This is a genomic window from Citricoccus sp. (assembly GCF_035445025.1).
GTDB lineage: Bacteria > Actinomycetota > Actinomycetes > Actinomycetales > Micrococcaceae > Citricoccus.
Map to the genome: position 1 here is coordinate 1 of NZ_DAOMPX010000023.1, position 47,477 is coordinate 47,477.

Consider the following 47,477-nt stretch of genomic DNA (forward strand, 5'->3'; position numbering starts at 1 on the left):
AGAACCACCTGATGATGCTGGACCACTACCAGCAGACCAAGAACCTGCTGGTGTCGTACGCCGAGGGCAAGCAGGGCTTCTTCTAGACCCGGCCCGGCCCCCGACCCCCCTCAGAGGAACACCCCGCTTTTCCCGCATCTAGGAGGATGCCATGAACATGATGAAGGCCGCCGTCGTCGAGTCGTTCGGCAAGGACCTCACCGTCAAGGACCTGCCCATCCCGGAACCCGGGCCCGGCCAGGCGCTGGTGAAGCTGATCTCCACCGGCGTGTGCCACACCGACCTGCATGCCCGGGACGGTGACTGGCCCGTGCAGCCCACCCCGCCCTTCGTCCCGGGGCACGAGGGCGTCGGCATCGTCGAGAAGGTCGGCGAGGGGGTGACCGACGTGTCCGTGGGACAGATGGTCGGCAACGCCTGGCTGTCGAGTGCGTGCGGCAGTTGTGAGTACTGCCGGACCGGCTGGGAGACCCTGTGCGAGAGCCAGACCAACGGCGGCTACTCCGTCGACGGCTCCTTCGGGGAGTACATGCTGGTGGACGCGAGGTTCGCGGCGATCATCCCTGAGGGTGCGGATCCGTACGAGGTCGGTCCCGTACTGTGCGCCGGGGTGACCGTCTACAAGGGCCTGAAGCAGACCGAGGTCCGTCCCGGCCAGTGGGTGGTCATCTCCGGCATCGGCGGGCTGGGGCACATCGCCGTCCAGTACGCCGTGGCCATGGGGATGCGCGTGGTCGCCGTGGACGTCGCCGACGACAAGCTGGCGCTGGCCCAGGAGCACGGTGCGGAGGTCCTGGTCAACGCCAACGTGGCCGAACCGGCCGAGGAGATCCTGAAGAGGACCGGAGGGGCCCACGGCGTGCTCGTGACCGCGGTCCACCCGAAGGCCTTCGGCCAGGCGATCGCCATGGCCCGCCGCGGCGGCACGATCGTGTTCAACGGGCTGCCGCCGGGAGACTTCCCGGCGCCGATCTTCGACATCGTCCTGAAGGGCCTGACGATCCGCGGCTCGATCGTCGGGACCCGCCAGGACATGGTCGAGGCGCTGGACTTCTACGCGCGCGGGCTGATCCACCCCACCTACACGCGGCGTCCGCTGTCCGAGGTGAACGCGGTGCTGGACGAGATGCACCACGGCAAGATCGCCGGCCGCGTCGTCATCGACTACACGGAGGACTGAGCCGTCCCGTTGACCCGCACCTGACCCGGACGGGCCCCGGCGCTATCGCCGGGGCCCGTCCCGGTGCGGGCCGTCAGGACTGGCGGCGGGGCTCCGCCTCAGGCGGGGCCGGTCCGTGAGTCGATCGACGCGTGGGCCGGGGACGCCCTGCGCCACCCAGGGGTCCACGAGCCCGCGGAACGCCTCGGGTTGCTCCACCCAGGGATAGTGGCCGCAGTCCCCGATCATCTCCAGCCGGGCACCCAGGACGCGGGCGCCGGCACGGACCGGGGCATCGCCGACGAGGATGTCCTCCGTGCCGCCGATGACGAGCGTGGGAGGCAGGTCAGCCTGCCGGACGCGGTCCGCGGCGTCCTCCGGGATGTCCCGGGACCAGGCACCGGAGGCCGCGAGCGAGGTCGACCCGAGGGGTGAATGCTCCTGCTCCCGCAGGGTCCACCGCGCGTAGCCGGCGGGGCGCTGGACCGGTGAGTCCGCCTGGAACCGCGCCTCGTCCCGCGGGGCGGGTCCGGCCAGCGAGGCCATCGCCCGGCCGATCACCGGTTCCGTGCGCCGGGCCGCGATCGCGGCGCCGTCGTGCTCGGTGTCGGTGAGCCAGGTCAGCGACGGGGTGACGAGCAGGAGGGAACGCACGCGGCCCGGGTACCGGGTGGCCGCGGCCAGCGCGAGCTGCGCCCCCGCGGAGTGGGCGATCAGGTCGGCCCGGTCCAGGCCCAGGGCGTCGAGCGCGGACACCACGTCGGCCGCGTCCGTCCACCAGCCCCGGGACAGGCTTCCGGTGGCCGGCGTCCCGCGCGGGTGCAGGACGGCCAGCGTCCGGGTCCCGGCCAGGCCGGCCAGGTCCTCGAGGTACTCCGGCGAGCGGCACGGCCCGCCCGGCAGGACGAGGACCGGTGGGCCGGAACCGGCGCCCAGGACCTGGACGGCGAGGGGAGTGCCGTCGTCGGCGACGGCGGAGATCAGGGAACCGGTCTGCGTGGACTCCACGGCCGGCGTCCCTACAGGTACAGGCCGGCCAGCCGGGTCAGCGAGGACCGGATGCCGTTCGCGTTGTCCGCCGGCCGCCGGCTCAGTTCGTAGGCCCTGGCCACGAGCGGCCTCGTCCAGGAGTAGTCGAAGGTCTCGGTGACCAGGGTGGTGCCGTCGCCCCGGTCCTCGAACTGCCAGCGCCAGCGGTGACCGCCCGGGTGCTGCCACTCCACCACGCGGTCCTGGTCCGACGCGGTGGTCACCAGCCTCATCGTGTAGGGCAGGCCGAACTTGCGCATCGCCATCGTGAACTCGTCACCCACCGCCAGCCGGGTCGGCCCGGTCCTGGTGTACTGCACCGACTCCGAGCCGTCCACCTCGTGGTGCCGGTGGGGATTGGCCAGCAGGGCCCACAGCTCGGTGGCGGGGGCGTTCACGGTGATCCGGTAGCTGACCTGACGGGGACCGGTGCCCACCCGTTCCGGCCAGGCGGCCTGGGGCGCGGACACCGGAAGGCCGGTCTCCGGGTTGGTCCGTCCTGATGCACTCTCGGGCTGATCGCTCATGGCCCCAGTCTAGGGACGGCCGAGCTGTCGTCACCCGCGGTGTTCGCACGCCGCCCTCACCCGCCGACGGCGCGCGCACGCCGCCGGTGACGGGACCACCCCGGCTAGGGTGGGGCCGTCACCTCCACCGCCGCACCGTCCCCGAGGCACCGCCATGTCATCCAAGAAGCCCACGTCCCCCGGACAGCCCGCCGCACCGAACCATCCGGAGGTCCGGCAGAACCTGGCGCTGGGGCCCTCCGGGGCCCGCCCGGGGGACCGGATGTCGGTGTGGGCCACGCTGCGGCGGCCGGGATGGCTGAAGACCGAGGTGCTCGCCGGGCTGGTGGTCGCGCTCGCCCTCATCCCGGAGGCCATCGCGTTCTCGCTCATCGCCGGCGTCGACCCGACGGTAGGGCTGTACGCCACCGCCGTCATGGCCATCTCCATCGCCTTCCTCGGCGGGCGCCCGGCGATGATCTCCGCCGCCACGGCGGCCACGGCCCTCGTGATCGCCCCGGTGGTGGCCAGCCACGGTGTCCAGTACCTGCTGGCCACGGCCGTCCTGGCCGGGGTCATCCAGGTCCTGCTGGGCCTGCTCGGCGTCGCGCGGCTGATGCGGTTCATCCCGCGCAGCGTGATGACCGGTTTCGTGAACGCCCTGGCCATCCTCGTCTTCATCTCCCAGCTGCCGGACCTGATCGGGGTGCCGTGGGTCGTCTACGTGCTGGTGGCGATCGGGCTGGCCCTCATCTTCGTCCTGCCCCGGCTCACCACCGCCGTCCCGGCCCCGCTGGTCTCGATCGTCGTCGTGACCGTGCTGGTGATCGCCACGCAGCTGGCGGTGCCGACCGTTGGGGACAAGGGCGAACTCCCGGACGCCCTGCCCTCCCTGGTCATCCCGGACGTCCCCCTCACCCTGGAGACGCTCGAGGTGATCGCCCCCTACGCGCTGGCCATGGCCGTCGTGGGGCTGCTCGAGTCGCTCATGACCGCCAAGCTGGTGGACGACATCACGGACACCCGCTCGGACAAGACCCGCGAGGCCCTGGGGCAGGGCGGGGCCAACGTCCTCGCCGGGCTCTTCGGGGGCATGGGCGGCTGCGCGGTGATCGGGCAGACGATGATGAACGTCAAGGTCGCCGGGGCGCGGACGCGGTTGTCCACCCTCACGGCCGGCGTGATGGTCCTGGTGCTGTCGGTGCTGCTGGAGGAGGCCGTGGCGGTGGTGCCCATGGCCGCGCTCGTGGCCGTGATGGTCTTCGTGGCCTGGTCGGCCTTCGACTGGCACTCGATCCGGCCCTCCACCCTGCGGGCCATGCCGAAGTCCGAGACCACGGTCATGCTCGTCACCGTGGTCTCGACCGTGGCCACGGGGAACCTGGCCGTCGGGGTGGGCCTGGGGGTACTGGCGGCCATGGTGCTCTTCGCCCGCCGGGTGGCCCACGTGGTCACCGTGCACCGGGCGGTCCAGGACGGTCCCGACGGCGGCGCGACCGCCACCTACACGGTCGACGGGGCCTTGTTCTGGGCCTCCTCGAACGACCTCTACACCCAGTTCGAGTATCTCGAGGACCCGGAGCGGGTCGTGATCGACCTGTCCCGCTCCCACATCTGGGACGCCTCCACCGTGGCCAGCCTGGACGCGATCACGGACAAGTACGCGCGGTACGGCAAGGCCGTGGAGGTCAACGGGCTGAACCGGGCGAGCGCGGCCATGCGCGAACGCCTGCGCGGTCGGCTGGCCGCCGGGGACTGACCCGCCGGCCAGATTCCTTCCCTCCGGGTCTTGGTCCGCACCGGTGGCCGGCGGCATGCTGGTGGTGACCGGGTGGCCCGGGCCACCCGGTCGGGACCGGCGTGCCGTCAGGCACCCGAGCGACGACGGAGGCCGGTGGACCGATGGACGCGGTGCGGGAGGTGCTCGGAGCTGCGGACTCCGCCTGGGTCTATCCGCTCGGGATGATGCTGGTCGCCGTCTCGGCGCTGTTCCCGCCCGTCCCGAGCACCTCCGTCTTCGTCGCGCTCGGGGCGCTGTCGGCCACGGAGAACGTGCCCAACGGCTTCCTGCTGGTGGTGTCCATGCTGGCCGGCGCCCTGATCGGGGACGCGGCGACCTACGGGCTGGTGCGGCAACGGGACGTGGCGAACTGGCGCATGCTCCGCGGGGACCGGGCACGGAAGGCGCTGGACGCCTCCCGGAACCGCCTCGACCACGGCGCGGTCTCCTGGGTGCTGACCTCGCGCTTCATCCCCCTGGGCCGGCTGACCATGAACGTGGCCTGCGCCATCACCCCCATCCCCTGGGGTGCCTTCATGCTCTACTCGCTGGGGGCGGGCATCCTCTGGTCCGCCTACTCCGTGGGCATCGGCGCGCTGTCCGGACTGCTGCCCGGGCTCTCCACGGAATTCACCGTCCTCGTGGCGATCGTGCTCTCGCTGCTCCTGGGCCGCGCGATCGGCGCCGCGGCGGCCTGGTACCTCCAGCCGGAGGCCTGACCGCCCGGCAGGACCCACCGGTCCGGGCCCCGGCCCGGCCCGAGGGTTGCACTCCGCGCAAAATCGTATACGATCTGTGGTGAGCGACGCAGATCACACGACGCAGACCACCCCCTGACCGCGGAGGCGCAACACACCATGGCAGACAACGCAGAGGGCACGGCGGTGCCGACCACCGGCCCCGTGGACTTCACCACCCGTGGGCACCGCCCGGGCAAGGTCATCGCACTGCACCTGAACTACCCCTCGCGCATCGCCCAGCGCGGGCGCTCGCCGCAGTTCCCCGGTTACTTCCTCAAGGCCGGCACCTCCATCGCCACCACGGGTGCCGAGATCGAACGCCCCGCCGGCACCGAGCTGCTGGCCTACGAGGGCGAGATCGCCCTGGTCATCGGCGAGGACTGCCGCCGGGTCTCCCCGGAGGAGGGCTGGTCCAAGGTCTCCGGGATCACCGCCGCGAACGACTGGGGACTGTACGACCTGCGCCACGCGGACAAGGGCTCCAACATCAAGAACAAGTCCGGAGACGGCTACACCCCGTTGGGCCCGGAGGTCATCCCCGCCGCCGCCGTCGATCCGGCCGGGCTGCGCGTGCGCACGTGGGTCAACGGCGAGCTGGTGCAGGACGACACCACCGCCGACCTGGTCTTCCCCTTCGGCCAGCTGGTGGCGGACCTGTCCCAGCTGATGACCCTGGAGGCCGGGGACGTCATCCTGACCGGCACCCCGGCCGGTTCCTCGGTCGCCCAGCCGGGTGACGTCGTCGAGGTGGAGGTGGACGCCCCCGGTGCGCCCGGTGCGCCCTCCACCGGACGGCTCGTCTCCCGCGTGGTGGCCGGGGAACACCCGATGGCGCCCTACGGACACGGACCGAAGGTCGACGACACCCAGCGGGAGGAGGCCTGGGGCTCCCGCGAGGCCGCCGGCCTGCCACCGGTCCCGGCGGCGGAGGGCGCCACCGGGGCCGGATCGGAGGGCTTCCACTACGTGCCCTCCGCGCCCACGGCGGACCGCTCACTGCTCACCGAGGAGCTGAAGGCCACGATCAACGCCACCGCGGTGGCCACCATCACCGCCCAGTTGCGCAAGCGCGGCATCGACAACGCCACGATCGACGGCGTGCGCCCCATGCACCCCGGGCAGCGCATCCTGGGCTACGCCAAGACCCTGCGCTACGTCCCCAACCGCGAGGACCTGTTCAAGGCCTTCGGCGGCGGCTTCAACGCCCAGAAGCGGGCCATGGACACCGTGGAGCAGGACGACGTCGTCGTCATGGAGGCCCGCGGGGAGACCGGCACCGGCACCCTCGGGGACGTGCTGGCCCTGCGCGCCAAGGTGCGCGGCGCCAACGCCGTGATCACCGACGGCGGCGTGCGGGACAGCGCGGCCGTCGCCGAGGTGGACATCCCGGTCTACTCCAGTGGCGTCCACCCGGCCGTGCTCGGCCGCCGGCACGTGCCCTGGGAGGTGGGCGGCACCATCGCCTGCGGCGGCACCACCGTGCAGTCCGGGGACATCATCGTCGGCGACGACGACGGCGTGGTGGTCATCCCGCCGGCACTTCTGCATGAGGTCGTCGAGGACGCCTACGCGCAGGAGCTGCAGGACGCCTGGGTGTTCGACCGCGTGGCCGAGGGCCACCCGGTGGACGGGCTGTTCCCGCCGAACGCCGAGTGGAAGCAGCGCTACGCCGAGTACCGGGCCGCGCAGGACGCGGAGCGGTCCCGGTGAGCACCCTCCGGGGCGCCGCGCCGGCGGGGGCGCCGGACACCGTGCCCCCCGCGGAGAGCCACTCCAAGGCGGACCGGGCCTACCAGGCGCTGATCGAGGGCATCCAGCAGGGCCGCTTCGCCCCGGGCAGCCGGCTCGTGCTGGCCCAACTGGCCGAGGAGCTCGGGATGTCCGTGGTGCCGGTGCGGGAGGCGATCCGCCGTCTCCAGCACGACGACCTCGTCTCCTACGAGCGCAACGTGGGCGCGACCGTCGTCGGCGTCGACCCCGAGGAGTACAGGTACACCATGGAGACGCTGGCGCTGGTGGAGGGCTTCTCCACGGCCCAGTGCGCCCCGCTGGTCACCGCCGGGGAACTGGAGCGGGCCCGGGACATCAACGCCCGGATGCGCGCCCTGCTGGACGACTTCGACCCGGTCGAGTTCACCGCCCTGAACAAGGAGTTCCACTCCACCCTGTTCGAGCACCACCAGAACCCGCACATCCTCGACCTCGTGCACCGCGGCTGGAACCGCCTGACCGCGTTGCGCTCCTCGACCTTCGCCCACGTGCCCGGCAGGGCACCCCAGTCCGTGGCCGAGCACGACCAGCTGCTCGACCTCATCGCCGCCGGTGCCCCGTTCCAGGACATCGAGACGGCCGCCCGGCAACACCGCGCCAACACCCTGGCGGCGTACATGGACACCATGGCGTCCGCCGGCCAGCACTGAACCCACCCCAGCCGTCCACCTGTCCGACCGAGAGGACCCCACGATGACGACCCAGGCCATCCCGAACACCGACTTCGCCCCGGCGAACCTGCCGGAGAAGATCCAGCACTACATCAACGGCAAGCACGTCGACTCGATCGACGGCGACACCTTCGAGGTGCTCAACCCCGTCACCAACCAGCCCTACCTGAAGGCCGCCTCGGGCAAGGTCGCGGACGTGGACGCCGCCGTCGCCGCCGCCAAGGAGGCCTTCGAGAACGGCCCGTGGCCCACGATGCTGCCGCGCGAGCGCTCCCGCATCCTCCACAAGGTCGCGGACATCGTGGAGTCCCGCGGCCAGGACCTGGCCGAGATGGAGTGCTTCGACACCGGCCTGCCGATCAAGCAGGCCCTGGGCCAGGCCCGGCGCGCGGCCGAGAACTTCCGGTTCTTCGCGGACCTGATCGTCGCCCAGCACGACGACGCCTTCAAGGTCCCGGGCCGCCAGGCCAACTACGTCAACCGCAAGCCGATCGGCGTGGCCGGGCTCATCACCCCGTGGAACACCCCGTTCATGCTCGAGTCCTGGAAGCTGGGCCCGGCCCTGGCCACCGGCAACACCGTGGTGCTCAAGCCCGCCGAGTTCACCCCGCTGTCCGCCTCCCTGTGGCCGGGCATCTTCGAGGAGGCCGGGGTCCCGGCCGGCGTGTTCAACATCGTCCACGGCTACGGCGAGGAGGGCTTCGCCGGTGACTCCCTGGTCAAGCACCCGGACGTGCCGCTGATCTCCTTCACCGGCGAGTCCCGCACCGGGCAGATCATCTTCGGCAACGCCGCCCCCCACCTCAAGGCGCTCTCCATGGAGCTCGGCGGCAAGTCCCCGGCCGTCGTCTTCGCGGACGCGGACCTGGACGCCGCCATCGACGCGACCATCTTCGGCGTCTTCTCCCTCAACGGTGAGCGCTGCACCGCCGGCTCCCGCATCCTGGTCGAGCGGAGCATCTACGACGAGTTCGTCGAGCGCTACTCCGCCCAGGCCCGGCGCGTGAAGGTCGGCCTGCCGCACGACGAGTACACCGAGGTGGGCGCCCTGGTGCACCCGGAGCACTTCGAGAAGGTCATGTCCTACGTGGAGATCGGCAAGTCCGAGGCCCGGCTGACGGCCGGTGGCGGGCGTCCGGAGGCGTTCCCCGAAGGCAACTTCATCCAGCCCACGGTGTTCGCGGACGTGGCCCCGGACGCCCGGATCTTCCAGGAGGAGATCTTCGGCCCGGTCGTGGCCATCACCCCGTTCGACACGGACGAGGAGGCCCTGGCCCTGGCCAACAACACCAGGTACGGGCTGGCCGCCTACATCTGGACCAACGACCTCAAGCGCGCCCACAACTTCGCCCAGGACGTGGAGGCCGGGATGGTGTGGCTGAACTCCAACAACGTGCGTGACCTGCGCACCCCCTTCGGCGGCGTCAAGGCCTCCGGTCTGGGCCATGAGGGCGGTTACCGGTCCATCGACTTCTACACGGACCAGCAGGCCGTGCACATCAACCTCGGTGAGGTCCACAACCCCGTCTTCGGCCGCCAGGAAGAGGCCGCCGAGGACCTCCAGGCCTGACCGCCCCCACCCCCCTCCCGCATTCCTTCCAGCATTCCCTTCCACAGCAAGGACCAGTCATGACCCACCTCGACGACCGGACGATGACGTCCTCGGGCTTCTACGTCTCCCAGGAGGCCCCCATCCACTCCGACAACCCGATCCCCACCCCGAAGGCCCCGGCGCCGGACATCCTGCGCTGCGCCTACATGGAGCTGGTGGTCACCGACCTGGCCAGGTCCCGTGAGTTCTACGTGGACGTGCTCGGGTTGACCGTGACCGAGGAGGACGAGGAGACCATCTACCTGCGCTCCCTCGAGGAGTTCATCCACCACAACCTGGTGCTGCGCAAGGGCCCGGTGGCCGCCGTCGCCGCCTTCTCCTACCGGGTGCGCAGCCCCGAGGAGCTGGACAAGGCCGTGGCCTTCTACGAGGAGCTCGGCTGCCGCGTGGAGCGCCGCCCGGAGGGCTTCACCAAGGGCATCGGCGACTCGGTGCGCGTGGAGGACCCGCTGGGCTTCCCGTACGAGTTCTTCTACGACGTCGAGCACGTCGAGCGCCTGGCCTGGCGCTACGACCTCTACACCCCGGGGGCGCTGGTGCGCCTGGACCACTTCAACCAGGTCACCCCGGACGTGCCGCGCGCCACGAAGTTCATGCAGGACCTGGGCTTCCGCGTCACCGAGGACATCCAGGACGAGGCCGGCACCGTGTACGCGGCCTGGATGCGGCGCAAGCCCACCGTCCATGACACCGCCATGACCGGCGGCGACGGCCCGCGCATGCACCACGTGGCGTTCTCAACCCATGAGAAGCACAACATCCTGGCGATCTGCGACAAGATGGGCGCCCTGCGCATCTCCGACCGGATCGAGCGCGGCCCCGGCCGCCACGGCGTCTCCAACGCCTTCTACCTCTACATCCTGGACCCGGACGGCCACCGGATCGAGATCTACACCCAGGACTACTACACCGGCGACCCGGACAACCCGGTCGTCACCTGGGACGTGCACGACAACCAGCGCCGCGACTTCTGGGGCAACCCGGTCGTGCCGTCCTGGTACACCAACGCCTCCCTCGTGCTCGACCTGGACGGGAACCCGAAGGAGGTCGTGGCCCGCACCGACGACTCCGAGATGGACGTGACCATCGGCGCGGACGGGTTCTCCTACACCCGCGAGGGTGACGAGTCCGGCACCTGGAAGGGCGAGGCCGCCAAGGGCTTCAAGCTCGGCAACCAGCTCTGACCCGTCGTCTCCCGACGCCGGCCGGCACCTCACGCGGTGGGGGACCGGCCGGCGTCGTGGCCTGGGCCCGTTACCTCCTTCGGGAGGTAACGGGCGGTCCTTTCGGCTCATAGTGTGGCGCGCATCACATTGATCGTCCGCACTGAGGAGAGGCCATGACCCTGATGAGCCATGACCGGCAGCAGCCGTTGACCGAGGCCGCCGCGCCGGCCAAGAAGCCGCCGATGGGCCGTGTAGCCGTCGCCACCACGGTGGGCACCACCATCGAGTACTACGACTTCTTCATCTACGGCACCGCGGCGGCGCTGGTGTTCCCCACCCTCTTCTTCGGCACCCTGGGCGAGGCCGGCGGCCTGGTGGCCTCCTTCGCCACCTTCGCGGTCGCCTTCTTCGCGCGGCCCGTGGGCGCGGTCATCTTCGGGCACTTCGGGGACCGGATCGGCCGCAAGAAGGCCCTCGTGGCCACCCTGCTGATCATGGGCGTGGCCACCGTGCTGATCGGCCTGCTGCCGACGCCGGCGAGCCTCGGGGCCTTCGCGGTCGTCGCCCCCATCCTGCTGGTGACCCTGCGCTTCCTGCAGGGGTTCGCCGTGGGCGGCGAGTGGGCCGGTGCCGCGCTGATGGCCGCCGAGTACGCCCCGCCGAAGCTGCGCGGCTACTTCGCCTCCCTGCCGATGCTCGGCCCGGCGATCGCGTTCGGCCTGGCCAGTGGCACCTTCCTCGTCACCAACATCACCCTCGGGGACTCCTCCGGGGCGTTCATGGAGATCGGCTGGCGCGTGCCGTTCGTCCTCAGCGCCGCCCTGGTGATCGTCGGCCTGTGGATCCGCCTGAGCATCGAGGAGACCCCGGTGTTCCTGGCGGCCAAGGCCAAGGCCGTTGCGGAGGCCAGGGCCCGGGCGGAGGACGTGCGGACCGGCGGCCCGGACGCGGCGCCCGCGTCCCCCCGCACCCTGCCGATCTGGGAGTCCGTGCGCCGGCAGTGGAAGGAGATGCTGTTGGGCGGGCTGGCCTTCAGCTCCCTGTTCGCCTTCTTCTACATCGGGACCTCGTTCCTCACCAGCTACGGCACGACCGTGCTGCAGCTGGAGCGCAACGAGGTGCTGACCACCGGCGTCATCACCTCCGTGTTCTTCGCGATCGCCACCGTGGGCTCGGGAATCCTCTCCGACCGCATCGGACGCCGGGGCACCCTGCTGCTGGCGGGCGTGGCCGGCCTGGTCTGGTCCTTCGTGATGTTCCCGATACTGAACACGGGGATGACCGAGGAGGGGGGCAGCTTCCTGTTCTTCACCCTCGGCGTGATCGGAACGCTCGTCGTGGCCGGGCTGAGCTTCGGCGCCGCCGGGTCCTTCCTGCCCGAGCTGTTCCAGACCGAGTACCGCTACACCGGTGCCGGGCTGGCCTACAGCCTGGCGGGGATCTTCGGCGGGGCCCTGCCGCCGCTGGCCGCGGCCACCCTGATGGCGACCTTCGGGGGTGGGGCCGTGGGCCTGATGCTCTCCGGCATCGCGGTGATCAGCGTGGTGGTCCTGGCCATGCTGCGCGAGACCAAGGGGTCCGACCTCGGCGCCCAGGAGGCGACCGCGGAGCCGGTGAACGCCGCCTGATCCGCGTCAGCCCCAGGAAGCCACGGCCCGGCAGCGCGGGCCGTGGCTTCCTTGTTTTGCTAAAGTGTTGTGGATCACACACGAGGGGAGAGCCGCCTGTGTTGAGCCCGTCCGTCGAACTGCTGCGCCCTGATGACCGGGAGCTCATCCGGGCGTGGCTGCGCAGGATGCGCCAGGAGACGCTCACGGACGTGTGCTTCGGCGGGATCGTGCACGACGGCCGCCTGGAGATCTCCGAGCTGCGGGGCGCCAGGACCAGGGTCCTGGCCGGGCAGCAGGTGCCCGTGGGCCAGGGGCTGGGTGGCGAGGCGATGGCCCGGGACCGGCCGCTGACCGTCGAGGACTACGTCACCGCCCCGTCCATCACGCACCAGTTCGACGAGGTGGTCAGCGCCGAGGGGCTCTCGTCCATGGCGGCCATCCCCGTGGTGGTGGGCCAGCGGCCGCGCGCCGTGCTGTACGCCGCCACGCGGCAGGCGGGCACCGTGGGGGACCGGGTGATCCACGGCATGGTGTCCACCGGCCGCGCGATCGCCCAGGAACTGCGCGTGCGGGACGAGGTCGACCGCAGGGTGTCCATGATCGGGCTGGCGGACAGCGCCGGGGCCGGTGACGCCCGGGACCTCGAGGAGGCCGTGCGCACCGCGCACTCCGAGCTCATCGCGATCGCCCACTCCAGCCACGATCCCACCCTGGTCGCCGCCGTGCGCGCGGTGGCGGAGCGCCTCGAGCGCCGGGGGACGGTGCCCGCCGAGGTGCCCGCGCTGACCCGCCGGGAGATGGACGTGATGTCCCAGGTGGCCCTCGGCTGCAGCTACGCCGAGATCGGGGAGCGGCTCTCCCTCAGCCCGGTGACCGTCAAGAGCTACATGCGCTCGGTGATGATGAAGCTGCACTGCAACAACCGGGTGGAGGCGGTCGCCACCGCGCGCCGGTTGCGCATCCTGCCCTGAGCCTGCCGGCGCCACCCCGGCCTCGTCCCGGCCTGGTCCCGGAAGGGGCCGCGACCTGTGACGCAGATCGCGCCGTTATCGTATACGATCGAGGCACAACGCCCACCCCGTGGCGGCACGCCACGGGCCCCCCTGGGAGGAGCCAGCTTGCTCGACCATGAGACCCATGTGAAGATCGCCGACGAACTGCACCGGGCCGGCATCGACCGCCAGCCCGTCCCGCTGCTCACCGCGCGCTACCCCGAGATGCAGATCGAGGACTCGTACGCCGTCCAGCGCATCTGGGCCGAGCGGCAGGCCGAGGCCGGCCGCACCAAGGTGGGCCACAAGATCGGCCTGACCTCCAAGGCCATGCAGGAGGCCACCGGCATCGACGAGCCGGACTACGGGGTCATCTTCGATGACCAGGTGGTCGAGTCCGGCCACGTGTACGAGTGGGCGAGGTACACCCACCCGCGCATCGAGATGGAGCTGGCCTTCGTGCTCAAGGACGAGCTGCGCGGCCCCGGGCTGAACCTGATGGACGTGCTGCGCGCCACCGAGTACGTGGTGCCCGCCCTGGAGGTGCTGGACTCCCGCATCGAGATGAAGGGCCGCACCATCACGGACACCATCTCGGACAACGCCGCCCTGGGTTCCATGGTGCTCGGCGGGCGCCCGGTCGGCGTGGGGGACGTGGACCTGCGCTGGGTCGCCGGCATCCTGTCCCGCAACGAGGAGATCATCGAGACCGGCGTGGCCGCCGGGGTGCTGAACCACCCGGCCAACGGGGTGCACTGGCTGGCCAACCGGATCGCCGGGCACGGGGACGTGCTCGAGGCCGGGGAGATCATCCTGGCCGGGTCCTTCACCCGGCCCATGTGGGTCTACGCCGGGGACACCGTGTACGCAGACTACGGACCGCTGGGAACGGTGACATGCCGATTCGCGTGACCACTGAACCGAGCCTGAGGGACCTGTTCACCGCCGAGGCTGTCCGGGACCGCGGCGGGCGCCCCGTGGCCGGGATGTTCCTGTCCTCGGGGGATGCCACCGCCGCCGAGATCTGCGCGGGCGCCGGGCTGGACTACCTCCTCATCGACGCCGAGCACGCCCCGCTGTCCCTGGAGTCCATCCAGTCCCAGCTGCGGGTGATCGCCGGCACGGGCACGCTCGCGCTGGTGCGGGTCCCCGCCCTGGACGAGGTGGTCATCAAGCAGGTCCTGGACCTGGGCGCCCAGAACGTGCTGGTGCCCATGGTCCACACGGTCCAGGACGCGCAGGCGGCCGTGCGGGCCATGCACTACCCGCCGCGCGGGGTGCGCGGGGTCGGTTCGGCCCTGGCCCGGTCCGGCCGGTGGAACCGGACCACCGGATACCTCCAGGACGCCGGGGCGCAGGTGACCCTCCTCGTCCAGGTCGAGTCGGCCACCGCCGTGGAGAACGCGGCGGAGATCGCCGCCGTGGACGGCGTCGACGGGGTCTTCATCGGCCCCTCCGACCTGTCCGCCACCATGGGACTGATCGGGCAGCAGGCGCATCCCGACGTCGTGGCGGCCGTCAAGACGGTCATCGCGGAGGTGAAGGCCGCGGGGAAGATCGTGGGCGTCAACGCCTTCGTCGAGGCCCACGCCCGGGACTACGTGGAGGCCGGGGCCGACTTCGTGAACGTCGGCGCCGACGTCGCGCTCCTGGCCCGCGGCTCCGAGGCCCTCGCGGACACGTGGTGCCCGGACCCGGGCCAGGAGTCCGGTCCGGGCGGCGCTGCGGCCGGGCCGAGGGCCTCGACGCCGCGCGGATCCTACTGACAGGCCCTCATCGGCTCGCCCGGCCCGACCGGTACCCCGGGCGGGCCGGTGGCCGTGCGCCGGGCCCGGTGGGCCGTCCGGCGGGCCCGGTGGGCCGTCCGGCTGGGCTCCCCTCACCCGTGCCGGGCACCGCGGCCGTCCCCGGCGAGGACCGCGGTGGCCGCAGGATTCAGTGGCCGGTGGCCAGGCGCTGTCCGAGCCGGCCGGCGACCCGCTCCGCGCTGAGCGCGAGCTTCCTGCCCAGGGCCTCGACGTCCAGCTGGCGGGTCGCGTACACCACCGCGACGGCGGCCGGCAGGTGCCCGTCCACGCGCAGGGGGACGGCGACGGAGGAGACGCCGTCCAGGACCTCGTCGTTGCTGACGGCATAACCGCGCTGCCGGGCCTGCTCCACCTCCACGCGCGGGGGCAGGCCCCCGGTCAGTCCGGCGAGCTCCTCGGGCCCCATGCCCGCCTGCACGGCCAGACCCGGGGCTCCTCGGTCGAGGGGGTGGCGGGTGCCGGGGCGCTGGGTGACGGCGTGACCGTGGGAGGGCTCCACCGTCACCAGGGTGATGCACTCGCCCTGTCCCCAGACCGCCACGAAGGCGCTCATCTGCAGTTCGTTGGCCAGCGTGGTCAGCTCCGGCAGCGCGGCGGACTGCAGGTCCTGCTGCACCCCGCGCGCCAGGACGGCGAGCCCCGGTGCGCCGATCAGCCGTCCGGAGGCATCCCGCGTGATCAGCCCGTGGTCCTCCAGCGTGCGCAGGATCCGGTAGGCGATCGAGCGGTGGACACCGAGCTGGGCGGAGACCTCGGCGATCGTGGGCGGTTCCGGGGCGGAGACCACCAGTTCCAGCATGCGCAGCCCACGGGACAGGGTCTGGGAGTGCGGGGCGCCGCCGGACGCGTCCTCGCCCTTCCTCGGACGCGTCGCGGACGGGGTGTCGGGGGATCCGTGGGCAGGTGCGGTCACCGGGGGCCCTTTCATGGTGAGTCCTGAGGAGCAGGTCACGCCGCCTTGTGAGGGGCGTCACCTACCGTATATGATCTCGCATAGTTGTTCGCTATGAGAACTGTATGTTCGATTATAGAACACCCCTTCTCTCCCCGCCTTCACGACCGCAGGAGTCACCATGCTGTTCCACCACCACGGATACGTCTCCACCGATCCGCGCGTGCAACCCGCCGCCGGCGTGGGCATCGAACGCTCACCCGAACTGCCCGAGACCATGGACGTCCTCGTGGTCGGTTCCGGCCCGGCCGGCATGACCGCCACGGCCCAGCTCGCCAGCTTCCCCGAGGTCATGACCTGCCTCATCGACCGCCGCCCCAACCGCCTCGAGATCGGCCAGGCGGACGGCATCCAGGCCCGCAGCGTCGAGACCTTCCAGGCCTTCGGCTTCGCCGACGAGATCGTCGCGGAGGCCTACCACCTCACCGAGATGAACTTCTGGAAGCCGGACCCGGCCAACCCGGAGAACATCATCCGGACGGCCCGCGAGCTCGACGACCCGGCCGGCGTCAGCGAGTTCCCCCACCTGATCGTCAACCAGGCCCGCGTGCTGGACTACTTCGCGCGCTTCGCCAGGCACGCCCCCTCCCGCACCGAGCCGTACTTCGGCTGGGAGTTCGTGAAGCTGGAGGTCGGCGAGGGTGAGTACCCCGTGACGGCGACCCTGAAGCGCACCGGTGAGACCCCCGAGGCCGGGGTGGCCCCGGGCGAGGAGCGCGTGGTGCGCGCCAAGTACGTCCTCGGCGCCGACGGGGCCCACTCCAAGGTCCGCCGGGACATCGGTGCCCAGCACGTCGGGGCGGTGTCCTACCACGCCTGGGGCGTCATGGACGTGCTGGCTGAGACGGACTTCCCGGACATCCGCACCAAGTGCGCCATCCAGTCCAAGCACGGCTCGATCCTGCACATCCCGCGCGAGGGCGGTTTCCTGTTCCGCATGTACGTGGACCTGGGCGAGGTGGACCAGAGCGACGCCGGCGCGGTGCGCAAGACCCCGCTGGACGAGATCATCCGCCGCGCCAACGAGATCGTCACGCCGTACACCGTGGACGTGAAGGACGTGGCCTGGTGGAGCGTCTACGAGGTCGGGCACCGGGTGACCGACCGTTTCGACGACGTGCCGACCGAGGAGGCCGGCACGCGCACCCCGCGGGTCTTCATCGCCGGGGACGCCTGCCACACCCACTCGGCCAAGGCCGGCCAGGGGATGAACGTCTCCATCCAGGACGCCTTCAACCTGGGCTGGAAGCTCGGCCAGGTCGTCTCCGGGATCGCGCCGGAGAAGCTGCTGACCACCTACACGGCGGAGCGGCAGCAGATCGCCCAGAACCTCATCGACTTCGACCGCGAGTGGTCCTCGATGATGGCGGCCAAGCCGGAGGAACTGGAGAACCCCAACGCCCTGGAGGAGTTCTACCAGAAGACCTTCGAGTTCCCGGCCGGGTTCATGACGGAGTACCCGCAGGGCCTAATCACCGGTGCCGCCACCCACCAGGACCTGGCCACCGGCTACACGCTGGGCAAGCGCTTCAAGGCCCATCCGGTCAAGCGCGTGTGCGACACCAACCCCACGTTCCTGGGGCACCAGCACGTGGCGGACGGCCGGTGGCGGATCTACGCCTTCGCCGACGCCGCCGTGTCCTCGGCCCAGGACTCGGCGCTGCGCGCCTTCGCCGAGTGGCTGGAGTCCGCCGAGTCCCCGGTGCACCGGTTCACCCCGGCGGGCAAGGACCTCGACGCGCTGTTCGACGTCTACGCCGTCTACCAGCAGCCGCACCAGGAGGTGGACCTGATGCAGGCCCCGGGGATCTTCCGCCCCAAGGTGGGCACGTTCCAGGTCTCCAACCTCAACAAGGTGTTCGGCGTGGACCCGGAGGACGACATCTTCGAGGCCCGCGGCCTGAGCCGTGACGGCGTCGTCGTGGTCGTCCGCCCGGACCAGTACGTCGCCCAGGTGCTCCCGCTGTCCGCCACGGAGGAGCTGGCGGCGTTCTTCGAGGGCATCTACGGCGTCTGACCGTCCCCCCGGTGCCGTGCGGGCGGTGACGACCGGTCGTCATCACCCGCACGGCACCGGTCGTCCTCACCCGCGCGGTGCGGCAGGCCCCTACCGGGCGAAGCGGGTGAGGCGCAGCGAGTTCGCCACCACCAGCACGGAGCTGGCGGCCATCGCCGCCCCGGCGAGCATCGGGTTGAGCAGCCCGAACGCCGCCACCGGGATGCCCAGGGTGTTGTAGGCGAACGCCCAGAACAGGTTCGACTTGATGATGCCCAGGGTCCTGCGGCTGAGCTGGACCGACTGCACCACCTGGTGCAGGGACGAGCCCATCACGGTGATGTCCGCCGCCTCCCGGGCCACGTCGGTGCCGGAGCCCATGGCGATCCCCAGGTCGGCCTGCGCCAGGGCGGGGGCGTCGTTGACGCCGTCGCCGACCATGGCGACCACCCGGCCGGCCTCCTGCAGCTGCCGCACCTGGGCGACCTTGTCCTCGGGGCGCACCCCGGCGAACACGTCCCGGGCCGGGATCCCGACGGCGGCCGCCACCCGGGCGGCGACCTGCGCGTTGTCCCCGGTCAGCAGGATCGGCCGCAGCCCCAGCTCCGTGAGCTCCGCGATGGCCTGCGCCGAGGACTCCTTGAGGGTGTCCTGCAGCGAGACGATCCCGGCGACGCCACCGTCGACGGTCACCCAGATCGCGGTGGCGCCGGCTCCCTCGGCCGCGTCGAGGGCGGCGGTCTCCGCCTCGGTGAGCGTGCCGGAGTCCAGCAGGGTGCTGATGTACCCGGACCGGCCCGCCGCGACGGTGCGCGGCTGCGCACGGCCGGGCTGTGCGGTGTCACCCCCGGTGGCACTGGTGGTGGTGACGGCGCCCGGGGCGGCCGGTGAGCCGACGTCGTGCACGAGGCCGCGCACCCCGCCGCCGGCGGAGGAGGCGAAGCCGGTCACCTCGGGGATGCCGCCGGCCTCGCGGGCGGCGTCCACGATGGCCCGGGCGATCGGGTGCTCGGAGTGCGACTCCACCGCGCCGGCCAGCCGCAACACGGTGTCCGCCTCGAAGCCGTTCAGGGGGGTGACACCGGTGACGGCGAGGGTGCCCTCGGTGACCGTGCCGGTCTTGTCCAGCACGATCGTGTCCACGGTGCGGGTGTCCTCGAGGGCCTCGGGGCCGCGGATGAGGATGCCCAGTTGCGAGGCGCGTCCCGTGCCGGCCAGCAACCCCACCGGGGTGGCCAGGCCGAGGGCGCAGGGGCAGGCGATCACCAGCACGGCGACGGCGGCGCGGAAGGCGGAGTGCGGGTCACCGGACAGGGCCAGCCACGCCAGGAACGTCACCACGGCGATGACGAGCACGATCGGGACGAACACCGCGGAGATGCGGTCGGCCAGCCGGGCGATCGGGGCCTTGCCGGTCTGGGCCTCGGACACCAGGCGCCCCATCTGGGCCAGGGTGGTGTCGCTGCCCACGCGGGTGGCGCGCACCAGCAACCGGCCGGAGGTGTTGACGGTGGCACCCGTGACGGTGTCCTGCGGGCCGACCTCCTCGGGGACGGACTCACCGGTGATCAGGGAGGTGTCCACGGCGGAGTGGCCGCTGACCACGAAGCCGTCCGTGGCGACCTTCTCGCCCGGGCGCACCACGAACTCGTCGCCGGGCACCAGTGCGGCCGCGGGGATGGTGGTCTCCACGCCGTCCCGCAGCACGGTGGCGGTCTTGGCGCCCAGGTCCAGCAGGGACCTCAGGGCCTCGCCCGCCCGGCGCTTGGCCCGGGCCTCGAGCCAGCGGCCCAGCAGCAGGAAGGTGGTCACCACGCCGGCGGTCTCGAAGTAGAGCTGGTGGTCCGCCATGGAGGTCATGCCCGCCATGCCGGCGTGTTCGGTCCCCGCCAGCGCTGTCATGCCCGGGTCCAGGAGTAGCTCGACCGTGGAGAAGGCCCAGGCGGCGAGCACGCCGATCGAGACCAGGGTGTCCATGGTGGAGGAACCGTGGCGGGCGGCCTTGAACGCGGCGGCGTGGAACGGCCAGGCGGACCAGAAGGTCACGGGGGTGGCCAGGGCGAGGGCGACCCAGCCCCAGTGCGGGAACTGCAGGGCGGGGACCATGGAGATCAGGAACAGCGGCACCGTGAGGGCGGCCGCCCCGATCAGCCGGGGCCGGATCACCTCACCGGAGGGCCCGTGGTCCATGTGGTCCCCGTGCTCGGCGTGATCCGGGTGCTCACCCTGCTCGGGCCCCTCGGCCCCGGGCCGGATGTCGTGGCGCCGGACGTCCCCGCCCGCGTGATCCGCCGGACGGGCGCCCCGGACGCCGGCGGGATGGCGGACGGTGGCCGAGTACCCGGCGCGGTCCACGGCGGCGACGAGCTCCGCGTCGGTGACGGAGGCCGGTGCGGTGACGGCGGCCGTCTCCAGGGGGAGGTTGACCGAGGCTCTCACGCCCTCCAGCTTGCCCAGCTTCCGTTCGACGCGCTGGACGCAGGAGGCACAGGACATCCCGCTGATGTCCAGGTCCACCCTGCGGATGCCGGTGTCCTGGTCCGGGGCGGTCGTGGCGTGGTCAGCGCTCATCTCAGGCTGACTCCAGCCCCGGGGTGGCCACGGCGTACCCGGCCTCCTCGACGGCGGCCTGCAGGTCCTCGGGTGCCGGCGGCCGCCCCTCGCTGGTCACGGTCGCCACCGAGGTGCCCCCGGACACCAGGTCCACCTCGACGCCCGTCACCCCGGGCAGCACGGAGAGTTCCTCGGTAACGCTGCGGACGCAGTGGCCGCAGGTCATGCCGGTGATCTTGATGTCGGTGGTGGTCATGGGAGTCCTCCTGGACGTCGGAATGATGTCGGTGGTGGTCAGCGGACGAGCCGGGCGATCGCCGCGGTGGCCTCGGCGATCTTCTCCTGCACGAGGGTGTCGTCCCCGGCGTCCCGGGACTGGCGCGCCGCCTCGGCGACGCAGTGCCCGAGATGGTCCTCCAGCAGGCCCAGGCTCACGGCGTGCAGTGCCTTGGTCGCGGCGGCCACCTGGGTCAGCACGTCGATGCAGTACTGGTCCTCGTCCACCATGCGGCTGATGCCGCGGACCTGTCCCTCGACCCGGCGCAGGCGCTTCAGGTACTCGTCCTTGCGCGGGCTGTATCCGTGGCCCGGGGCGCCGTCGGCCGCGTCGGCCGGCCGGGCCTCCCGGCCCGCCGTGGGGGCGACGGGGCCGGCAGTGAGGTGCGCTTCGCTGCTCATGCCCCGACCATATACCCCCTAGGGGTATCATCGCAAGTACCCCCAGGGGGTATGTGTCCACGGGTGCGGCGGGGCTCCACTCCCTCCGGGGCCTCCGGGGCGCTCACGAGTGGACGTGGCCCTCCCCGTCCCGGTGTCCGGGCGGTTCCAGCTGGAAGGTGCTGTGCTCCACGGGCAGGGGGAAGTGCTCCGTGACGCAGTCCTGCAGCTCCTGCAGGATCTGGGTGGCATGGCCGTCGTCGAAGCAACCGCGCTCGACCACCACGTGGGCGGTCAGGACGGGCGTGCCCGTGTCGATCCGGGACACGTGCAGGTCGTGGACCTCCAGGACGTGGGGCATGCTGAGCAGGTGACGCCGGATGTCCGTCAGGTCCAGCTCGGCGGGTACCGACTCCAGCAGCACGCTGCCGGCCTCGCGCATGATCACCACCGCCCGGGGGATAATGAGCAGGCTGATGAGCATGCCGGCCACGGCGTCGGCGCGCATCCAGCCGGTGGTCGCCACCACCACCGCGCTGACGATGACCGCCACCGAGCCCAGGGCGTCGTTGACCACCTCCAGGAACGCCGCCCGCAGGTTCAGGGAGTGCTTCCTGCCGCCGGCGAGGACCACCAGGGAGGCGACGTTCCCCAGCAGTCCCACCGCGCCGAAGACCAGCAGGCCCTGCGCGTGGACCTCGGGCGGGTCCGCCAGTCGGAACGCGCCGTTGACCAGGGCGAACGCCCCCACCAGGAGCAGGATGGTGGCCTGGGCGCCGGCGGCCAGCACCTCCAGCCGGAGCAGGCCCCAGGTGCGGCGGCGTGAGGGCGGCCGGAGCACCAGCTGCGCCGCGACCAGCGCCACGAGCAGGCCGCCGGCGTCCGTGAGCATGTGCCCGGCGTCGACCAGCAGGGCCAGGCTGTCGGTCAGCACCGCGCCGACCACCTCGACGACGAGGATCGCGGAGGTGATGCCGAAGGCGATCGCGAGTCGCCCGCGAGCCGCGGTGGCGCCGTGCCGGTGGCCGGGGGCGCCTCGGTCAACCGTCATGCGGCGATCATAGGCCCAGGCCCCCCGGGGCCCGGCCTCAGGACCCCGCGTCGTGGCCCAGCTCGGCGATCAGCTCCCGCACCCGCGCGTCGATGTCATCCCGTACCCGCCGCACGTCCTCGATGTCGCTGCCCTCCAGCGTGGGGATGTCCCAGTCGCGGTACTCGACGCCGTCGACCCTCTCGACGCGATCGGCGCAGGCGAGGGTGACGACCAGCTGGGCGGCCCGGTGGATGTCGTCGGCCAGGGGCTTGGGGTAGGCGTGCTCGAGGTGGACACCGGCCTCCGCCATGACCTGGACGGCCGCGTCGTGGACCGACCCGGCCGGTGCCAGCCCGGCGGAGCGGGCGGCGATCCTGCCCTCGGTGTGCTTGAGGACCAGGGAGGCCGCCATCTGGGACCGGCCGGCGTTCTCGTCGTCCACGAACAGCACGCGCGGGTTCCTCGCCTCGATGGCACCCCGGGCGATGGACAGGGCGCGCAGCCTGCTGTCCGCGAAATTGCCGGCCGAGGCGGTCAGGTAGGTCCTCACGGCGGCGGTGCGCTCCAGCTCCTCGTAGGACTCCTGGACCACCCGCTCCACCGTCTCCCGGTCCACCACATGGGCGTACCGCTCGTAGAGGTGGGCGGCGGTTCGCGCCAGGACGTTGCGGTCGAGCGCGCGAGAGGCGTGGCTGTCGTCGTGGGCGGTGTCCTGGGGCGTGGCGTTCCGGTCCATCATCACTCCAACGGTGGCGGCCCCGTGCAGGGCCGGTGACGGCCACGGACGGGGCCCGGGACCGGACGGCCCTGTCCGGGGCCGCCGGGCACCATGCTGGCCAGCGGGAGGGTGCCGGTCAAGACCCTGTCCGGGCCCGCCCGGTGGTCGACGCCGGGTGGAGGCGCGAGCGGTCGCTGGGCCGTCGGCAGGGGTGTCAGCACTCAGGCCGTCGTGGACGCTGACGGCGCCGGCCCGGACGCTGCCCACCGGGACTCCGGCCCCAGCTCCCGGACCAGGTCCAGGACGCGGGACTCGATCTCCGCGCGGGCCCGGCGCACGTCCTCCAGGGGGCGGCCGACGAGGTTGGGGATGCCCCAGTCGCGATAGTCCTTCCCCTCCAGCCGGTCGACCCGGTCCGCGCAGTCGAAGGTGATGACCACCTGGGCCGCCTCGAGGACGTCGGCCGTCAACGGCTTCGGGAAGGCGTAGTGCAACGCGATGCCGACCTCGTCCATCGCGGTCAGGGCGTCCTCGTAGATCGAGCCGGCAGGCTCCAGTCCCGCCGATCGGGCGGTGATCCGGCCGTCCGAGTGCTTGAGCGTCAGGGACGCGGCCATCTGCGAGCGGCCGGCGTTGGCGTCGTCGATGAAGAGCACGCGCGGCAACGGCGACTCGATGGCTCCGCGGGCCACGGCCAGCGCGCGGATCCGGCTCTCCGCGAACCGTCCGGCGGTGGTGGCGAGGAAGGACTTGACGGTCGCCCGACGGTCGAACTCCGCATAGGTCTCCGCCACCAGGCGGTCCACCGTGGCCCGGTCCACGGCCGGGGCGTACCGCTCGTACAGGTGTGCCGCCAGGCGGGCCAGCACCTGCTGGTCGCGCTCGCGGTAGTCCTGACCGGCCCGTCCGGCCAGGACCCGGGTGTCTGGATCCTGGTGCATGGTCATCACTCCCGTGCTGACGCCCCGCGCCTGAGCGCCCGGGGCCTCGGATGGTCAGGCGGCGGCACGCTCCCGGGACCGCGTGATGCCCGCGGGGCTGCCCCCGTCGAGCACGCGCGGCGCAGGGGTGGCGTCGGCGCGTCCGTCCCGGGCTGTCCTGGCCAGCTCCCGCAGGCGGTTCTCGGCGAGATGGACTGCGGTGGCGGGGAGGAACGTCTTCACCCGGGCAGACGCCTCCAGCTCCCGGTAGGTCCTCTGGACGGTCCGGCGGATGAGGCCGGGCTCCAGGTCACTTCCGTACGTGACGGTCAGGCGCTGTACCGCCCGGTCCAGCACGCGGGAGTGGACGATGTCGTTGGCGCCGGTGGGAAGTCCGCCGCCCATCCCGTTGCGCGCGGCAACGGTGGTGGTGAGATGACGGCCGCTCGGCCGGTCATCGGTCATGACGTGGGTGGTCATGGCATCTCCTTGCTTCTCTCGGCGACGTCCTCGTCGCCCTCCGTCACCCCGCTCAAAGTGAACACCAGGTGAACAGAACATGAATCACTATAAGACATCCTGTGAGGAACGCAACACTCTTCCCCCCATCGGACGGCCGGCGGCGGGTCCCGGTGGACGACGGTTCACCCGGTCGTGCCAGAATCGGCCACCGTGACGGACGTGAGCCCACCCCCTGCACCCGCCACCGCCGGCCCGGGCGGCCCCCGAAGCCACCACGAGCCGACGGTGGAGCGACGCCCTGCCGCCCGCCGGGTGACGAACCCGGTGGTGCGGGAGTCGCTGGCCATCTGGGTGGCCATCGCCTCCGCGGCGGGGGGAGCCGCCGTCGGGCTGGTGTTGTTCCAGGACCGGCGGCCGTTGTCCGGGGACGGGTCCGTGGGCCTGATCGCGGCCGTCACGGCCGGGGCCTGCGCCGGCGTGGCCTGCCTGGTGGGTCTCGCCCGGTCCACCCGCACCACCCACCAGTGGATGACCCGCCGACGCTGGGGCTGGTTCGTGGCCGACGCGGTCGGGCTGCTGGTGGTCCATGCCGCGATCGCCGTCATGGCCTGCCTGGCCCTGTTCCGCCTCTTCCAGGAGGCGTTCACGGGGCTGACCGTGGACCGGGTGGCGGCCACGGTGATGATGACCGTCATCAGTGCGGTGGCCGGGTACCTGGGGTTCAACTCCGCGGCCCGGATCTCCACGCGCTCGCTGTCCTCGCTGCTGGCGGTGTTCATGGCGTCCGGGATGATCGTGTCCATGCTGCTGGCCGAGAACCCGTTCTGGTGGCACGCGTTCTTCTCCGAGCTGGGCACCGGCCAGGCCGGGATCCTGTCCTTCTGGACCTTCAACACCACCCTGACCGTCTCCGGGTTGGTCCTGACCACGCTGGCCTCCTTCATCACCCAGGACCTCTACGCCTGGGCCCGGGCCCGCGAGTCGGCGGGCGGGCGACGGGCCAGGATCACCGTGCTGCGCGGGGGCCTGGTGGTCATCGGGCTGTGCATGGTGGGTGCCGGGATCGTGCCGATCAACCTCTCGGACCCCGTCCACTCCACGTTCATCCGCGTCCTCGGGGCGGTGTTCATGCTCATGCTGGCCTCCATCCAGTGGTGGCTGCCCGGTTTCCCGGCCGCGGTGTACGTGGCCAGTTACCTGATGGTCGCCCTGGGGGTGGTCGCCACCCTGCTGTGGTTCCCGTTGCGCTACTACAACCTCACCGGGTTCGAGCTGGCGATGGCCGGGATCGTCTACGCCTGGCTGGTGGTCTTCATCCGCAACCTCGACGCCGTCCTCACCGTGGCCGGCCTCGGCGACGCCGAGCGCGACGAGCAGATGGAGGCACTCGAGACCGCGCGGGAGGCCCAGGCGGAACCGGTGAGGACCGGGACCCCGGGACCGGTCCCCGCCGCGGCGCCGGCCGCGTTCCCCCCGCCGTACCGCGGCTGGCGGGTGGACCCGGGGGAGTGGCGGTGACCGGACCGGTGGCCCCCGCAGATCCCGCCCCGCGCGGCCACCGGGACGCGCCGCTGACCACGGTCGGCCTGGCCCGGGAGGCGATCGTGCTGGCTGGTGCCGGGGCGGCGATCCTCCTCCAGGTCGCCCACCGGCCGGTCGGAGCCGGCGTCGCCCGTCACTCGGACTTCGCCGCGGACCCGCTGAGGCGGCTGCGGCACACCCTGCAGTACGTCTACGCCGCGGTCCTGCCGGAGGCCTCCGGCATGCGGGACGCGGTCACCGGCTGGGTGCGGGCGGCCCATGGTCCGGTGAGCGGGACCGACGGTGGCGGCCGGTCGTACTCGGCGGCCGACCCGCAGGCCCAGCTGTGGGTCACGGCCACCCTCTACCGTGCCGCCGAGGAGGCGCGCTGGCGGCTGTGGGGCACGCTCGACGACGCCCGGTCCGAGGAGATCTACCGCGACTACGCCGTCCTGGGCACCCTGCTCGGCATGCCCGCGGGCCTCTGGCCGCGGGACCGCGAGGGTTTCGAGCGGTACTGGAGCACTGCCGTCGGGACCCTGGAGGTGACCGAGGAGGCCCGGGTGATCTGCCGGGACCTGTTCGCCGCCGAGTCCGCCCCCTGGTGGCTGCGCCGCCTCATGCCGCTGGTGCGCTTCACCGCCGCCGGGATGCTGCCGCACCCGGTCCGCACCGGTCTGGGGCTGGACTGGGACGGTGCGGACTCGGTGCGCGAGGACCGGATGTGGCGGGTGGTACGCGGCGTCTATCCGAGGCTGCCCCGGCGCCTGCGCCAGCTGCCGTCCGCCCTCGTGCTGCGCACCCTGTCCTGAACGGGTGGCATGATGCCCCTTGTGAGATCGAGAACACCCCCGTCGCCGTCACCGGTCTCCTGGCTGTACCTGGCGGTGTGCGTGGTGCTGGTCTCGCTGAACCTGCGGACCCTGTTCTCCTCGTTCTCCGCGATCCTGCCGGAGATCACCGCGGCCACCGGACTGCCGGGGTGGGGAGCCACCGTGCTGACCACCGTGCCGGCCACCCTGCTGGGCGTCTTCGCCCCGCTGGCCCCCGTCCTCGCGCGCCGCTTCGGGTCCTGGCGGGTGCTCTTCGGCGCCCTGCTGCTGCTCACGCTCGGCCTGGTGGTGCGCTCGGTCCCCGTTCCCGACGGCGGCGCGATGGTCACGCTGCTGGTCGGCACCGTGTTCTCCGGGGCGGCGATCGCGCTGGCCAACGTGGTGCTGCCCAGCATCGTCAAGCAGGACTTCGTCAACCACCTGGGGCTGATGAGCGGGCTGTACACCACCGCGATCTGCGGGTCGGCAGCCCTCGGCGCGGGGCTCACGTTCCCCGTGTACGAGGCGGTGGGGGACTGGCGGCTGGCCCTGGGGATCTGGGCGGTGCCCGTACTGGTGACCGCCGGCCTGCTCGTGCCCGTGCTCCGGAGGCACCGGTCCGGTGCCCGGCCGGTCACGTCCACCACGGGGCGGAGCCCGCTGACGTCCCCGGTGGCCTGGCACATCACCCTGATGATGGTCTTCCAGGCGATGACGTCCTTCACCGCCTTCGCCTGGCTGGCCCCGATCCTGCGCGAGCGCGGCCTCGACGGCGGGCTGGCCGGGCTGATCGTGGCGGTGTCGATCGTGCTGCAGATGGCCGGTTCCCTGGCCGCCCCCGTGCTGGCGGCCCGGATGCGCAGTCAGTCGGCACTGAACGTGGCCGCGGCCGTGCTGACCGCCGCCGGGTTCATCCTGTCCATCCACGGCCCCATGGCCGGGATCTGGGTGTGGACCGGCGTGCTCGGCGTGGGCCAGGGGGCGCTGACGGCGTTGGCCCTGACCATGATCACCCTGCGCAGTGAATCCGCCCACATGGCGATCCGGGTCTCCGGCATGATGCAGGGCCTCGGGTACGGGCTGGGGTCCTCGGGGACGTTCATCACGGGGCAGGTCTTCGCCGTCACGGGCTCCTTCGGTCCCGCGGCCTGGCTGTTCGCGGCCTCCGGGCTCGGTGCGGCCGTGTTCGGCTGGCTGGCCGGGCGGGACCGGGCCGTCGAGGAGTGACCGGGGGGCATCCGTCCGCCGTATCCGCATCAGGTCCGCAGCCACCGCATCAGGTGTGGGGAATGACGCCATCCCTGCCCCGGGATGGCGACGAAGCCCGTTCCTGATGGCGAGGGGCCGTGGTGCCCCCCTGACCCTGGCCGGCGTCGGCCCCCCTGCCGGGGCTGGACAACCGTGGGAGAATGGGGGCGATGGCTGACCAGAACCGTTCCCGCACCCCGGACCGCCCGTCCCGCACCGCACCGGTGCAGCAGGGCCGGCAGTCCCACCGCGCCGCCGACCCCGCGGACGCGCACCTCGAGCACGCCCGGGACGGCAAGCTCAAGCTGAACCGTCCCCAGCGCGGACTCATCGACGAGACCGAGGCCCGGCAGCTCTCCGAGGACCGCGAGCGGCTCCAGCGCCAGGGCATCGGCGGACCCCTGGACGGGCGGATGCTCTCCAACCCGGCCGCCGCGGCCACGGGCCCTGACGCCAACCGCCCCCAGGTCCGGCCGCAGGCGGAGGGCTGGACGCAGCAGACCACGGAGGACGGGCGGCCGCTGCTGCAGTTCAAGCAGCCGCGCGTGGCCCAGCCGAAGATGCACCTGGCCGACCTGACCCTGGCCGAACGCCAGGAGAGGGTCAAGGCACTGGGGCTGCCGGCCTTCCGCGCCAAGCAGCTCTCCACCCACTACTTCGTGCACCACACCTCGGACCCCGAGCGCATGACGGACCTGCCCGCGGCCCAGCGCGAGACGCTCGTGGCCGAGATGTTCCCGCCGCTGCTCACCGAGGTCCGCCGGCTGACCACGGACAACGGGGACACCGTCAAGTTCCTGTGGCGCCTGTTCGACGGCGCCCTGGTGGAGTCGGTGCTGATGCGCTATCCGGGCCGGGTGACGCTGTGCGTGTCCAGCCAGGCCGGCTGCGGGATGAACTGTCCGTTCTGCGCCACCGGCCAGAACGGGCTGACACGGAACATGTCCACCGCGGAGATCGTGGAACAGGTGGTCCGGGCCAACCAGGTGATCGCCGAGGGCGGGCTGGGGGGACTGCGGCGCGACGGCGGCCACGACGCCGAGCGCGTCACGAACATCGTGTTCATGGGCATGGGCGAACCGCTGGCCAACTACAAGCGCGTCATCGCCGCGGTCCGGCGGATGGTGGACCCCGCCCCCGAGGGCCTGGGCATGTCCGCCCGCCACATCACGGTCTCCACCGTGGGGCTGGTCCCGGCCATCAACCGGCTCGCGGACGAGGGCATCCCGGTCACCTTCGCCCTGTCCCTGCACGCCCCGGACGACGAGCTGCGTGATGAGCTGATCCCCGTGAACTCCCGGTGGAAGGCCGATGAGGCGATCGACGCCGCCTACAACTACTTCGTGAAGACCGGGCGGCGCGTGTCGATCGAGTACGCGCTGATCAAGGACATGAACGACCACGCCTGGCGGGCCGACCTGCTGGCGAAGAAGCTCAACGCCCGCGGCCGGGGCTGGGTGCACGTCAACCCCATCCCGCTGAACCCGACCCCGGGCTCGATCTGGACCTCCTCCGAGCCGGACGTCACGCAGGAGTTCATCGACCGCCTGAACGACGCCGGCATCCCCACCACCCTGCGCGACACCCGCGGCAAGGAGATCGACGGCGCCTGCGGGCAGCTCGCCGCGGAGGGCGACGAGGAGGCCGACGGCCCCGTCACCCCGCCCGCCGCCGGGCGCGCCGGGACCTCGGCGTCCATCGACCTGCGCGGTTGAGCCCCCGGGCTCCGGCGGTCGACGGATGACGTCCCCGCCCGGGACCCGGGGGTCTGACGTCACCCCCTGACCGCCAGGTGCGGTCAGGGGATCAGGCGTCGACGCCGGCCCGGACCGGGGCGGGCGCCGGCCGGACCTCCTCCTCGGCGGGGGTGGAACGGACGGCGAAGGAGCCCGCGAGGGCCACCAGCGAGATGACCGCGCCCCAGACCATCGCGTTGTGGATGCCGTTCATCAGGGCGACCGTCGGCTCGGTGCCGCTGGCGGCCCCGGCGATGGTCGCCGTCGTCATGACGGTGATGAACACGGCGGTGCCCGCGGCCCCGGCCACCTGCTGGAGGGTGGACAGGATGGCGCTGCCGTGCGAGTACAGGCGGCGCGGCAGGGCGCCCAGGGCCGAGGTCATCAGCGGGCCGAACATCAGGGACAGCCCCGCGTTGAGGAGCATGTGCCAGGCGATGACCGTGCCCAGGGACGTCTCGGCGGTCAACGTGGTCAGGCCCCACAGGGCCCCGGAGACGACCGCGGTCCCGGGGATCACGAGCGGACGGGCGCCCACGCGGTCGAACAGGCGGCCGACGATCAACCCGAGCACGCCCATCACCAGTCCACCCGGCAGCAGCGCCAGGCCGGTGTCCATCGTGGACTCGCCCAGGACGTTCTGCAGGTAGATGGGCAGCACGATCAGGGTGCCGAACATCGCCATCATGCCGATGATCATCATGCCCAGCGAGATGGTGAAGGCCGGGGCCGTGAAGGCACGCACGTCCAGCAGGGCGTGGTCGCGCAGTCCGAGCTGGCGCCACGTGAAGACGGCGAGGGCGAGGACACCGACCACGAGCGGGATCCACGGCGGCATCAGGGCGTCCCCCTCGGCCGCGGCCCCGATGCTGCTGAGCCCGAACACCAGGCCGGCGAAGCCGATACCGGACAGTGCCACGGAGAGCACGTCCAGCGGGATCCGCTGGGTGTCGGTGACGTTGCGGATCATGGCCACGCCCAGGGCCAGGGCCAGCGTGGCGATCGGCAGCATCAGCAGGAACATCCAGCGCCACTCCAGCAGGTCCAGGATGATCCCGCCGATGGTCGGCCCGGTGGCCGGGGCCACCGCGATGACGATGGAGATGACCCCCATGGTGCGGCCGCGGCGGCTGGCCGGGACCACGTTGAGCACCGTGGTGAACAGCAGCGGCATCATGATGGCCGTGCCCACCGCCTGGACCACGCGTCCCAGCACCAGGACGAGGAACGTGGGGGCCAGGGCGGCCAGCAGGGTGCCGAGCAGGAAACTGACCATGGCGATCGTGAAGACCGTCCGCAGCGGCAACCGGGTCAGCAGGTACCCGGTGACGGGGATGACCACCGCCATGGTGAGCATGAACGCGGTGGTCATCCACTGTGCGGTGGCGGCCCCCACGCTGAACTCCCGCATCAGTTCCGGCAGCGCGACGCTCATGATCGTCTCGTTGAGGATCACCACGAAGGCCGAGACCACCAGCAACCAGATGACGCGCATCGCGCCCTCGGGGACCCCGGACGCGGTGGATGTCCCGGCCGGCGGTGCGGTGGCGGTGACGGTGCCCCGCTGGGGGCCTTCGGCGGGGGCAGGCGACACTGTGGGTTCTCCTCGGGATGCGTGGGGAGCCGGGATGACTCCGGTGGTCCAACGGTGGATCCGCCCTTGCTATTCCCCGGATTCCCCCGGCCGGAACATCATCCGGACCAACGTCGTCCCTCGTGCAACCTTTCGGCGCCTCCTCCGGTAGTAGGCGGTGTGAGGACAAACGTGCTCATGTGGACGGCCCCGACTGTGGGTCCCGTGAAAGGACGACACCATGCGTAAGGCACTTCCCCTGGCAGTCACCGCAGCATGCGGCGTGGCGATGCTCGGCACGGCACTGCCGGCCACGGCCGGCGAGACGGAGGGATCCGGCGGTGACACCGCGATGCTCTCCGTGCTCCACGGCGTCCCGGACACCACCGTGGACGTGTTCGTCAACGGCGAGCGCACCCTGGACGACTTCGCACCGGGTGACCTGGCCGGCCCCCTGGAACTTCCCGCCGGTGACTACGAGATCGCGGTGACCGCCGCGGACGCGCAGGACGACTCGGAGCCCGTCATCGGCCCGGTGAACGTCACCCTGGACGGCGGGGTCGACTACACCGCGGCGGCCCACCTCGATGCCGAGGGCCAGCCCACCGCCACCGCCTTCGTGAACGACACCTCCGCCCTGGAGGCCGGGAACGGGCGCCTCGTGGTCCGACACGTCGCCGCGGCCCCGGCCGTGGACGTCTGGGCGAACGGTGAGGTGGCCGTCCCCGGCCTGGCCAACCCGGACGAGCAGTCCCTGGACCTGCCGGCCGGCACCCTGGAGGCCGCGGTCTCCGTGGCGGGTGAGTCCGACCCGGTGCTCGGCCCCGCGGACGTGGAGGTCACCGAGGGCGCCGCGACGATCGTCTACGCCTGGGGCTCGGCGGAGGACGGTTCGCTCGCCCTGGCCACCCAGACGGTGGAGGGGATGCACTCCGCCCCCGGCGGCGTCCCCACGGGCAACACCCAGGTGCCCGCCGAGGGTCAGGGCCTGTGGTGGGCCGCGGGCGGCGGCGCGCTGCTCCTGGCAGCGGCCGGTGCGGTGACGGCGTTGCGGCGCCGGTCCTCCGTCCGTGCCTGAGACGACCCGCCGGGGCAAGTCCTCGCCCCGCGGGTCCAGGGCGGCGGGGCCGGTCCTCGCCGCCCTGGCGGTCGCAGTCGCCCTCGCGGGCACCGGTTGCGCACCTGCCGGCGTGGTGGAGCCCCCTTCCTCCGACCCGGCTGCGGCCGCACCATCCTCCTCCGTCTCCCGGGCACCGGCGGCCTCGTCCCCGGCGCCCGGGGACCCGGGTGGCACCGGTGCCGGCGTCCCCGCCTCCCGTGCGGGAGCCGCGGAGGTCCCGGTGGCCTCCGCGGCCCTGCGGCCCGCGGCCCCGGTGCCCGCACCGGTGCGGCTGGACTACGAGGCCATCGGGGCGGAGATGACGGTGGTGCCCACGGGGGTGGCCGAGGACGGGCAGATGGAGATCCCCGAGGACGCGTCCATCGCCGCCTGGTACCGGTTCGGCCCGGCACCGGCAGACGGCGAGGGCAACACGGTGATCGCCGCCCACGCCGGTTCGGAGCACACGCCCGAGGGGCCGCTGTACGCGCTGCGCACGGCGCGGACGGGGGACACGGTCCGGGTCGGGGACGAGTCCGGGCGGTGGCACGCCTACCGGGTCACCCAGGTGGAGCGCCTGGGCAAGGACGGGCTGGACTTCACCCCCTACTTCACCCGCTCCGGACCGGAACGGCTGGTCCTCGTGACCTGTGGTGGACAGTGGTTGCCGGAGAGGCAGAGCTATGCGGACAACATCATCGTGGTGGCAGAGTCACTGGACTGACCCGTATCCTCGGAGGACGTCCGTGCCACGGGTACGCCCCGGGGTGACGTGATGGACCACCGCCGCCCGCCGGGGCCACGACCGAGGAGGGACGCTGGACAGCGACGACCTCTCCCGACGCTTCGCCGCGGGGAGCGCGGACGCCATGCGTGAGGCCTATGACCAGCATGGCCGTCTCGTCTTCTCCCTGTGCATGGCGGCGCTGTCCAACCGGCAGGACGCGGAGGACGCCACGCAGCAGGTGTTCACGCGGGCCTGGCGCTCGCGGGAGACCTACGACCCCACCCGTCCGCTGGGCGGCTGGCTGACCGGGATCACCCGTCGGGTCGTGGCGGACACGTTCGCGGCCCGGGACCGCCAGCGGCAGCTCGTGGACGCGACGTCCGGCCAGCATCAGCGGGAGGACCGGCAACTGTCCGAGCAGGTCGTGGACCGGGTGCTGGTCCATGAGGCCCTGGAGAGGCTCGGTCCGCCCCAGGATGAGATCCTGAGGATGGCCTTCGTCCAGGACCTCCCGCAGGGGCAGATCGCCGAACGGCTGGGAATGCCCCTGGGAACGGTCAAGTCGCATGTCCACCGGGGACTGGCCCGGCTTCGAGCAGCACTGGAGGTGAACGATGGCTGAGACCGCTGAACGGCACCTGACCGAGGAGGACCTGGCCTCGATCGCCGCCGGCCAGGCGCCCGGCCCCGGGGCCGCCGCCCACCTGCGCTCCTGCCCCGACTGCCGCCTGGACCTCGACCGGACCGAGCGCGTGGTGTCCGCGCTCGCGGCACCGGTCAGCCTCCACGAGCCGTCCGCCGACGTGTGGGCGGGCATCGAACGGGAGTTGGGCCTCCGGCAGGATCCCCACGCCGGACCCGGTCTCGCCGCGGTCCCGGGCGCCCCGGAGCCGGCCGGCACGTCCGGCACGTCTGCGGAGACCGCGCCCGGAGGGCACGGTGGCGGGGGGACGCTCGGTGCCGACGACGCCGGCACGGTGAGCTTCCTGCCCCGGACCCAGCGACGCCGGTGGCCCGTCATCACGGCCGCCGCGGCCGCCGGGCTGGTCGTCGGCGCCGTCGGTGCCGCCGTCGTGGCCGGCCTGGTGGGCCAGGGGGACAGCGGGCAGGACACGCCGCCCCAGCCGGTCGCCGTCGGCGAGGCGGTCCTCGCGCCGGTGACGGAGCGGGACGTGGAGGGGCGCGCCGAGATGGTCGCCGAGCCCGACGGCGCCCTGCGCCTGACCGTCGACGTCTCCGAGGGGCCCCAGGAGGGGTACTACGAGGTGTGGCTGCGCGACGAACAGGCCAGCCGGCTGATCTCGCTGGGCACGGTGTCCGGCCAGACCACCACGCTGCCGGTGCCGGACGGCGTCGACCTCGACCGGTTCCCGGTGGTGGACGTCTCCCAGGAGGAATTCGACGGCGACCCCTCGCACAGCGGCGTGACGCTGGCGGCGGGGGCCATGACCCGGTCCGGGGACGCCACCGCGGGGTGACTGTGTGTCCTGACGTGACGTGGGCGACATCCACGCCCCGGGGATCCATTGCTAGGGTGAACCCGTAACCATCCAGAGCGGCTGAGAGACCTGGCTCGACGACGCCGCAGCAACCCGAGGGGATCATCTCCCCAACGACGGGTGCTAAGGCCAGGACCGATGGAGATCCCGGATCTGCAGTCGGTCTGTGCGTCGGCGTCCGCTGCCTGCGCCGGACCAGCCGTTGGCGTGACTGCCGGTAATCCTCGGTGTGACCGGAAGGACCGCCGAATGTCGCAGAGCACGGCCGAGAAGGCCGCCACCACCGAACACCTCTCCCGGCCGGGACCGGAGGCCGGGGCCGCGAACCTCGCCGAGGGCCTGCCCGCCTCCTACGCGGGATTGCGCGAGCACTTCGCCCCGGTCTTCGCCTCGATCGCGGCCGGTGCCCTGGAACGGGACCTGGAGCGCCGGCTGCCCCGGGAGGAGGTCCGCAGGCTGGACCGCGCCGGGTTCGGCACCCTGCGGGTCCCGGCCGCCCACGGAGGGCCGGGGGTGAGCATCGAGGACTTCACCCGGTTGCTCATCGACCTGGCCGAGGCCGACTCGAACATCGCCCACCTGTACCGGTCCCACTACGGTTTCGTGGAATCCCTGCGCTTCCTGCCCGGCCGCCTCCAGGACGCCTGGTACCCCCGGGTGCTGGCGGGGGCGACGGTGGGCAACGCGTCCACCGAGAAGGGCGGCAACGCCCTGGGCACCCTGAACACCGTGCTGACCCGGAGCGGGGAGGGCTGGGTGCTCAACGGCCGGAAGCTCTACGCGACCGGATCGATCTTCTCGGACTACACGCGGGTCTCCGCCGCACTGGACGGTGAGGACGGACGCCGCTTCGCCGTCGTCGCCACGGACGCCCCCGGTGTCACGCTGGAGGACGACTGGGACGGCTTCGGGCAGAAGCTCACCGGCACCGGCACGGCCCTCTTCGAGGACGTCACCGTCCCCGAGGACGCCGTGCTGGACCGTACCGCGGGCAGCGCCGAGGCCGTCCACGAGGCCGCCTTCTTCCAGCTCGTGCTGCTGGCCGTGCTGGCCGGCATCGCCCGGGCCGCCCGCCGGGACACCGTCGCCACCATCGCCACCCGCAAGCGCACCTTCAACACCGGGCTGGGCCTGCCGTTCCGCGAGGACCCGCTGATCCAGGAGGCCACCGGGCGGATCTCCGCCCAGGCCTTCACCGCCGAGGCCACCGTGCTGCACGCCGCGCGGGCCCTCGACGCCGGCATCCAGGCCGCCATCGATGCCGGGGCGAATGTCCCGGAGTTCACCGGCACCCTGCCGGGAGCCCTGTACGAGTCCGAGATCGCCGTCGAGCACGCCCAGGTCACGGTGCCCGAACTGGCACTGGGCGCCGCCCAGGACCTGTTCCTGACCGTGGGTGCCTCCGCGACCTCCACGTCCAAGGGGCTGGACCGGCACTGGCGCAACGCCCAGACCGTGGCCACCCACAACCCGATCGCCTTCCGGGCCCGCGCCCTCGGCGACTACCACATCAACGGCATCCTGCCGGAGGGCCTGAACGCCATCGGCGACGCGAAGACGGCGGGGCCTGCCGCATGAGCGCCCCGACCATCATGACCACCACCTCCACCGGCGAACCCCGGCAGGGACCCGCGCGGGTCTTCGACGGCAAGAAGCGCGTCCTCGCCTCGGCCTTCGCCGGAACCACCATCGAGTGGTACGACTTCTACCTCTACGGCACGGCCGCGGCGCTGGTCTTCAACGTCCAGTTCTTCCCGATGGCCACCGAGCTCGGCGGCATCGTCGCCTCGTTCGCCACGCTCGCCGTCGGCGTGATCGCCCGGCCGCTGGGCGGCATCGTGGCCGGACACCTGGGGGACCGGATCGGCCGCAAGGCCCTGCTGGTGGCCTCGCTGCTGCTGATGGGCGTGGCCTCGACCCTGATCGGGCTGCTGCCCACCTTCGAGGCGATCGGCTGGTGGGCCGTCGTCGGGCTGGTGGTGCTGCGCGTCCTGCAGGGCCTGTCCGCCGGTGCGGAATGGGGCGGTTCGGCTCTGCTGAGCGTGGAGCACGCCCCGGCCCGGCACCGCGGCTTCTTCGGGTCCTTCACGCAGATCGGCTCGTCCGCGGGGATGCTGCTGGCCACCGGCGCGTTCTTCATCGTGCAGAACGTGCTGAGCGCCGAGCAGTTCGCCGCCTTCGGGTGGCGGATCCCGTTCCTGCTCTCCGCGCTGCTGGTGGCCCTGGGACTGTGGATCCGGCTCGGCGTCTCCGATGCCCCGGAGTTCCTCGAGCACCAGGCCTCCGGGAGGGTCGAGAAGGCGCCGCTGAAGGTGCTGCTGACGCACCACCGCCGCCCGCTGCTGGTGACGATCGGTCTGCGGCTGGCCCAGAACGCCGTGTACTACCTGGTCACGGTATACATGCTGACCTACCTGCGCGACGAGCGGGGGGACTCCTCCTCGGGTGTCACGGCGGTGATGATCGCCTCGGCCGTCGGCCTGGTCTCGACCCCGTTCTGGGGCTGGCTGTCCGACCGGGTGGGACGCAGGGTGGTCTCCGTGACGGCCTATGCGGCGATCGGCGTGTTCGGCTGGGTGCTGTTCGCTTACCTGGGGGCCGGGCCGCTGGCCCTGCTGCCCCTCGTCATCATCCTGGGCATCAACCTCATCCACGACGCGGTCTACGGACCGCAGGCCGCCTGGTTCGCCGAGCAGTTCCCGGTGCACGTGCGCTACTCGGGCGTGAGCCTGGGCTACCAGGTCGGCACGGTGCTGGGCGGGGGACTGATGCCCCTGATCGCGGCGCTACTCTTCGCCGCCGGCGGTGACACCCCGTGGCTGATCGCCGGCTACCTCTCCGGGCTGGCCGTGCTGTCCGTCGTCACCGGGCTGGCCGCGAAGGATCCTGCCCGGGACCAGCACGGCACGGAGCTCACCGAGCTGCACGGTCCCGGGCAGGATCCGGTGCCCGACGCCGGCCCTGCCGGTCCCGCGCCCGGCTCCGGCACCCCGCGCACCACCGAGGACACCGCTGAGAACGCCATTGAGGGCGCCCCCGAGAGGACGATCGTATGACCCGCCCCATGCTGCTGAACGCCTTCGACATGATGGTCCCGGTGCACCAGTCCCCGGGGCTCTGGCGGCACCCGGAGTCCGGGGTGTCCCGCTTCGACACCCTGGCGTACTGGACCTCGCTGGCCCGGACGCTGGAGGAGGGCGGGTTCGCCTCCCTGTTCCTGGCGGACATCCCCGGTGTCTACGACGTCTACGGCGCAGGGACCGGGGCCACGGCACGCGGCGGGGTGCAGTACCCGGTGCTCGACCCGCTGGTGATGGTGCCCGCGATGGCCGCCGTGACCGAGCGGCTCGGCTTCGGCGTCACCGCCTCGGTCACCTACGAGGCGCCCTACCTGCTGGCCCGCACCCTCGCCACGCTGGACCACGTCACCGGCGGGCGGGTGGCCTGGAACGTGGTCACCTCCTACCAGGACTCTGCCGCGCGCAACCTGGGCATGGACCGGCAGCTGCCGCACGACGAGCGGTATGACCGGGCCGACGAGTACATGGAGGTCATGTACAAGCTCTTCGAGGGATCGTTCGATCCCGGCGCGGTGCGCGCCGACGCCCAGACGGGCGTGTTCGTGGACCCGGACCGGGTGCACCCGATCGGCCACCACGGGACGTACTTCTCCGTGCCGGGCCAGGCGCTGACACACCCCGGGCCGCAGGGCACCCCGTTCCTGTTCCAGGCCGGGGCGTCCACCCGCGGCCAGGAGTTCGCCCTGGACCACGCCGAGGCGATCTTCTTCATCGGCAACACCCCGGAGCTGGTCCGGCGCTGGACGGACGGCGTGCGGGCCGGGCTGGCCGGACGCGGCCGCGCGGAGGATGCCGTCAAGGTGTTCACCATGGCCACGGTGGTCGTGGCCGACTCGGACGAGGAGGCCCGGGCCCGGCTGGAGGGTTACCGCCGGCACGTGGACGTCGAGGGCGCACTGGCCCTGTTCGGGGGCTGGACCGGCGTGGACCTGGCCGGGGCCGATCCGGACTCCCCGCTCGAGTACGTCGCCACCGAGGCCAACCAGTCCGCCCTGGCGTCCTTCACCTCGCTGTCACCGGACAGGACGTGGACGGTGCGGGACCTGGCCGAGTTCATCGCGATCGGGGGCCGCGGACCGGTCATCGCCGGCTCCCCGGCCACCGTGGCGGACGAACTCGAACGCTGGCAGGAGGCGGCCGGCGTCGACGGTTTCAACATCTCCGCGGCGGTCCGTCCCGCGGACCTGGAGCGGTTCACCGCCCTGGTCTCCCCGGAACTGCGGCGCCGGGGCATCCTCGCGGAGGGGACCGGGGGCACCCTGCGCGAGGCCCTGACCGGTGCCGGACCGCGCCTGGCCGCGGACCACCAGGGCGCTGCGTACCGGCGTGCGGTGGGGGCCGCCCGGCGCTGAACCGGGCCCGTCGGGACGGCCCCGGGCAGTCCCGCGGAAGCCGGGCAGTCCCGCGGAACACGACGGGATGAGACGGAACGAGACGGAACGAGACCGGGCCCCGCCGCACCAGTGGTGCGACGGGGCCCGGTTCCGTGAGGGGGCAGGGTCAGTGCCGGCCACCCCGGTCGGTCGGCGTGCCCGCCTCACCGTGGGCCTGGGCGGCCTGCTGCACGATGGCGGCGTCCTCCGGGTGCTCGGAGAGGTACTGCTCGTGCACCTCGTCGACGTGCAGGTCCGTGCCCTCGATGGACTTGGGCACCATGGACACCGCGATGAAGGAGATGATGGCCAGCACGGCGATGTACACGCCGATGGTCCAGCCCATACCGGTCTGGTTCAGCAGCAGCTGGGCGATCATGGGGGCGAACGCACCGCCGATGATGGAGCCGAAGGCGTAGCCGATCGAGACGCCCGAGTAGCGCACGTGGGCGGGGAACATCTCGGCGTACAGGGCGGACTGCGGGCCGTAGGACGGGCCGAGGCCCATGGTGAGGATCACGATCGCCAGGGCGAACAGCGGCAGGGACGCCGTGTCCAGCATGAACCACATGGGGATCGCCCACACGATGATGATGGCGTAGCCGATCTGGAAGGTGCGGATCTTGCCGATCTTGTCCCCGATGTACCCGCCGAACATCGTGAACACCAGCCAGCCCAGGCCGCCGACGAAGGTGGCGATCAGGGTGGCCTCACGGCTCATGCCGAGCACGTTGGCCCCATAGGAGGCGAAGAAGGCGATCACCAGGTAGCCGGCGGCGTTGTTGGCCATGAAGATCAGGGCCGCCAGGGTGACGTTCTTCTTGTGGGACTTCAGCAGCACGCCCAGGGGGGCGGCGGACTCCTTCTTACGGAGCTGCATCTCCTTGAACACCGGGGACTCGTCCACGGCCTTGCGGATGAGGTAGCCGACCACGATCAGCACCACGGAGGACAGGAACGGGATGCGCCAGCCCCAGGCCTGGAAGTCCTCGGGCGACATCGAGCTGGTCAGGATCCACATGAAGGCGGTGGCCAGCAGCATGCCCAGCGGCACGCCGATCTGCGGGTAGGAGCCGAAGGCGCTGCGCTTGTTCTTCGGGGCGTGCTCCACGGACATCAGGGCGGCGCCACCCCACTCACCACCGGCGGAGAAGCCCTGGATGATGCGCATCAGCAGCAGGAGGATCGGGGCCCAGATGCCGATCTGGGCGTACGTCGGCAGGACGCCGATCAGCGCGGTGGCGCCGCCCATGCCGATCAGGGTGATCACCAGCACGAGCTTGCGGCCGTGCTTGTCACCGAGGTGTCCGGCGACCACGGCGCCGAGCGGGCGGAACAGGAAGCTGATGCCCAGGGTCGCCCACGTGACGACCTGCGCGAGGCCGGGATTGTCGGCGGACAGCGGGGCGAAGAACAGCGGGGCCAGCACGAAGGCGGCGGCCTGGGCGTAGATGAAGAAGTCGTACCACTCGATGGTGGTGCCGACGAGGGTTCCGGCCAGGACTCTCTTCTCTTCGGGGGTGCGACCCCGGGGAGAGGCCACTGCGGCGTCGTGATGTGCCATGGTGTGCTCCAGGTGATGGTGCGGATGCTTCGCGGGGATGAGGTTACGGATTAGTGACCGACCGTTCGGTTACTTCGAAGATCATAGAGGATTCCGGTGAGGTGTGTCACACGTTCCGTGCGGCCCGGTGTGAAGATCCCGGACGGGGCATTATTGGGTCACGGGTTAATGACGTAATGTCGGATGAGTGGGCGGTGTGTCGACCCGCCCCGTGCCCGCCGGCCGCCAGCCGGTGACCCGACGAAGAGGTGTCCCCATGACCGAGCAGAAGTCCGTGCCGCAGCCCCCGGCCGCCCGGCCGCGGCGCCAGCCCAAGCCCCCCGTGGTCCTGGAGGTGACGGCCACCGAACGACTGGGCCCCCACATGGTCCGGCTGACCCTGGGCGGACCGGGCTTCGGCGTCTACCAGGACAAGGACGCCACGGACAAGTACGTCAAGCTGATGTTCGCCGATCCGGCGCTGGGCCTGGAGATGCCGTACGACCTGGAGGTCCTGCGCGAGCGCCTGGCCCCCGAGCAGATGCCCGTGCGCCGTACCTACACGGTGCGCTCGGTGGACCCCGGGGCCGGCACCCTCACCATCGACTTCGTGGTCCACGGCAGCGACGGCCTGGCCGGCCCCTGGGCCGACTCCGCCCGGCCCGGGGACCGGGTGTGCCTCACCGGCCCCGGGGGGATGTACCTGCCCGACCCCGCGGCGGACTGGCACCTGCTGGCCGGGGACGAGTCCGCCCTGCCCGCGATCGGCGCGGCCCTCGAGGCCATGCCGGCCGACGCCGCCGGGCAGGCCATCATCGAGGTGAACGGCCCCGAGGACGAGATCGGGCTGTCCGTGCCCCAGGGGATCACCGTCACCTGGCTGCACCGCGGGACGGAGTTCACGCCCGAGACCACGAAGCTGGCCCAGGCGGTCATCGATGCCGAGTGGAGGGAGGGCGCCGTGCAGGTGTTCGCCCACGGGGAACGGGAGATGATCAAGGACCTGCGCCGGTACCTGGCCGACGTGCGCGGGGTGGACCGCCGGCAGATGTCACTGTCCGCCTACTGGGCCTATGGCCGGGCCGAGGAGGCCTTCCAGGCGGAGAAGCGCGAACCGATCGGGCAGATCTTCCCGGAGGCCTGAGCGTCCCGGCCCAGACGGCCGGGCCCGTCGGCCTGCCGCTGTGAGGGGCCGCCCGGCCCCGAGGTCCTCCACACGGACCGTGGGCCGGCCGGTTTCGCTGTCCCCGCGCGCGCCGTACGCTGATCGGCACAGCACGAGTCCGTACGAGTCCGCACGAGTCAGCCTGGTGCGACGCAGGACAGAACGCAGTCGAGGAGACATGGCATGGGCAGCGACCACGGCACGCCGCACGGGCACGACGGCGGCCGGGTGCCCGCGGACGCCGCTACCGGCACCGGTGCCGGTGACGGAACCGGCACCCCTGGTGCCGCGGAGGCGGACCTCGCGTCTGCGGTGGAACGCCACCGCGTCGCAGCGGAGCGGTACTCCGTGGCCAAGTACGAGTACAAGGCGGCCAAGTACGCGCTGAAGGCGGCACGCCTCCGGGCGGGCCAGGACCCCCAGGGGCGCCGTGCGCACGGCCATCACCACGGGCATCGCGAACACCATGGGACGTACGGCCGCCACCGGTATGACGACCGCCTCCCGGAGACCAGGTCGCGGCGCGAGGGTGAACCGCTTGCGGACGGGGTGGACCACGGCCGGGAACGGCGAGGCCGCCGGCAGGTCGTCCTGGAGGTGGTGGCCACGGAGCGGATTAGCGAGCACATCCAGCGCCTGACCCTGGGTGGTGACGGCTTCGAGGAGTTCCGGGACAACGCCTACACGGACAAGTACGTCAAGATCCTGTTCGTGGACCCCGCGCTCGGCCTTCAACCGCCCTATGACATCCAGGCCCTGCGCAAGACCCTGCCGAAACACCAGCGCCCGGTCCGGCGGACCTACACGGTGCACTCCGTGGACCCCGACGCCCGGACCCTCGTCATCGACTTCGTGGTCCACGGGGACGCGGGCGTCGCCGGGCCCTGGGCCGCGGCGGCCCGGGTGGGGGACAGGGTCGCGTTCTCGGGCCCGGGCGGCAAGTACGCCCCGGACCCGCGGGCCGACTGGCACCTCCTCGTGGGGGACGCCGCGGCCCTGCCGGCGATCTCCGCGGCCCTAGCCGCCCTGCCGGCCGATGCCGTCGGGGCGGCCTTCATCGAGGTCCCCGGCCCGGCCGACGAGTGGGAGCTCGAGGCGCCCCCGGGGGTGACGGTGAGCTGGTTGCACCGGGGACTGGCAGAGCGCGTCCCGTCACCGTTGCCGGGCGCCGTCCAGTCCATGGAGTGGCCTCCGGGACGGGTACAGGCCTTCGTGCACGGGGAGAAGGCCGCGGTGAAGTCCCTGCGGCGGCACCTGCTGGAGGACCGGGGCGTGGACCGACGGATGCTCTCGCTGTCCTCGTACTGGAGCCGGGGCTCGTCGGGGGACTGAAACTCTGGGCCCGTGGCTGCCCGTGGCTGCCCGGGCGCCGCGGCCCGCGCCCGGACCTGTCCGATGGTGCCGCCCGGAAGGCCCTCTACCGGAAAGTAGTGGACGATCGTCCACTACCAGCGGGGTGCCCCGATTTCTAGTCTGTGAGGACCCCCGGGCCGCCACGGTCGATGACAGCACCGGTCTCACCCAGCCCATTGACTGCACACCCTGGAGCCGCTGCCATGCTTGATGCCAAGACCATCACCATGAAGTGCCGGACGAGCACCCCGCACCGGGACTACTTCTGCCTGTGCAAGACCCTCGCCCCGCTCCGCCCCTACGGCGCCGAGGGCAACCTGGAGACCACGTCGACGGACCCCTGCGGGTGCATCCGGCTCATCGTGAACCCCGTCCAGGTGGCCGTGGTGGACCCGGCCTGTGACCGGCACGGGGCCGCATCGTCCTGAGCCGTGACCATCTCGACGGTCCGGGGTCAGCCGTCCTGCGCGGCGGCCGGGCGGTGCGATGGCCGACGGCCCATGACCTCGGCGATCTGGCCGACGCAGGGCTCGTTCTGCAGGGAGGTGGTGTCGCCCAGGGCGGTGCCCTCGTAGAGCTGGGTCAGCAGGCGGCGCATGATCTTACCGGAGCGGGTCTTGGGGACGTCGGGCACGAAGACGACCTCGCGTGGCTTGGCCACCGGCCCGATGACCCGGCCGACGTGCCGGCGCAGCTCCTCGGCGGCGTCGGCGGCGGGCCCGGCCCCGGTGCCGGCCGGCGCGGGGGCGTCCCCGAAGCCCGCCCGGGCCACCACGAAGGCCACGGCGGCGTGCCCGGTCTTCGCGTCCGGAACGGGGCAGACCCCGGCCTCGACCACTTCGGGGTGGGACACGAGCGCTGACTCGATCTCGATGGTGGACAGGCGGTGTCCGGAGATGTTGATGACGTCGTCGATGCGGCCGAGGATCCAGGTGTCCCCGTCCTCGTCGACCTTGGCACCGTCGCCGGCCAGGAACCAGCCCTGCCCGGCGTAGTCCTTCCAGTACGAGGTGAAGTAGCGCCTCGGGTTGCCCCACACGGTGCGGGCCATGGCCGGGCCGGTGCGGGTGACCACGACCTTGCCCTGCAGCCCGGCGGCCACGGGCGCCCCGGCGTCGTCCACCACGGCCACGTCCACCCCGGGCAGCGGGCGGGAGCCGCACCCGGGCTTGAACCGCTCGTCCGCCTGGCGCGGGGAGAGCACGGTGGCGCCGGTCTCGGACTGCCACCAGGTGTCCACCATCGGCACGCCCACGGAACCGTCGCGGGGGACCCGCGCGTCGTCGTCGCCGGTCTCGGCCTGGAGCCGGGCGTCCAGCGCGTCCAGGTGCGAGCGGCCGATCTGGGTGCGGGCCCAGGTCCATGCCTCCGGGTTGACGGCCTCTCCCACGGTGCCCACCAGGCGGATCGAGGAGAGGTCGTGCCCCGCGGGGATGCCCTCGGGGAACCAGCCCATCAGCGACCGGACCAGGGTGGGAGCGGTGTAGTAGGAGGTGACGCCGTAGCGCTCGATGACCTCGAAGTGCCGGCCCGGGTGCGGGGCGTTCGGCACGCCCTCGTAGATGACCTCGGTGACGCCGTTGGACAGCGGTCCGTAGATCTCGTAGGTGTGCGCGGTGACCCAGGCGAGATCGGCGGTGCACCAGTGCACGTCCTTCTCCCGCTCGGACACGTCCGGATGGGAGAACAGGTAGTCGTAGGACCAGGAGGCCTGGGTGAGGTAGCCGCCCGAGGTGTGCACGAGGCCCTTGGGCTGTCCGGTGGTGCCCGAGGTGTACATGATGAACAGCGGGGTCTCGGCGTCGAAGTACTCCGGGGTGTGGGTCTCCGGCTGGCGGTCCACGATCTCGTGCCACCACACGTCCCGGCCCTCGGTCCAGCTGATCTGGCCCGGGCCGTCCCCGACCTCGGTGTGGCCGGTGCGGTTGAGCACCAGCACGTGCTCGATCTGGTTCTGGCCGGAGACGGCCTCGTCCGCGTTGTCCTTGACGGGCACGGCCTGGCCGCGGCGGTACTGGCCCTCTGAGGTGACCAGCAGCTTCGCGCCGGTGTCCTCCACGCGGAAGCGCAGCGCCTCGGCGGAGAAGCCGCCGAACACCAGCGAGTGCACCGCGCCGATCCGCGCGCAGGCCAGGGTGATGACGATCGTCTCCACGAGCACCGGCAGGTAGACCACCACGCGGTCGCCCTTGCCGATGCCCAGTTCGAGCAGGGCGTTGGCGGCCTGGCTGACCTTGCGCTGGAGCTGGGCGTAGGTCACGGCGCGGCGGTCACCGGGTTCGCCCTCGAAGTACAGGGCCACCTTCTCCCCGCGGCCGGCGGCCACATGCCGGTCCACGCAGTTCACCGCGACGTTCAACCGGCCGCCCTCGAACCAGCGGATCTCCGGGCCGCGCTCGGCGGCCGGGTCGGCAGGGGTCCAGGAGTGGGTGGTGTGCCAGGGCGTCTCCCACTCGAGGCGCCGCGCGGCGGCATCCCAGAACGCGAGCCGGTCCTCCTCGCGCACGGGCCGGCCGTCCCCGAGCCCGCCGTGCAACAGGCCCGCGGGCCGGCCCGGGTGGACGGAAGGATCGGCGGCGTCCACGACGTCGGCCGGCAGCGGGCCGGGCAGGGCACCGGGGGCGTGGGCGGGGGTGTCGCGCGCGGTGGCGGTGGGAGCGGCGTGCGGGGCAACAGACAAGACAGAACCTTCTTTCCATCGAATCTGGCAGTAGCACCTGGTCCGGTCCTTGCAGTGCCGGGAGGGCACCCCAGGACCATGGACGGGTTGCTGCGGCGTCACGGAGCCAGATCTCTCAGCCGCTCGGGATGGTCGCCTCCACTCTACGACCGGTCCTGTCCGCGGAGCGAAACGGGTGAAGCAGTGCTACGCACCGGCCTGATGCCCTAGTTTTGACGTGCACCGACGCCGACGGACAGGGACTGCACATGGAGGACATCGCACTGCTGGCCGTGGCCGGTGTCCTGATCATCGTGCTGGTCTCGCTGTTCGCGCCCCGGTTAGGCGTCGCGGCGCCGATCCTGCTCGTCCTGGTGGGCATCGGCTGCAGCATGATCCCCGGGGCGCCCCAGATCCTGCTGGACCCGGAATGGATCCTCATGATCGCGCTGCCGCCGATCCTCTACTCGGCGGCGGTCAACGTCCCCATCACGGACTTCCGCCGGGACCTCGGCACCATCAGCGCCCTGTCCGTGTTCCTGGTGATCGCCTCCGCCTTCGCCACGGGGTGGCTGATCTGGTGGCTGCTGCCGGACATCGATCTCGCGGCCGCAGTGGCCCTGGGGGCGGTCATCAGCCCGCCGGATGCCGTCGCGGCCACCTCGATCGGCAAGAGACTGGGCCTGCCGCCCCGGCTGGTGATGATCCTGGAGGGGGAGGGCCTGGTCAACGACGCCACCGCGCTGGTCATGCTCCGCACCGCCATCGCGGCCACCGCCGGCGCCGTGACCTTCTGGGGTGCCATCGGTGACTTCGCCTACGCCGTCAGCGCCGGGATCGTCCTCGGTCTCCTCGTGGGCGCCGGGACCGTCTGGTTCCGGTCCAGGATCCGGCAGCAGCCCGTCCTCACCACGGCGATCTCCCTGACCGTGCCGTTCCTGGCGTACATGCCCGCGGAGAACCTGCACGCCTCGGGCGTCATCGCCGTGGTCACTGCCGGCCTCCTCACCGGTCACCAGGCGCCCCAGCGCCTCAGCGCGGCGGACCGGCTCACCGACCGCACCAACTGGCGCACCATCCAGCTGCTCCTGGAGAACGGCGTGTTCCTGCTTATGGGCTTCGAGATCACCTCGATCGTCGCGGACGCGGAGGCCTCGGGGCGGGGGCTGTGGTTCGCCGTCGGGATCGCCGTGCTGTGCACCGCGGTCCTCGTCGTGGTGCGCATCGCCTTCGTGGTGCCGCTCATCGCCGTGCTCCGGGCGCGGCAGAGGCGGGTCCCCCAGCTCGCGCGGCACCTCGATGCCGCGCTCGAGTCCACGGCGTCCGGGGAGCCGCCCCACCCGCGGACGGTGGCCCGGTTGCGGCGGTGGCGTGCCGATGCGCACTTCCTGGCCACGCAGGGCCTCGGCTGGCGGGGCGGGGCCGTGCTGGCGTGGTCCGGGATGCGCGGCGTCATCACCCTGGCCGCGGCCCAGTCCCTCCCGGCTGACATCCCGTACCGTCCCGAACTGATCCTGATCGCCTTCTCCGTGGCCATCCTCACGCTCGTGGTCCAGGGTGGCACCCTTCCGCTGCTGATCCGGGTGCTCGGCATCAAGGGGACCGACGAGGAGGCGCAGCGCCGGGAGATCGGCCGCCTGGCCGATGAGATCATCGCCGCGCGCCAGGCCTACCTGCAGAACAGGACGCTGCTCCGTGAGGACGGCAGTCCCTTCGACCCCGCCGTGGTGGAGCGGGCCCGACGGGAGGGCCGGGCGGCCACGCAGGCACTGGCGGCGATGGTGGCCGAGGTGGACCCGGACAGCCAGCGGCAACAGTACCGGGAGCTGCGCCGGCAGCTGGTCGAGGTGGAACAGGCCGCGCTGCTGGACGCCCGCTCCGGGGGCACGTACTCCTCGCACACCCTGCAACGCGCGCAGCACTTCATCGACACGGAGGCCACCCGCCCGGGTTAG

General features: G+C 72.0%; 40 protein-coding genes and 2 riboswitches. Of the genes, 27 read left to right on the forward strand and 13 right to left on the reverse strand.

Annotation, left to right across the window (positions count from 1 at the left end):
* Positions 1-151: 151 nt before the first annotated feature.
* Positions 152-1,180, forward strand: a complete 1,029-nt coding sequence (adhP, locus tag PLJ28_RS09050) for an alcohol dehydrogenase AdhP (RefSeq protein WP_183529631.1) — start codon at positions 152-154, stop codon at positions 1,178-1,180.
* Between the two features lie 42 nt (positions 1,181-1,222).
* Here adhP and PLJ28_RS09055 read toward each other — a convergent pair whose 3' ends face one another.
* Together PLJ28_RS09055 and PLJ28_RS09060 are read right to left on the reverse strand one after the other, a co-directional pair.
* Complete coding sequence (locus PLJ28_RS09055; protein ID WP_183529628.1) at positions 1,223-2,167, reverse strand: alpha/beta fold hydrolase; 945 nt, start codon at positions 2,165-2,167, stop codon at positions 1,223-1,225.
* 11 nt (positions 2,168-2,178) lie between these two features.
* Positions 2,179-2,715, reverse strand: a complete 537-nt coding sequence (locus PLJ28_RS09060; protein WP_183529626.1) for an SRPBCC family protein — start codon at positions 2,713-2,715, stop codon at positions 2,179-2,181.
* A gap of 154 nt (positions 2,716-2,869) precedes the next feature.
* On the opposite strand from PLJ28_RS09060, the gene PLJ28_RS09065 reads away from it, so the two are divergent.
* From PLJ28_RS09065 to PLJ28_RS09110, 10 genes are all read left to right on the forward strand, one after another.
* A complete protein-coding gene (locus PLJ28_RS09065; protein WP_183529624.1) occupies positions 2,870-4,453 on the forward strand; it encodes a SulP family inorganic anion transporter in 1,584 nt (527 codons plus the stop codon).
* A gap of 143 nt (positions 4,454-4,596) precedes the next feature.
* Positions 4,597-5,193: a DedA family protein gene (locus PLJ28_RS09070; RefSeq protein ID WP_183529623.1), complete on the forward strand. Its 597-nt coding sequence runs from the start codon at positions 4,597-4,599 to the stop codon at positions 5,191-5,193.
* 138 nt (positions 5,194-5,331) lie between these two features.
* Positions 5,332-6,924 (forward strand): fumarylacetoacetate hydrolase family protein, encoded by a 1,593-nt coding sequence (locus PLJ28_RS09075; RefSeq protein WP_183529622.1) that lies wholly within the window; start codon positions 5,332-5,334, stop codon positions 6,922-6,924.
* Positions 6,921-7,634 carry a GntR family transcriptional regulator gene (locus tag PLJ28_RS09080; protein WP_298044544.1) on the forward strand — a complete coding sequence of 238 codons (714 nt, stop codon included), beginning with the start codon at positions 6,921-6,923 and terminating at the stop codon, positions 7,632-7,634. Before PLJ28_RS09075 ends, PLJ28_RS09080 begins: the two co-directional genes overlap by 4 nt.
* Before the next feature lie 43 nt (positions 7,635-7,677).
* The gene (gene hpaE, locus PLJ28_RS09085) at positions 7,678-9,225 is read left to right on the forward strand and encodes a 5-carboxymethyl-2-hydroxymuconate semialdehyde dehydrogenase (protein WP_183529621.1); all 1,548 of its coding nucleotides are present in this window, start codon (positions 7,678-7,680) and stop codon (positions 9,223-9,225) included.
* A gap of 59 nt (positions 9,226-9,284) precedes the next feature.
* Positions 9,285-10,451: a 3,4-dihydroxyphenylacetate 2,3-dioxygenase gene (hpaD, locus tag PLJ28_RS09090; RefSeq protein WP_183529620.1), complete on the forward strand. Its 1,167-nt coding sequence runs from the start codon at positions 9,285-9,287 to the stop codon at positions 10,449-10,451.
* 155 nt (positions 10,452-10,606) lie between these two features.
* Positions 10,607-12,061, forward strand: coding sequence for an MFS transporter (locus tag PLJ28_RS09095; RefSeq protein ID WP_221243821.1), 1,455 nt, complete (start codon positions 10,607-10,609; stop codon positions 12,059-12,061).
* A 101-nt stretch (positions 12,062-12,162) separates the two neighbouring features.
* Positions 12,163-13,014 (forward strand): LuxR C-terminal-related transcriptional regulator, encoded by an 852-nt coding sequence (locus tag PLJ28_RS09100; protein ID WP_183529619.1) that lies wholly within the window; start codon positions 12,163-12,165, stop codon positions 13,012-13,014.
* 147 nt (positions 13,015-13,161) lie between these two features.
* Positions 13,162-13,947 carry a 2-keto-4-pentenoate hydratase gene (locus PLJ28_RS09105; protein ID WP_183529618.1) on the forward strand — a complete coding sequence of 262 codons (786 nt, stop codon included), beginning with the start codon at positions 13,162-13,164 and terminating at the stop codon, positions 13,945-13,947.
* The gene (locus PLJ28_RS09110) at positions 13,932-14,801 is read left to right on the forward strand and encodes an HpcH/HpaI aldolase family protein (protein ID WP_183529617.1); all 870 of its coding nucleotides are present in this window, start codon (positions 13,932-13,934) and stop codon (positions 14,799-14,801) included. Before PLJ28_RS09105 ends, PLJ28_RS09110 begins: the two co-directional genes overlap by 16 nt.
* A gap of 169 nt (positions 14,802-14,970) precedes the next feature.
* On the opposite strand, the gene PLJ28_RS09115 is transcribed toward PLJ28_RS09110, so the two are convergent.
* Positions 14,971-15,756: an IclR family transcriptional regulator gene (locus tag PLJ28_RS09115; protein ID WP_298044548.1), complete on the reverse strand. Its 786-nt coding sequence runs from the start codon at positions 15,754-15,756 to the stop codon at positions 14,971-14,973.
* A 160-nt stretch (positions 15,757-15,916) separates the two neighbouring features.
* On the opposite strand from PLJ28_RS09115, the gene PLJ28_RS09120 reads away from it, so the two are divergent.
* Positions 15,917-17,812: an FAD-dependent monooxygenase gene (locus PLJ28_RS09120; protein ID WP_183529613.1), complete on the forward strand. Its 1,896-nt coding sequence runs from the start codon at positions 15,917-15,919 to the stop codon at positions 17,810-17,812.
* A gap of 90 nt (positions 17,813-17,902) precedes the next feature.
* Here the strand turns inward: PLJ28_RS09120 and PLJ28_RS09125 are convergent, their stop codons facing one another.
* The 7 genes from PLJ28_RS09125 to PLJ28_RS09155 all read right to left on the reverse strand — a co-directional run bounded on the left by PLJ28_RS09125 (position 17,903) and on the right by PLJ28_RS09155 (position 24,152).
* Positions 17,903-20,362 (reverse strand): heavy metal translocating P-type ATPase, encoded by a 2,460-nt coding sequence (locus PLJ28_RS09125; protein WP_324590049.1) that lies wholly within the window; start codon positions 20,360-20,362, stop codon positions 17,903-17,905.
* A gap of 1 nt (position 20,363) precedes the next feature.
* Positions 20,364-20,600 carry a heavy-metal-associated domain-containing protein gene (locus PLJ28_RS09130; protein ID WP_183529609.1) on the reverse strand — a complete coding sequence of 79 codons (237 nt, stop codon included), beginning with the start codon at positions 20,598-20,600 and terminating at the stop codon, positions 20,364-20,366.
* 38 nt (positions 20,601-20,638) lie between these two features.
* Complete coding sequence (locus PLJ28_RS09135) at positions 20,639-21,022, reverse strand: metal-sensitive transcriptional regulator (protein WP_298044557.1); 384 nt, start codon at positions 21,020-21,022, stop codon at positions 20,639-20,641.
* A 103-nt stretch (positions 21,023-21,125) separates the two neighbouring features.
* A complete protein-coding gene (locus PLJ28_RS09140) occupies positions 21,126-22,052 on the reverse strand; it encodes a cation diffusion facilitator family transporter (RefSeq protein ID WP_298044558.1) in 927 nt (308 codons plus the stop codon).
* Between the two features lie 37 nt (positions 22,053-22,089).
* Entirely contained in the window at positions 22,090-22,773 is a 684-nt protein-coding gene (locus PLJ28_RS09145; protein ID WP_324590050.1) for an arsenate reductase/protein-tyrosine-phosphatase family protein, read from the reverse strand.
* A gap of 200 nt (positions 22,774-22,973) precedes the next feature.
* A complete protein-coding gene (locus tag PLJ28_RS09150) occupies positions 22,974-23,699 on the reverse strand; it encodes an arsenate-mycothiol transferase ArsC (protein ID WP_183529601.1) in 726 nt (241 codons plus the stop codon).
* A gap of 48 nt (positions 23,700-23,747) precedes the next feature.
* Complete coding sequence (locus tag PLJ28_RS09155; RefSeq protein ID WP_298044564.1) at positions 23,748-24,152, reverse strand: three-helix bundle dimerization domain-containing protein; 405 nt, start codon at positions 24,150-24,152, stop codon at positions 23,748-23,750.
* 267 nt (positions 24,153-24,419) lie between these two features.
* Here PLJ28_RS09155 and PLJ28_RS09160 point away from each other — a divergent pair, with 267 nt between their 5' ends.
* The 4 genes from PLJ28_RS09160 to rlmN all read left to right on the forward strand — a co-directional run bounded on the left by PLJ28_RS09160 (position 24,420) and on the right by rlmN (position 29,430).
* Positions 24,420-25,652 carry a hypothetical protein gene (locus tag PLJ28_RS09160; protein WP_324590051.1) on the forward strand — a complete coding sequence of 411 codons (1,233 nt, stop codon included), beginning with the start codon at positions 24,420-24,422 and terminating at the stop codon, positions 25,650-25,652.
* Between the two features lie 8 nt (positions 25,653-25,660).
* A complete protein-coding gene (locus PLJ28_RS09165) occupies positions 25,661-26,467 on the forward strand; it encodes an oxygenase MpaB family protein (protein ID WP_324590052.1) in 807 nt (268 codons plus the stop codon).
* A gap of 9 nt (positions 26,468-26,476) precedes the next feature.
* The gene (locus PLJ28_RS09170) at positions 26,477-27,694 is read left to right on the forward strand and encodes an MFS transporter (RefSeq protein WP_324590053.1); all 1,218 of its coding nucleotides are present in this window, start codon (positions 26,477-26,479) and stop codon (positions 27,692-27,694) included.
* A 434-nt stretch (positions 27,695-28,128) separates the two neighbouring features.
* On the forward strand, positions 28,129-29,430 hold the full coding sequence (gene rlmN / locus PLJ28_RS09175; RefSeq protein ID WP_255459761.1) for a dual-specificity RNA methyltransferase RlmN: 1,302 nt from the start codon (positions 28,129-28,131) through the stop codon (positions 29,428-29,430).
* A gap of 91 nt (positions 29,431-29,521) precedes the next feature.
* On the opposite strand, the gene PLJ28_RS09180 is transcribed toward rlmN, so the two are convergent.
* A complete protein-coding gene (locus tag PLJ28_RS09180) occupies positions 29,522-31,045 on the reverse strand; it encodes an MDR family MFS transporter (protein WP_183529593.1) in 1,524 nt (507 codons plus the stop codon).
* A gap of 220 nt (positions 31,046-31,265) precedes the next feature.
* Here PLJ28_RS09180 and PLJ28_RS09185 point away from each other — a divergent pair, with 220 nt between their 5' ends.
* From PLJ28_RS09185 to PLJ28_RS09215, 7 genes are all read left to right on the forward strand, one after another.
* Positions 31,266-32,102: a DUF4397 domain-containing protein gene (locus PLJ28_RS09185; RefSeq protein ID WP_183529591.1), complete on the forward strand. Its 837-nt coding sequence runs from the start codon at positions 31,266-31,268 to the stop codon at positions 32,100-32,102.
* Complete coding sequence (locus tag PLJ28_RS09190) at positions 32,095-32,847, forward strand: class F sortase (RefSeq protein ID WP_183529589.1); 753 nt, start codon at positions 32,095-32,097, stop codon at positions 32,845-32,847. Before PLJ28_RS09185 ends, PLJ28_RS09190 begins: the two co-directional genes overlap by 8 nt.
* A gap of 145 nt (positions 32,848-32,992) precedes the next feature.
* On the forward strand, positions 32,993-33,472 hold the full coding sequence (locus PLJ28_RS09195) for an RNA polymerase sigma factor (protein WP_010143927.1): 480 nt from the start codon (positions 32,993-32,995) through the stop codon (positions 33,470-33,472).
* Positions 33,465-34,328: an anti-sigma factor domain-containing protein gene (locus PLJ28_RS09200; protein ID WP_183529586.1), complete on the forward strand. Its 864-nt coding sequence runs from the start codon at positions 33,465-33,467 to the stop codon at positions 34,326-34,328. Before PLJ28_RS09195 ends, PLJ28_RS09200 begins: the two co-directional genes overlap by 8 nt.
* A 65-nt stretch (positions 34,329-34,393) precedes the next feature.
* Positions 34,394-34,494, forward strand: a riboswitch (SAM riboswitch).
* 104 nt (positions 34,495-34,598) lie between these two features.
* A complete protein-coding gene (locus tag PLJ28_RS09205; protein WP_298044570.1) occupies positions 34,599-35,927 on the forward strand; it encodes an acyl-CoA dehydrogenase family protein in 1,329 nt (442 codons plus the stop codon).
* Positions 35,924-37,405 carry an MFS transporter gene (locus tag PLJ28_RS09210; protein ID WP_255459751.1) on the forward strand — a complete coding sequence of 494 codons (1,482 nt, stop codon included), beginning with the start codon at positions 35,924-35,926 and terminating at the stop codon, positions 37,403-37,405. Before PLJ28_RS09205 ends, PLJ28_RS09210 begins: the two co-directional genes overlap by 4 nt.
* A complete protein-coding gene (locus PLJ28_RS09215) occupies positions 37,402-38,781 on the forward strand; it encodes an LLM class flavin-dependent oxidoreductase (protein WP_183529583.1) in 1,380 nt (459 codons plus the stop codon). Before PLJ28_RS09210 ends, PLJ28_RS09215 begins: the two co-directional genes overlap by 4 nt.
* Positions 38,782-38,929: 148 nt before the next feature.
* Here the strand turns inward: PLJ28_RS09215 and PLJ28_RS09220 are convergent, their stop codons facing one another.
* Positions 38,930-40,366 (reverse strand): MFS transporter, encoded by a 1,437-nt coding sequence (locus PLJ28_RS09220; RefSeq protein ID WP_183529581.1) that lies wholly within the window; start codon positions 40,364-40,366, stop codon positions 38,930-38,932.
* A gap of 256 nt (positions 40,367-40,622) precedes the next feature.
* On the opposite strand from PLJ28_RS09220, the gene PLJ28_RS09225 reads away from it, so the two are divergent.
* From PLJ28_RS09225 to PLJ28_RS09235, 3 genes are all read left to right on the forward strand, one after another.
* On the forward strand, positions 40,623-41,489 hold the full coding sequence (locus PLJ28_RS09225; protein ID WP_183529579.1) for a siderophore-interacting protein: 867 nt from the start codon (positions 40,623-40,625) through the stop codon (positions 41,487-41,489).
* A gap of 204 nt (positions 41,490-41,693) precedes the next feature.
* Positions 41,694-42,842: a siderophore-interacting protein gene (locus PLJ28_RS09230; RefSeq protein WP_183529577.1), complete on the forward strand. Its 1,149-nt coding sequence runs from the start codon at positions 41,694-41,696 to the stop codon at positions 42,840-42,842.
* A 224-nt stretch (positions 42,843-43,066) separates the two neighbouring features.
* The gene (locus tag PLJ28_RS09235; protein ID WP_183529575.1) at positions 43,067-43,291 is read left to right on the forward strand and encodes a hypothetical protein; all 225 of its coding nucleotides are present in this window, start codon (positions 43,067-43,069) and stop codon (positions 43,289-43,291) included.
* Between the two features lie 26 nt (positions 43,292-43,317).
* Here the strand turns inward: PLJ28_RS09235 and PLJ28_RS09240 are convergent, their stop codons facing one another.
* Positions 43,318-45,543, reverse strand: a complete 2,226-nt coding sequence (locus tag PLJ28_RS09240) for an AMP-binding protein (RefSeq protein ID WP_255459750.1) — start codon at positions 45,541-45,543, stop codon at positions 43,318-43,320.
* A gap of 12 nt (positions 45,544-45,555) precedes the next feature.
* A riboswitch (SAM riboswitch) is annotated at positions 45,556-45,678 on the reverse strand.
* A gap of 113 nt (positions 45,679-45,791) precedes the next feature.
* Here PLJ28_RS09240 and PLJ28_RS09245 point away from each other — a divergent pair.
* On the forward strand, positions 45,792-47,477 hold the full coding sequence (locus PLJ28_RS09245) for a cation:proton antiporter (protein ID WP_183529573.1): 1,686 nt from the start codon (positions 45,792-45,794) through the stop codon (positions 47,475-47,477).

Bases quoted from the DNA above. Each gene is read 5' to 3' on its own strand.
- adhP (WP_183529631.1), top strand. From the start codon at position 152: ATGAACATGATGAAGGCCGCCGTCGTCGAGTCGTTCGGCAAGGACCTC.
- PLJ28_RS09060 (WP_183529626.1), bottom strand. From the start codon at position 2,715: ATGAGCGATCAGCCCGAGAGTGCATCAGGACGGACCAACCCGGAGACC.
- PLJ28_RS09065 (WP_183529624.1), top strand. From the start codon at position 2,870: ATGTCATCCAAGAAGCCCACGTCCCCCGGACAGCCCGCCGCACCGAAC.
- PLJ28_RS09070 (WP_183529623.1), top strand. From the start codon at position 4,597: ATGGACGCGGTGCGGGAGGTGCTCGGAGCTGCGGACTCCGCCTGGGTC.
- PLJ28_RS09075 (WP_183529622.1), top strand. From the start codon at position 5,332: ATGGCAGACAACGCAGAGGGCACGGCGGTGCCGACCACCGGCCCCGTG.
- hpaE (WP_183529621.1), top strand. From the start codon at position 7,678: ATGACGACCCAGGCCATCCCGAACACCGACTTCGCCCCGGCGAACCTG.
- hpaD (WP_183529620.1), top strand. From the start codon at position 9,285: ATGACCCACCTCGACGACCGGACGATGACGTCCTCGGGCTTCTACGTC.
- PLJ28_RS09095 (WP_221243821.1), top strand. From the start codon at position 10,607: ATGACCCTGATGAGCCATGACCGGCAGCAGCCGTTGACCGAGGCCGCC.
- PLJ28_RS09110 (WP_183529617.1), top strand. From the start codon at position 13,932: ATGCCGATTCGCGTGACCACTGAACCGAGCCTGAGGGACCTGTTCACC.
- PLJ28_RS09120 (WP_183529613.1), top strand. From the start codon at position 15,917: ATGCTGTTCCACCACCACGGATACGTCTCCACCGATCCGCGCGTGCAA.
- PLJ28_RS09125 (WP_324590049.1), bottom strand. From the start codon at position 20,362: ATGAGCGCTGACCACGCCACGACCGCCCCGGACCAGGACACCGGCATC.
- PLJ28_RS09130 (WP_183529609.1), bottom strand. From the start codon at position 20,600: ATGACCACCACCGACATCAAGATCACCGGCATGACCTGCGGCCACTGC.
- PLJ28_RS09135 (WP_298044557.1), bottom strand. From the start codon at position 21,022: ATGAGCAGCGAAGCGCACCTCACTGCCGGCCCCGTCGCCCCCACGGCG.
- PLJ28_RS09140 (WP_298044558.1), bottom strand. From the start codon at position 22,052: ATGACGGTTGACCGAGGCGCCCCCGGCCACCGGCACGGCGCCACCGCG.
- PLJ28_RS09145 (WP_324590050.1), bottom strand. From the start codon at position 22,773: ATGATGGACCGGAACGCCACGCCCCAGGACACCGCCCACGACGACAGC.
- PLJ28_RS09150 (WP_183529601.1), bottom strand. From the start codon at position 23,699: ATGACCATGCACCAGGATCCAGACACCCGGGTCCTGGCCGGACGGGCC.
- PLJ28_RS09155 (WP_298044564.1), bottom strand. From the start codon at position 24,152: ATGACCACCCACGTCATGACCGATGACCGGCCGAGCGGCCGTCATCTC.
- PLJ28_RS09170 (WP_324590053.1), top strand. From the start codon at position 26,477: ATGATGCCCCTTGTGAGATCGAGAACACCCCCGTCGCCGTCACCGGTC.
- rlmN (WP_255459761.1), top strand. From the start codon at position 28,129: ATGCTCTCCAACCCGGCCGCCGCGGCCACGGGCCCTGACGCCAACCGC.
- PLJ28_RS09185 (WP_183529591.1), top strand. From the start codon at position 31,266: ATGCGTAAGGCACTTCCCCTGGCAGTCACCGCAGCATGCGGCGTGGCG.
- PLJ28_RS09195 (WP_010143927.1), top strand. From the start codon at position 32,993: ATGCGTGAGGCCTATGACCAGCATGGCCGTCTCGTCTTCTCCCTGTGC.
- PLJ28_RS09200 (WP_183529586.1), top strand. From the start codon at position 33,465: ATGGCTGAGACCGCTGAACGGCACCTGACCGAGGAGGACCTGGCCTCG.
- PLJ28_RS09205 (WP_298044570.1), top strand. From the start codon at position 34,599: ATGTCGCAGAGCACGGCCGAGAAGGCCGCCACCACCGAACACCTCTCC.
- PLJ28_RS09210 (WP_255459751.1), top strand. From the start codon at position 35,924: ATGAGCGCCCCGACCATCATGACCACCACCTCCACCGGCGAACCCCGG.
- PLJ28_RS09215 (WP_183529583.1), top strand. From the start codon at position 37,402: ATGACCCGCCCCATGCTGCTGAACGCCTTCGACATGATGGTCCCGGTG.
- PLJ28_RS09220 (WP_183529581.1), bottom strand. From the start codon at position 40,366: ATGGCACATCACGACGCCGCAGTGGCCTCTCCCCGGGGTCGCACCCCC.
- PLJ28_RS09225 (WP_183529579.1), top strand. From the start codon at position 40,623: ATGACCGAGCAGAAGTCCGTGCCGCAGCCCCCGGCCGCCCGGCCGCGG.
- PLJ28_RS09230 (WP_183529577.1), top strand. From the start codon at position 41,694: ATGGGCAGCGACCACGGCACGCCGCACGGGCACGACGGCGGCCGGGTG.
- PLJ28_RS09235 (WP_183529575.1), top strand. From the start codon at position 43,067: ATGCTTGATGCCAAGACCATCACCATGAAGTGCCGGACGAGCACCCCG.
- PLJ28_RS09245 (WP_183529573.1), top strand. From the start codon at position 45,792: ATGGAGGACATCGCACTGCTGGCCGTGGCCGGTGTCCTGATCATCGTG.